Source organism: Streptomyces sp. NPDC013187 (genome assembly GCF_042899705.1).
GTDB classification, from domain to species: Bacteria; Actinomycetota; Actinomycetes; order Streptomycetales; family Streptomycetaceae; genus Streptomyces; species Streptomyces hawaiiensis_A.
Map to the genome: position 1 here is coordinate 229,868 of NZ_JBIBAF010000013.1, position 51,820 is coordinate 281,687.

Here is a 51,820-nt window from a genome sequence, read left to right on the forward strand (position 1 = left end):
AGGAACAGGTACTCGTTGGCCGGCTTCACACCCAGCCCGACCTCGGTGGCGATCATGAAGGGGCGCAGGTAGAGGGACTCCTCGCCGCCGTGCGCCGGCACCCATGCCTTGTCCTGCTGCACCAGGACGTCGCACGCCTCGATGAACGTCTCGACCGGCAGCTCGGGCATCGCGAGCCGGCGCGCGGAGCGCTGGAACCGCTCGGCGTTCTTCTCGGGGCGGAAGGTGGCGACGGATCCGTCGGGCTGCCGGTAGGCCTTCAGCCCCTCGAAGATCTCCTGCGCGTAGTGCAGGACCGTGGTGGCGGGGTCGAGGGAGATCGGCGCGTACGGCACGAGCTGACCGTCGTGCCAGCCCCGGCCTTCCGTCCACTTGATCGTCACCATGTGGTCGGTGAAGTGGCGGCCGAACCCGGGGTTGGCCAGGATCTGCTCGCGCTCGGCGGCGGAGAGCGGGTTGGCGGAGGGCTTGAGCTCGATCGTGGGCGTCGTCATGGGTTGATGTCCTTCACCGGTTGTAGTGACGGGCCGCGCTCGGTACTGCTCTGATGGTGACCAGTGCTAGGACGTCCGAGCATTCCCTCGCTGCGCGGCCTCGCGTTCGATTATCGCCCGGGGGCGGCGGCGGAAGGAACGGGGTGACTGCGGCCCGGTGGTCGATGGTGGCACCCGGCGGGAACATGCGGAAGCCGCCGGGCGCGGATGCGACCCGGCGGCCTGCGGAAAGCAGCGGCGGGTCAGCCGGCTACGCGTACGGCGAGCGCGTCGCCGATCTCCGAGGTGGAGCGGGCGGGCTTGCCGGTGCGCTCGCCGAGGTCGGCGGCGACCGCCTCGTCGATGCGGGCGGCCTCGGCCTCGTAGCCGAGGTGGCGCAGCAGCAGGGCGACGGACAGCACGGTGGCGGTCGGGTCGGCCTTGCCCTGCCCGGCGATGTCCGGGGCCGAGCCGTGCACGGGCTCGAACATGGACGGGAACTCGCCGGAGGGGTTGATGTTGCCGGAGGCCGCCACGCCGATGCCGCCGGAGACGGCCGCGGCGAGGTCGGTGACGATGTCGCCGAAGAGGTTGTCCGTGACGATCACGTCGAAGCGCTCGGGCTGCGTGACGAGGTAGATCGTCGCCGCGTCGACGTGCATGTACTCGGTGGTGACCTCGGGGAACTCCTCGGCCACCTTGTTGAAGATGTTCGTCCACAGGTGACCCGCGAAGGTCAGCACGTTGTTCTTGTGGATCAGCGCGAGCTTCTTGCGCGGGCGGGCCTGGGCCCGGGCGAAGGCGTCCCGGACCACACGCTCGACACCGAAGGCGGTGTTCACGGAGACCTCCGTGGCGACCTCGTGCTCGGTGCCCTTGCGGATGGTGCCGCCGTTGCCGGTGTACGGGCCCTCGGTGCCCTCGCGGACCACGACGAAGTCGATCTGCGGCTCGCCCGCGAGCGGGGTGGCGACACCCGGCAGGAGCTTCGAGGGACGCAGGTTGACGTGGTGGTCGAAGGCGAAGCGCAGCTTGAGCAGGAAGCCGCGCTCCAGGACGCCGGAGGGCACGGTCGGGTCGCCGATCGCGCCGAGCAGGATGGCGTCGTGCCGCTTCAGGGCGTCGAGGTCGGCGTCGGTGAGGGTCTCACCGGTGGCGTGGTAGCGCCGGGCGCCGAAGTCGTACTCCTCGGTCTCCAGCTTCACATCCTGCGGAAGGACGGCGGAGAGGACCTTCAGACCTTCGGCCACGACCTCCTGGCCGATGCCGTCACCGGGGATCACTGCGAGATTGAGGCTGCGAGACATGCGGGCACCCTACTCCTCGTCCCATGGAATGACATGGGGTGTCCGTGATGCGGACAGCATGACGGCACCCGTCCGGGGGACGGCACGTGTCCGTCGGTTCGCGTTCACCCGTACGTGGCGGGGACGTTGGCCGCCGCTGGGAAGTTCACTGGACATGGAGATCCCCCACTTCGGCATCCCGCCCGAGCTCGCCCGCCGGATGAGCATGGCGGAGCAGCACGAGTACCTGCGGACACGGCTGTCGCGGCGGCGCACCCTGGTGACCGCGGGCGCGGTGGCGAGCGGGCTGCTGACCGGCTGCTCCGGTTCCGGCTCCCGGTCCGGGCAGGGCGGCGCCACGACGGCCGGGAGCCCGTCGCCCGGAACCACGGAGGCCCCCGGTTCTCTCATCACGCCCTTCGGCCGCCATCTCGCCTTCGGCGCCGACCCGAAGACGCAGATGCGGATCTCCTGGCAGGTGCCGCTCGCGGTGCGGAAGCCTTACGTCCGGGTGGGCCTGCGCCCGGACGACCTGGGCCGCAAGGTCGAGGCGGAGCTGCGCGACCTGCACACCCCGGAGCTGAAGGGCGTACGTGCGGCGGTCGACCAGTACTACCTGCACGCCGCGCTGGACGGCCTGCGCCCGGACACCACCTACTACTACGGCGTCGGCCACGAGGGCTTCGACCCGGCCTCCCCGCGGCACCGGTCGACCGTCACGTCCTTCCGCACGGCACCTGCGCGCCCGCCGGAGCGGTTCGTGTTCACGGCGTTCGGCGACCAGGGCGTCGGTGACGAGGCGGCCCTCAACGACCGTACGCTGCTGCGCCGGGAGCCCGCCTTCCATCTGCACGCCGGGGACATCTGCTACGCCGACCCGACCGGCAAGGGCAAGGAGTCGGACGTCTTCGACGCGAGCCAGTGGGACCGGTTCCTCAAGCAGACCGAGCCGGTGGCCAGGTCGGTGCCGTGGATGGTGACGACCGGCAACCACGACATGGAGGCCTGGTACTCACCGGACGGCTACGGCGGCCAGGTCGCCCGGTTCTCCCTGCCGGACAGCGGCTTCGACGCGCGGACGGCACCGGGCGTGTACGCCTTCACCTACGGCAACGTGGGCGTGGTCGCGCTGGACGCGAACGACGTGTCGTACGAGATCCCCGCCAACTTCGGCTACACGGAGGGGCGGCAGACGAAGTGGCTGGACGCCAAGCTCGGCGAGCTGCGGTCCTCCGAGGACATCGACTTCATCGTCGTCTTCTTCCACCACTGCGCGTACTCGACGTCCACGCACGCCTCCGACGGCGGGGTGCGCGCCGAGTGGCTGCCGCTGTTCGCCCGGCACGAGGTGGACCTGGTGATCAACGGGCACAACCACGTCTACGAGCGGACGGACGCCATCCGGAACGGCGAGGTGGGCCGGCCGGTGCCGGTCGGCGGGACGACGGACCCGAGGCGGGACGGGATCGTGTACGTCACCGCGGGCGGTGGCGGCAAGGAGCTGTACGGCTTCCCCGACGGCGTGAAGGAGAGCTACGAGGGGAACACCGCCGACCACGAGCCGGTCACCACCTTCCGGTGGACCAAATCCCGGGACACCAAGGCGGAGTCGGCGCAGTGGTCACGGGTGCGCTACCGCGGCTTCTCGTTCCTCTCGGTGGAGGCGGTCAGCGGCGCCAGGCCGAAGCTGAAGGTGTCGGCGCTGGCGTCGAGCGGTGAGCGGATCGACCATTTCGAGGTGCGGCGCGGGGCGTGAGACCCCGCACCGCGCCTCGTCGGGCGGCTCCCGGTCCTGCGGTGCTGCCGCGGCTCAGTGGCCGCTGGATCCGCCGTTGTCCCTGCGGTCGAGGGCGCGCTGGAGCGCGGCGGCGGCGTTCTTGCGGTCGGACTCGGTCGTACGGGAAACGTGACGGACTCGGCGGCGGACGGTCGTCTCGGCCATGGGAAATCGACTCCTTCGACAGCACGGAGTGCACAGGGAGGGTTACGAGACGCCGGAAGGGGCGGGGAGCGGTGCCGCAGGGATTGCCTGCACGGGGCCCGGCTCACGACCGCCATTCGCTTGGTCGAGCGAGACGTTCGGCTCCTACAAAGCTAAGGGAGCGCGGAGCGTCTGTCTCCACAATTACTCGGACTTCCTACTATCTGAGACGGTGGACTGGGTCACACTGCTCTGACCTGCGGTGATTTCTAGAGCACGTCGCCGTCGCGCCAGTCGAAGAGCAGTTCCTGCCCAGGGTCGAGGGAGCCGGCCAGGGCGGTGCGGACGTAGGTGCTGCCCTCCTCGTCCGGCAGGCGGACGACGCCGTCCCGCGGGCTGAGGGCGTGCACCCGGCCGGGCCACGGCTCCCAGCCGCGGGAGGTGTAGAGCCGGGCTCCGTCGTCGCTCGCGGAGAGGGCGCCGAGGTCGTAGGCGCGGTCGACGACGCGTTCCAGTTCCGCCATGACCAGCCCGCCGAGGCCGGTGCGGCGCGCGTCGGCGCGGACGGCGACGTTCTCGACGTACCCGGTGCGCAACCACCGGCCACGGTGCCGCACCCGGCGCATCACGACCGCGCCGTGCGCGGCGAGCCCCGAGCCGTCGTGCACGAGGGCGTGCATACCGCCGAGGCCGTGGTCCCAGTCCTCCTCGCCGAAGTCGCCCTCGAAGGCGGCCTCCAGGAGGCGGCGCACGGCGTCGAGTTCGGCGGGGCTGAGGTCGGCCGTGTGGGCGGTGCGCGCTCGGGTGGTCATCGGCCCAGTCTTCCCCCGGACATGCCGACGGGCCAGGTCATTTCGCGACCCGGCCCGTCGGTGCGGCTGACTGTCAGCCCATGTGCGGGTAGGTGTAGTCGGTCGGCGGGACCAGGGTCTCCTTGATGGCGCGGGTCAGGGTCCAGCGCATCAGGTTCTGCGGGGCGCCGGCCTTGTCGTTGGTGCCGGAGGCCCGGCCGCCGCCGAAGGGCTGCTGGCCGACGACGGCACCGGTCGACTTGTCGTTGATGTAGAAGTTGCCGGCCGCGTAGCGCAGCTTGTCGGCCGTGTAGGCGGCCGCGGCGCGGTCGTTGGCGATGACCGAGCCGGTCAGCGCGTAGTCGGAGACGGACTCCATCTGGGTCAGCATCTCGTCGTACTGGTCGTCCTCGTAGACGTGCACGGCGATGATCGGGCCGAAGTACTCGGTGCGGAAGACCTCGTTCTCCGGGTCGGTGCACTCGATGACGGTCGGGCGGACGAACCAGCCCACGGAGTCGTCGTAGGTGCCGCCCGCGACGATCGTGCAGGTCGGGTCCTCCTTGGCCCGGTCGATGGCGGCCTTGTTCTTGGCGAAGGCACGCTCGTCGATGACGGCGCCGATGAAGTTCGACAGGTCGGTGACGTCACCCATCTTGATGCCGTCCACCTCGGCGGCCAGCTCCTCCTTGAAACCGGAGTTCCAGATGGAGGCGGGGATGTACGCCCGGGAGGTGGCGCTGCACTTCTGGCCCTGAAACTCGAAAGCACCGCGGGTGAACGCCGTCTTCAGGATCGCCGGGTCGGCCGAGGGGTGGGCGACCAGGAAGTCCTTGCCGCCGGTCTCGCCGACGAGGCGCGGGTAGGTCCGGTACTTCTCGATGTTGTTGCCGACCGTCTTCCACAGGTACTGGAAGGTGGGGGTCGAGCCGGTGAAGTGGATGCCGGCGAGGTCGCGGTGCTCCAGGGCGACCTTGGAGACCTCGATACCGTCACCGGTGACGAGGTTGATGACGCCCTTGGGCAGACCGGCCTCCTCCAGCAGCTGCATGAGCAGCACGGCGGCGTGCGTCTGCGTCGGGGACGGCTTCCAGACGACGACGTTGCCCATCAGGGCCGGGGCCGTCGGCAGGTTGCCCGCGATGGCGGTGAAGTTGAAGGGCGTGATCGCGTAGACGAAGCCCTCCAGCGGACGGTGGTCCAGACGGTTCCACACGCCCGGGGAGTTGGCCGGCGGCTGCTCGGCCAGCAGCTTGCGGGCGTAGGAGACGTTGAAGCGCCAGAAGTCGATGAGCTCGCAGGGCGTGTCGATCTCCGCCTGCTGGGCGGTCTTGGACTGGCCGAGCATGGTCGAGGCGGCGAGCGTCTCGCGCCACGGGCCGGACAGCAGCTCGGCGGCGCGCAGGATGATCGCCGCCCGGTCGTCGAAGGACATCGCACGCCAGGCGGGAGCGGCGGCCAGGGCCGCGTCGATGGCGTCCTGGGCGTCCGCTTGCGTGGCGTTGCGGTACGTGCCGAGCACGGCCTGGTGGTTGTGCGGCTGGACGACCTTGAAGGCCTCGCCGCCGCCCATCCGCTTCTCGCCGCCGATGGTGCAGGGCAGGTCGACGGGGTTGTCGGCCAGCTCCTTCAGCCGGGCCTCCAGCCGGGCCCGCTCGGGCGAGCCGGGGGCGTAGCCGTGCACCGGCTCGTTGACGGGGGTGGGGACCTGGGTCACAGCGTCCATTTTTTCCGTAACTCCTTACTGAGCGGTGTTTCGGTCTCGGCCCTTGTCGGGCTCTCGGCCCTTGTCGGGCTGTCAGCCCTTGGTGAGCATCGAACGGGCGAAGAAGCGCAGGTTGGCCGGCTTCTCCGCGAGACGGCGCATGAAGTAGCCGTACCAGTCGGTGCCGTACGCGGTGTAGACGCGCATCCGGTGGCCCTCGGCGGCCAGCCGCAGGTGCTCGTCGGTGCGGATGCCGTAGAGCATCTGGAACTCGTACTCGTCGAGCTTGCGCCCGGCCTGGTGGGCGAGTTCCTGGCCGATCGCGATCAGGCGCGGGTCGTGGGACCCGATCATCGGGTACCCCTCCCCCCGCATCAACGTCCGCAGAATGCGAACGTACGCCCGATCGATCTGGTGTTTGTCCTGGTGAGCGACCGAGGCGGGCTCCTTGTACGCGCCCTTGACCAGGCGGACCCGGCTGCCGCTCTCCGCGAGGCGGCGGGCGTCGGCCTCGGTGCGGAACAGGTAGGCCTGGATGACGCAGCCGGTCTGCGGGAAGTCCTTCCGCAGCTCCTCGTGGATGGCGAACATCGAGTCGAGGGTGGTGTGGTCCTCGGCGTCGAGCGTGACCGTGGTGCCGATCTCGGCGGCGGCCTCGACGACCGGGCGGACGTTCTTCAGGGCCAGCTCGTGGCCGTCGTCCAGGGCCTGCCCGAACATCGACAGCTTCACCGACATCTCGGCACGGGTGCCGAGCTCCAGCGGCTTGAGGCGGTCGACCAGCTCCAGGTAGGCGTCCCGGGCGGCGGCGGCCTGCGCGGGGTTGGTGATGTCCTCGCCGACGACGTCCATCGTCAGCTCCAGCCCCTGCTCGGTCAGGCTCCGGACGACGGGGACGATGTCGTCGACGTCCTCGCCCGGGATGAAGCGGTCGACGACCTGCTTGGTCACCGGGGCCGCCGAGATCAGGCGTCGCATCCGGTCGCTGCGAGACGCGGCGAGAATCACGGGACCCAGCACGGGGCACCTCCAAGCACCAGCAACGTGAAGGCCGGACCCCTCGCGGACGACGCGTCGGGTACGGCACGGAGAACCACCGTGAAACCTAAGGATCCCTCCGATCGTGGGCCATCGACAGCTGTCACGCATCCGTGCCGCAGATCTCAGACAGATGTATGAAGGGGTCCGGGAAGTGCGCGACAATGCCCGGGTGACGTCGGAACACAGGGGCGACTACGAGGAGCTGGTCGACGAGATCTCGGAGCTGCTCGGCGCGCCCGCGACCCTGGAGAACCGGGACTTCGAGCTGATCGCCTTCGGGGCCTACGACAGTGAGGGCGACCTCGATCCGTCGGCCCTGGACCCGGTGCGCACCCGCTCGATCCTCACCCGCCGTTCGACGGCGGCGGTCCGGGCCTGGTTCGAGGGCTTCGGCATCACCCGGGCGACAGCCCCGGTCCGTATCCCTCCGACACCGGAGGCCGGGGTCTACCGCGGACGGATCTGCCTCCCCGTCCGCCACCGGGGCGTGGTGCACGGCTACGTCTGGCTCCTGGACGACGATCCCGGCCCGAGCGAGCGCCAGCTCTCCGCCGCCATGCGGGTCACGGCCCGCATAGGCGCCCTGCTCGCGGACGAGGCGCAGCACGGCGCCGACCTCAGCCGCGAGCTCCGGGCCGTCCTCACCGCCGAGCCCGGCTGGCAGAGCGACATGGCCGTCGCCGAGCTCCGAACGGCCCTCGGCCCCCGCGCCGACGGCCTCCACGCCCTGATGTGCGTTGCCCCCTGGCCCTCGGCCGAGCCGGACGACGCTCCGTCGGTCCGGGCGGTCCCGGGGGCGACGGCGCTGTGCACCCTGCCGTGGGGGGCGACGGCCCAGTGTCTGGCGGTGCTGATCCGCCTGCGTTCCCCGGACGTCCTGACTCCGGCGACCACGGCCGCGGGGCGGCTGCTGGAGAGGACGCGCGGCGGAAGCGGCCCGGAGCGCGGGCCGAGCGGGACCAGCGGGACCAGCGGGACGAGAATCGGGGCGAGCGGGGCCAGCGGGGCGAGCGGGGCCAGCGGGGCGAGCGGGGCGAGCGGCGGCCCGGGCTCGGCAGCCGCCGGTATCGCCACCCCCCGCTCCGGCCTCGCCGAGTCGGCGACCGCCTGGCGGGAGGCGTCGGCGGCCGCCCGGGCCGCGCTGGCCGAGGCGCGCTTCGGGCCGGTCGCGCAGTGGGCGTCGATCGGGCCGTTCCGGCTGCTCACGGCCCTGCCCCCCGACGTCGCTCACGACCCCGTCGCCCGCGCACTGCTCACCCCGGTCCATCACGAACTCGCCCGGACCGCCGAGGTCTACCTCGACTGCGCCGGGCAGGCCGCCCGGGCCGCCGCCGAGCTGGGCATCCACCGCCAGACCTTGTACTACCGCCTGTCCCGGATCGAGAAGCTCACCGGCCTCGACCTGGACGACGGCGAGGACCGTCTGCTGCTGCACATGGCCCTCAAGGCACACCGACTGTGAGGACGGCCCGTTCATGCCCCTGCTGCTGCTCGACCTCGACAACACCCTGATCGACCGGGACGCCGCCTACCGCGCCACGCTGCTGGACTTCCTGACCGAGCACGGGCTGCCCGAGGACGACATCGACTGGCTCATGACCGTCGACGCCAGTGGGTACACGCCCCGCCCGGAGGTCGCCCGGGCCATGGACGGGCGGTACGGCGACCGCGTTCCCCGGGACGCGGTCCGCGCTCTGCTCGACCGGGGCGCGGCCGACCGTGTCGTGCTGTCCGCGCCCGTCCGCACCGCACTCGAGAAGGCCACCGCCGCCGGCTGGACCCTCGCCATCGTCACCAACGGCCGTACCTCCCAACAGGAGAGGAAGATCCGCACCACCGGCCTCGACGCGCTGACCCACGGCTGGGCCGTCTCCGAGGCCGTCGGCCACAAGAAGCCCGCGCCGCAGATCTTCCACGCCGCTGCCGCCGCCGTCGGCGCCACGCTCGACGGTGCCTGGGTGATCGGCGACTCCCCGCACGCCGACATCGTCGGCGCGGCCGGCATCGGCGCCCGCAGCGTCTGGGTGTCGGCGGGCCGTCCCTGGACCGGGACGGCCCACGCTCCCACCCGGACCGCCCCCGACACCGCGTCCGCCATCGACTCGGTCGTCGGAGCACCCGGGTGAGGCGTCACTTCCCCTCGGCTGCCTCGATCACCCGGCGGAGCCCCGCTGCGAGCTGCTCGGCCTCCGGCGCGCTCTCCGGGTCGAAGGTCCACTGCGCCATCAGACCCATCATCAGGGTCAGGTAGAAGTACCCGAGGGTGTCCACCTGCTCGTCCGTCACCTCCTCCTCGGGTCCGCCGTGGAAGAGCGTCACGATGCCGCGCGCCCCCTCCCGCTGGGCCCGCGCCAGATGCTCCCGCACCTCCGGCAACTGCTCCCCCATGGCCACGATCTCCATGCTGAGCCGCCACATCGAACCGGGCTCCCGCATGGTCCCGATGATGTTCGCCCAGACGTCGGTGAAGCGCTCCGGCGACCCCGGTTCCCCGCGCAGCTCACCACCGCCCTCGAAGGCGTCGGACATGCCCTCCACCATCTCCACGTACGCCTGCGCCAGCAGCGCGTCCTTGGAGCCGTAGTGGTAGCCGATCGAGGCCAGGTTGGTCCCCGATTCCTTGACGATGTCGCGCGCGGTCGTGCGCAGGAAGCCCTTCGCCAGCAGGCAGCGCTTGGCGCCCTCCAGCAGATCCTCACGGTGTCCCATGGCACGCCACCCTAACCCGGAATCCAGACGGGCGTATTAAACAGTCGTACTAGACACGCGTTTAATACGCTCGTACAGTCCTGCCCATGACGACGAAACAGCCCCCTCCCGTCCTCGCCGGCCGCCGCGAATGGACGGCCCTCGGCGTGCTGATGCTCCCGCTGCTGCTGGTCTCGATGGACGTCTCGGTCCTCTACTTCGCGATCCCCGCGATCAGCGCCGACCTGGAGCCGAGCGCCACCCAGCAACTGTGGATCTTCGACATCTACGGCTTCGTGCTGGCCGGCCTGCTGATGACGATGGGCTCGCTCGGCGACCGCATCGGCCGCCGCAGGCTCCTGCTGATCGGCGCCGCCGCCTTCGGCACGGCCTCGCTGGTCGCGGCCTACGCCGACAGCGCCGAGACCCTGATCGCCGCCCGCGCGGTCCTCGGCATCGGCGGCGCGACGCTGATGCCGTCCACGATGGCGCTCGTGCGCACGATGTTCACCGACCCGGCACAGCGGACCAAGGCGATCGGTGTGTGGTCGGGGGTGATGACGGCCGGCATCGCGCTCGGCTCGGTGATGAGCGGGGTGCTCGTCGAACACTTCTGGTGGGGCTCGGTCTTCCTGGTCAACCTGCCCGCGATGCTGCTGCTCCTGGCCCTCGGCCCCGTCCTGCTGCCCGAGTCGCGCACGCCGAACCCCGGCCGCTTCGACCTGCTGAGCGTCCCGCTGTCGATGGCGGCGGTGCTCCCCGTGATCTACGGCCTGAAGGAACTCGCGGCCGAGGGCTGGAACGTGCGGTACGTGATGTCGGTGACCGTCGGCCTGCTCTTCGCCGCGCTGTTCGTCCACCGCCAGCGCACGGCGGCCTCCCCGCTGATCTCGCCGGACCTGTTCCGGGCCCGCGGATTCAGCCCGGCCGTCGTCCTCAACCTCGCCGCCGCCTTCGGCATGATGGGCTCGGCGTACTTCACGACCCAGTACATCCAGTCGGTCCTGGACAAGGGCCCCCTCGAAGCGGCGCTGTGGAGCCTGCTGCCGTCGGTGCCGATCGGCCTCGCGGCCCCGGTCTCCGCACAGCTGGTGCAGCGGGGCGTTCCCCGCGCGCACGTCGTCGGCGCAGGCTTCGCGGTCGCCGCGTGCGGCTACGTGATGCTGACCCTGGCCGGTACGGATTCCCTCTGGCTGCTGCTGGCCGCGTGCGCCGTCCTGGCCTGCGGCGTCGTGGCCGTCATGTCGCAGGTGGCGGACCTGGCCCTGAGCGCCGCTCCCGTGGAGAGGGCGGGTGCCGCGTCGTCCCTGCTGGAGACGGGCACGGAGTTCGGCGGCGCGCTGAGCATGGCGTTCCTCGGCTCCATCGGCGCGGCCGTCTTCCGGCACGAGATCCCGGCCTCGGCCCCCGCAGCGGCACGCGAGACCCTGGGCGGCGCCCTGGCCGTGGCCGACCGGCTCCCTGGGCGCGCGGGGGACGCCCTGGCGACGGCGGCGCGCGAGGCCTTCACCAGCGGCATGCACGCGGCGGCCGTCACGGGCGCGTTGCTGCTGGCCTGCGCGGCGGGAGCGGCGGTGCCGACCCTGCGGCGGGCGGAGGTACGGAAAAACGCCGGACGGGCTGATCAGCTCAGCCCGTCCGGCGTCTGAGGACGAGCCCGTTCACATGAACGGGCGTCCGGGGGCCGAGCCCCCGGGAAGGTCAGGCCAGGTTCACCGACCGGGCCGAGGTCGCCCCGATCTCCGCGGCCACCTCGGCCAGGACGTTCGCGGTCACCGTGTCGTCCACGGTCAGGACCGCAAGCGCCTCGCCGCCGGCCACCGAACGCGACACCTGCATGCCGGCGATGTTGAGGCCCGCCTCACCGAGGATGCGGCCCACCGTGCCGACGACACCGGGACGGTCCTCGTACTTCAGCACGATCATGTGGTCGGCGAGCGCGAGGTCCACGTCGTAGTCACCGACCGCGACGATCTTCTGGAGGTGCTTGGGGCCGGCCAGCGTGCCGGACACCGACACCTCCTCGCCGTCGGCGAGAGTGCCGCGCACCGTGACGACGTTGCGGTGCTCGGTCGCCTCGGAGCTGGTGGTGAGACGCACCTCGACGCCGCGCTCCTGCGCGAACAGCGGCGCGTTGACGTAGGAGACCGTCTCGTCGACGACGTCCTCGAAGACGCCCTTGAGTGCGGACAGCTCCAGCACCTTCACGTCGTGCTGGGTGATCTCGCCGTAGACCTCGACGTCGAGGCGGACCGCGACCTCACCGGCGAGCGCGGTGAAGATCCGGCCCAGGCGCTCGGCGAGCGGCAGACCCGGCTTGACGTCCTCGGCGATGACACCGCCCTGCACGTTCACCGCGTCCGGAACGAGCTCACCGGCGAGGGCGAGGCGCACCGAGCGGGCCACGGCGATACCGGCCTTCTCCTGCGCCTCGTCGGTGGAGGCACCGAGGTGCGGGGTGCAGACGACCTGGTCGAACTCGAACAGCGGGGAGTCCGTGCAGGGCTCCTTCGCGTACACGTCGAGACCGGCACCGGCGACCCGGCCCTCCTTGAGGGCGGAGTACAGCGCCTCCTCGTCGACGATCCCGCCGCGCGCGGCGTTGACGATCCGCACGCTCGGCTTGACCTTGCGCAGCGCCTCGTCGCCGATGAGGCCGACCGTCTCGGGGGTCTTGGGGAGGTGCACGGTGATGAAGTCGGAGACCTCGAGCAGCTCGTCCAGCGACAGCACCTTGACGCCCATCTGCGCGGCGCGGGCGGGCTGGATGTAGGGGTCGTAGGCGACGACCTTCATGCCGAACCCGGACATGCGCTGGGCGACGAGCGCGCCGATGCGCCCGAGACCGACGACACCGAGGGTCTTCTCGGCCAGCTCCACGCCCGTGTACTTGCTGCGCTTCCACTCGCCGTTCTTCAGCGCGGCGTTGGCCTGCGGGATGTGGCGGGCGGTGGCGACGAGCAGACCGCAGGCCAGCTCGGCGGCGGTCACGATGTTGGAGGTCGGGGCGTTGACGACCATCACGCCGGCCTTGGTGGCGGCGGAGACGTCCACGTTGTCCAGGCCGACGCCGGCTCGTGCGACGACCTTCAGCTTCTTCGCGGCGGCGATCGCCTCGGCGTCGACCTTGGTGGCCGAACGGACCAGGATCGCGTCCACGTCGGCGATGGCCGGGAGCAGCTCGGCCCGGTCCGCGCCGTTGCAGTGCCGGATCTCGAAGTCCGGGCCCAGGGCGTCGACGGTGGCGGGCGACAGCTCTTCAGCGATGAGTACGACGGGTTTCGAGCTCACGTGAGTCCTCACAAGTCCAGTGCTGCGGACGGCCGTCCCGACGGCCGCAGGCGGTGGAGGGGTGCTTGCCGCGTTGGAGACGCACGACGCTGTGGGCCTGACGCGTATGTGTGCAGCAGTCTAGTGGCGCATGGGGCGTCGTCCTGTGCCGCTGCGGAAGGATCACCCGTCCGTGGCCGGACGGGATGGACAACGCCGTACCACCGACGTTACCCGGGGTTCGCCGAAGGGGCCGGAGCGGGTTCGCTCCGGCCCCTCGGACGGGCGGCTTACGCCTCCTCGTCGACCCAGCTCATGAGCTTGCGCAGCTCCTTGCCGGTGGTCTCCAGCAGGTGCTCGGAGTCCTGCTTCTTGTACTCGTTGTACTTCTTCAGGCCGCCGTGGTACTCGTCCATCCACTGCTGCGCGAAGGTGCCGTCCTGGATCTCGGCGAGGACCTTCTTCATCTCGGCCTTGGTGGCGTCCGTGATGATGCGCGGGCCGGTGACGTAGTCGCCCCACTCGGCGGTCTCCGAGATCGACCAGCGCATCTTCTCCAGGCCGCCCTCGTACATGAGGTCGACGATCAGCTTCAGCTCGTGCAGGCACTCGAAGTAGGCGATCTCCGGCTGGTAGCCGGCCTCGGTCAGGGTCTCGAAGCCCGCCTTGACCAGGGCGGCGGTACCACCGCAGAGGACGGCCTGCTCACCGAACAGGTCGGTCTCGGTCTCCTCGGTGAAGGTCGTCTTGATGACGCCGGCACGGGTGCCGCCGATGCCCTTGGCGTAGGACAGGGCCAGCGCGAAGCCGTTGCCCGTGGCGTCCTGCTCGACGGCGGCGATGCAGGGAACGCCACGGCCTTCCTCGTACTGACGGCGCACCAGGTGGCCCGGGCCCTTCGGGGCGACCATGCAGACGTCCACGCCGGCCGGGGGCTTGATGAAGCCGTAGCGGATGTTCAGGCCGTGGCCGAAGAACAGGGCGTCGCCGTCCTTCAGGTTGTCCTTGATGTGCTTCTCGTAGACCTCGGCCTGGATCGGGTCCGGGACGAGGATCATGATGACGTCGGCCTCGGCGGCGGCCTCCGACGGGCTCACCACGCGCAGGCCCTGCTCCTCGGCCTTGGCCTTGGACTTGGAGCCCTCGTGCAGACCGACGCGCACGTCGACACCCGAGTCACGGAGCGACAGCGCGTGGGCGTGGCCCTGGCTGCCGTAACCGATGACCGCGACCTTGCGGCCCTGGATGATGGACAGGTCGGCGTCGGCGTCGTAGAACAGCTCGGCCACTTTGGGTTCTCTCCTCGGGAGTGCAGGTGTTGCGTCCCACCGTATGACGGGGGGCGGAAGGGAAGTCTGTGGGTCTCGGAATACGGGCGGTCGACGGCGCGCCGACCGCCCGTTTCGGGTCTTACGCCGACCGGTCCAGGGCGCGCAGCGACCGGTCCGTGATCGAACGGGCACCGCGGCCGATCGCGATCGTGCCGGACTGGACGAGCTCCTTGATGCCGTACGGCTCCAGCATCTTGAGCATCGCGGTCAGCTTCTCACCGGATCCGGTGGCCTCGATGGTGACGGCCTCCGGGGAGACGTCGACGGTCTTGGCGCGGAACAGCTGGACGATCTCGACGATCTGGGAACGCGTCTCGTTGTCGGCGCGCACCTTCACCAGGACGAGTTCGCGCTGCACCGCCTGCGACGGCTCCAGCTCGACGATCTTCAGCACGTTGACGAGCTTGTTGAGCTGCTTGGTGACCTGCTCCAGCGGCAGGTCCTCCACGCCGACGACGATGGTGATGCGGGAGATGTCGGGGTGCTCGGTGACGCCGACCGCGAGCGAGTCGATGTTGAAGCCGCGGCGGGAGAACAGGGCGGCGATCCGGGCGAGGATGCCGGGTGTGTTCTCCACCAGGACGGAGAGCGTGTGCTTGGACATGATCTTTTACGTCTCTCTCGCTCAGTCGTCTTCGTTGTCGCCGAAGTCGGGGCGGACGTCCCGGGCGGCCATGATCTCGTCGTTGGAGGTGCCGGCGGCGACCATCGGCCACACCATCGCGTCCTCGTGGACGATGAAGTCGACGACGACCGGGCGGTCGTTGATCGAGTTCGCCTCTTCGATGACCTTGTCGAGGTCGTCCGGGGACTCGCAGCGGATGGCGTAGCAGCCCATGGCCTCCGACAGCTTCACGAAGTCGGGGACCCGGGTGCCTCGGGCCTCGGGGTTGACGTCGTCCGGGCCGGAGTGCAGGACCGTGTTGGAGTACCGCTGGTTGTAGAAGAGGGTCTGCCACTGGCGGACCATCCCGAGGGCGCCGTTGTTGATGACGGCGACCTTGATCGGGATGTTGTTCAGGGCGCAGGTGGTCAGTTCCTGGTTGGTCATCTGGAAGCAGCCGTCGCCGTCGATCGCCCAGACGGCACGCTCGGGCGCTCCGGCCTTGGCGCCCATGGCCGCCGGGACGGCGTAGCCCATCGTTCCGGCGCCGCCGGAGTTGAGCCAGGTGCCCGGCTTGTCGTACTCGATGAAGTGGGCCGACCACATCTGGTGCTGGCCGACGCCCGCCGCGAAGATCGTGCCCTCGGGGGCGAGCTGTCCGATGCGCTCGATGACCTGCTGCGGGGAGAGCGAGCCGTCGTCGGGCTGGTCGTAGCCGAGCGGGTAGGTCTCGCGCCACCGGTTCAGGTCATTCCACCACATGCTGTAGTCGCCCTGGTGGCCCTCGCTGTGCTCCTTCTGCACGGCCTGGATCAGGTCGGCGATGACCTCGCGGGCGTCACCGACGATCGGCACGTCGGCGGCGCGGTTCTTGCCGATCTCGGCCGGGTCGATGTCCGCGTGGACGATCTTGGCGAACGGGGCGAAGCTGTCCAGCTTGCCGGTGACGCGGTCGTCGAAGCGGGCGCCGAGGGCGACGATCAGGTCGGCCTTCTGCAGTCCGGTGACGGCGGCGACCGAGCCGTGCATGCCGGGCATGCCCAGGTGCTGCGGGTGCTTGTCGGGGAACGCCCCGAGCGCCATCAGGGTGGTGGTGACGGGCGCGCCGGTGAGCTCGGCGAGGACCTTCAGCTCGGCGGTGGCCTTGGCCTTGAGCACTCCGCCGCCGACGTACAGCACCGGCCGCCTGGCCTGGGTGATCAGCTTGGCGGCCTCGCGGATCTGCTTGGCGTGCGGCTTGGTCACCGGGCGGTAGCCGGGCAGGTCCATGGCGGGCGGCCAGGAGAAGGTGGTCTTCGCCTGGAGGGCGTCCTTGGCGATGTCGACCAGGACCGGGCCGGGGCGGCCGGTGGAGGCGATGTGGAACGCCTGGGCGATGATCCGCGGGATGTCCTCGGCCTTGGTGACGAGGAAGTTGTGCTTGGTGATCGGCATGGTGATGCCGACGATGTCCGCCTCCTGGAAGGCGTCCGTGCCGATCGCCTTCGAGGCCACCTGGCCGGTGATCGCGACCAGCGGCACGGAGTCCATGTGCGCGTCGGCGATCGGGGTGACCAGGTTGGTGGCACCGGGACCGGAGGTGGCCATGCAGACACCGACCTTGCCGGTGGCCTGCGCGTAGCCGGTGGCGGCGTGACCGGCGCCCTGCTCGTGGCGGACCAGGACGTGGCGCACCCGGGTCGAGTCCATCAGCGGGTCGTAGGCCGGGAGGATCGCACCGCCGGGAATGCCGAATACCGTGTCGGCGCCGACCTCCTCGAGAGAGCGGATAAGGGACTGCGCGCCCGTCACCTGCTCGGGGGCGGAGTGTCCTCCGGATCGGGGCCGGGGCTGCGGGTGGTGGGCCCCGGTGGCCTGCTCGGTCATCGGCATTCTCTTCTCAGATGCTGAGGGTTTTTGCGAGGTTTGTACGGTCTTCGGCTGTTGCACGAAAGGTGCCTGTGCAACAAAAAACCCCTCGTGCCATAAGGCAAGCGAGGGGAGCGCGCCGGGTGGGGTCGCTGAGCGGTCGAGGCTCAGCGTCAGCCGACGCGCTTTCCAAGTACGAGAATTCGGGTGCGCATGGCACTGACCCTCCCCCCGGCACCCACTCACTGTCAAGTAGGTGGGACGGGAGTCTCATTATGTGAGCGCAGCGTGGTACCGCCTCCGATGACGGCGGACACGCCCGAGCCGTACACCCGCGGGGCGCCGCCCGCGAACGCCGGTTCGGCCGATCCGTTGGGCACCGGATAGTGGCCCGCGGCGAGCGCCCGGCGCAGCCGGTACTCGTCGAGCGGCCCGGAGAACGCCATGCCCTGCCCGTGCGTGCAGCCCATCGCGCGCAGGGCGATGACCTGCTCGGGCAGATCCACCCCCTCCGCCACGGACTTCAGCCCCAGGTCGCCAGCGATGCGCAGCAGCCCGCTGGTGATCTTGTGCAGGCGCGCGGACTCGACGACGCCTTCGACCAGACCGCGGTCGAGCTTCAGCACGTCGACGGGGAGCCGCCGCAGGGCTGTGATCGCCACGTAGCCGCTGCCGAAGCCGTCGAGCGCGATCCGTACGCCGACCCGCCGCAGGGCGCGCAGACGCCGCTCCAGCTCGTCCAGTGACACCCTCGGGTCGGCGTCCGACAGCTCGATGATCAGCGACCCCGGCGGCAGCCCGTGCCGCGTGAGTAGCGCCTCGATCGAGCCGAGCGGCATCGACCGGTCCAGCAGCCGGCGGGCGCTCATCCGCACGACGACCGGCACGGACAGCCCGGTCGCGTGCCGCTCGGCGGCCTGCTCGACGGCCTCCTCGATCATCCACCGGCCCAGCTCGGCGGTCTTGTCGCCGTCCTCGGCCACGCGCAGGAACTCCGCCGGGGTGAAGAGCACCCCCTGGGAGGAGCGCCAGCGCGCCTGTGCGGCCACCGACGAGATCCGGCCGTCCTCCAGGGACACCACCGGCTGGTGCAACAGGGCGAACTCCCCGTCGTGCAGCGCGGCCCGCAGGCGGGTGGCGAGCTCGGCCTTGCGGACGACGTCCTGCTGCATCTGCGGCTTGTACAGCTCCACGCGGCCCTTGCCGCCGGCCTTGGCGCGGTACATGGCCAGGTCGGCGTTGCGCAGCAGTTCACCCGCGCCGAGGCCGGGTTCGGCGAAGGCCACGCCGATGGAGGCGTTGACACGGACATCGTTGCCGTCGATGAGGTAGGGCTGGGACAGCGTCGTCCTGAGGCGGTCGGCGAGCTCCAGTATGTGCCGCTCGCGGGCGTCCCGGTCGCGGGTGTTGTCCCCGGCGATCAGGGCCGCGAACTCGTCCCCGCCGAGCCGGGACGCGGTGTCGCCCTGCCGGACGGAGTCCTGGAGCCTGCGGGCGGCCTGGACGAGCAGCTCGTCCCCGGCCTGGTGCCCGATCGTGTCGTTGACGGCCTTGAAGCCGTCGAGGTCGATGAACAGCACGGCCGTGTTCCGCAGGGCCACGCCCCGGTCGGAGGCGCGGCGGCCCGAGAGGGCGTGCTGGACACGCTTGGTGAACAGGGCCCGGTTGGGCAGGTCCGTGAGCGGGTCGTGCTCGGCGTTGTGCTGCAACTGGGCCTGCAGACGCACCCTTTCGGTCACGTCGCGGCTGTTGAAGATGAGGCCGCCGTGATGACGGTTGACGGTCGACTCGACGTTCAGCCAGCCTCCCCCGCTCTCGGCTTCACTCGAGCGGGAGGTGCCCCCGCCGCCCGAGCGGAAGCGGCACTCGATGCGTGTGGTGGGTTCCTCGACCGGGTCGGCGGCGAGGAATCTGCGCACCTCGTGCACGACGCAGCCCAGGTCCTCGGGGTGGATGAGGTTGGCCAGTTCCGTACCCACCAGCTCCTCCGCCGGGCGGCCGTACACACCGGCGGCGGCCGGGGAGACGTACCTCAGGACGCCACTGGGTGCGGCGATCATGATGACGTCGCTGGAGCCCTGCACGAGGGAGCGGAAGTGGTTCTCCTTCTGTGCCAGTTCCTGGGTGAGGGTGATGTTGTCGAGCAGCATGATGCCCTGGCGCACGACGAGCGCGAGCACCACGGTGCCTCCGGTCAGCAGGACCACGCGGTCGACGCTGCGGCCGTTGAGGACGTTGTAGAGGATCCCCAGGGTGCACACGGCGGCCGCGAGATACGGCGTGAGGGCGGCGAGGGAGCCGGCGATGGGCCGGGCGGCCTGATACCGGCTGTGCTCGACGCCGGGCAGGAGCGCCTGGTGGTGGCTGCCGCCGCGCTGCCCCGGCACGTGCTCGTGCACCACGCGGGTGTGCCCTGCGGTGCCGTGCCGCTCGGAGCCGTGCCGGTCGCCCTCCGCGCGCGTCCCCGCCCACGGGGCGTACGCCAGGAGCAGCGAGCCGGCGAACCAGCCCGCGTCGAGCAGCTGCCCGGAGCGGTAGTCGTGGTGCATGAGCGGTGAGGTGAACAGGGCGTCGCACATCACGGTCAGGGCGAGGGCGCCGATGGCGGTGTTCACCGCGGAGCGGTTCACCGCCGACCGCCTGAAGTGCAGGGCGAGGACCATGCTCACCAGGGCGATGTCGAGCAGCGGGTACGCCAGCGACAGCGCGATGTGCGCCACGCCGGGCCCTTCTGATTTCGCGGCCTGGGCGAGGGCGAGGCTCCAGGCCAGCGTCAGCAGCGAGCCGCCGATGAGCCAGGCGTCCAGCCCGAGACAGACCCAGCCGGCCTTGGTCACCGGCCGTTTGGCGAGCACGAGCAGTCCGACGATCGCGGGCGGCGCGAAGCAGAGGAAGAACAGGTCGGCGTAGCTGGGACTGGGCACGGGCAGGCCCAGGACCACCTCGTACCACCCCCAGACGAGGTTGCCCAGGGACGCCATGGTCGAGGAGAGGCCGAACAACAGCCAGGCGGGTCGAAAGCGGGGGCGGCGGCTGCGGGCGTAGAGGAAGCACGAGACGGCGGCGGTGCCGGCCGCGGCGCTCAGCCCGAAGTCGCCCATGAAGAGGGCCACTTCGTAGGAACCCCAGCCGAACGCGGCACCGAGGGCGTATCCCGCGCAGGCCAGGGCGAGGACGATCTGGAGGGCCAGGCCCGGCCGGCGGCCGGTGACCGGCGTGCGAGGCAGCAGCGCACCCGTGGAGGGAGGCTGTGCCCGCAGCGCTCCGTCCAGCGTGGGGGTGGGGGGCGCGCTCACCGGGGCCTCCCGGTCCGCCCTGCTCCCGGGTCCCGCCGGCCCCGGTGGACCGGCTGGGCATGCCTCCCGCTCCTGCCGGACCTGCGGTGATGCCTGCGATCGGTGTGGTGGTCGGTGTGGTGTTCGCTGTGGTGGGTGTGGTGGCCGACGTGATCGGCGTGCTGACCGCGTCTGCCCGCGGCCGTCCGCCAGGGTCGCCGCCGGCAGCCCCGCCCCGTCGGATCGCTCGTCCATAGGCCGTGCATCGCCCGTCGCCCCCCTCACAGTCTGAAGTGTCCGTCCCCGGCGCCGATCGGTCCCCGGCGCAGCCCCTGTCGGGACGATACACCAGTCTCGTCACTCAGGGACATAGGTTCTCTACGCTCCGTGACGATCAACAGATATATGAGTACCCACCGCACCCGAAGGATTGCGGACGGTACGCGAAGGTCTCTCAGTCGGTTGATGCACCCGTCGTGAGGATCACGTTGCGGAGCGGCTCCCGGTTCACATAGCGGTTCAACTGGTCCACCAGGAGCCGCTTGGCGCGCGGAAGGAACGCGGAGGTGGGTCCGCCGACATGGGGGCTGATGAGTACCCCCGGCGCACGCCACAGGGGGTGTTCGCGCGCCAGCGGCTCCGGGTCGGTGACGTCGAGGGCGGCGGTGATGCGGCCGGTCTCCAGCTCGGCGAGCAGGGCCTTGGTGTCGACCACGGGGCCGCGGGCGACGTTGACGAGGAGCGCGCCGTCCTTCATCCGTGACAGGAAGTCGGCGCCGGCCAGGCCGCGGGTGGCTTCGGTGAGCGGGGTGGAGAGGATCACGACGTCCGCTTCCGGCAGCAGCGCGGGAAGGTCGGTGAGCGGATGCACAGGACCGCGCGCCGTGGTGCGCTCGGAGCGCGCAACGCGCGCCACCCGCGCCACCTCGAACGGAACGAGCCGGTCCTCGATGGCCTCGCCGATCGAGCCGTATCCCACGATGAGGACGTTTCTGTCGGCGAGCGCGGGCCGGAACCCGCCGAGCCACTCCCCTCGGTCCTGCGCGCGGACGAAGTCGGGGATGCCGCGCAGCGAGGCCAGGATCAGCGCGAGGGTGAGCTCGCCGGTGCTGGCCTCGTGCACCCCCCGCGCATTGCACAGCCGCACACCCCCGGGCAGCTGCCCGAGCCCCGGCTCCACGTGGTCGATCCCGGCGGAGAGGGTCTGCACGACCCGGACGTTGCTCATCCGCCCCATGGGCCGCACGCACAGCGGGCTGGGCTTCATGTAGGGGACGACGTAGAAGGCGCAGTCGGCCGGGTCCGCGGGGAAGTCCTCCTCGCCGTTCCAGAAACGGTAGTCCGGGCCCTCGGGGAGTCCGTCGATCTCGTCCGGCGGGATGGGCAGCCACACGTCAGCAGTCATGCTCTGGAGGCTATGTCAGGAGCGTGTGACGGCAGAGGTTAGGTTGGGGTGGCTCGAACAGGGAGGGTCACGACCAGGTGGAGCGCAGGACGATCGGCGCGGCGGCGCTCGCGGTGGGGGCCGTCGGACTCGGGTGCATGCCGATGAGCTGGGCCTACAGTGCGTCGCGGCGGCGGGGCGACGAGTCGCTCAGGGCGGTGCACCGGGCGCTCGACCTGGGTGCGTCCCTGCTGGACACGGCCGACATGTACGGCCCCTTCACCAACGAGCTGCTGGTGGGGCGGGCGTTGAAGGAGCGGCGGTCCGACGCCTTCGTGTCGACGAAGGTCGGGCTGCTCGTGGGCGACCAGCACATCGTGGCCAACGGCCGCCCCGGGTATGTGAAGCGGGCCTGCGACGCGTCGCTGCGGCGGCTGCAGACGGACGTCATAGACCTCTACCAGCTGCACCGGGCCGACCCCGAGGTGCCGGTCGAGGAGACCTGGGGCGCGATGGCGGAGCTCGTCCAGGCCGGGAAGGTACGGGCGTTGGGCCTGTGCGCGGTGGGCGCGCGAGCCGGTCGCCGTGCCGGGGCCCGGCTGCACGACGGAACGATCCGGCAGCTGGAGCGGATGCAGCAGGTCTTCCCGGTGAGCGCGGTGGAGGCGGAGCTGTCGGTGTGGTCGCCGGAGGCGCTGGAGGCCCTGCTGCCGTGGTGCCGGACGCGGGGGGTCGGGTTCCTCGCCGCGATGCCGCTGGGCAACGGCTTCCTGACCGGCAGGCTGCGCCCCGGCGCGGGGTTCGAGGCGGACGACCCGCGCGCCCGGCACCCCCGCTTCACGGCCGAGATGATGGCCGCGAACCAGCCGTTCGTCGTGGGCCTGCGCCGCGTGGCCCGCCGGCACGGCACGGGCGTCACGCCCGCCCAGATCGCCCTCGCGTGGGTGCTCGCCCAAGGCCCGCACGTGGTCCCGGTCCCCGGCACGAAGCAGGAGCGCTGGGTCACGGAGAACACGGCGGCGGCGGACGTGCGCCTGACCCCGGACGATCTCAGGGAGATAGCCGCGCTGCCGCCGGCCCAGGGGTCCTGGGACTGAGGAGCCCCTTGGTGCCCCGGTGCGTTTCGGGCAAAGCGCGTGTTCCCGCTACGGCGTTGCGTGATCGGGAACCCTGGAGCCGCGAGCGGTGTATGACAGGGAGAAGGACCTGCCCCGTCGAAGGGACCATGATCGTGCAACGTCGAGCCGTCCCGGCCGTGCTGGCCGCCGCCGCGCTCCTGCTGACGGCCGGTTGCTCCTCCGACGAAGGAGGGCCGTCCGGCAAGAACGACAGCGCCTCACCGAGCCGTACGGCGCCGGGGTCGTCCGCACCGCCGCGGCAGGCCGCCGAGGAGACACCCCCCGCCCAGGGTTCCGTGAAAGTGGTGCGTACCGTCGCCGAGGGCCTGGACTCCCCCTGGGGCCTCGCTCCGCTGCCGGGGGGCGGCCTGCTCGTCGCCTCCCGGGACGAGGGGACCATCGTCCGGGTCGACGAGAAGACCGGCAAGAAGACCGAACTGGGCGAGGTGCCGGGGGTCTCGGCGGCCGGCGAGGGCGGCCTGCTCGGGATCGCCCTGTCTCCCGACTACGCCTCGGACCGCATGGTCTACGCGTACTTCACCTCGGCGTCCGACAACCGCGTCGTCCGCATGATCTACGACGGGCAGAAGCCCTCCGGCGAGCAGCTCGGCGCTCCCGACACGGTCTTCAAGGGCATCCCCAAGGGCTTCATCCACAACGGCGGGCGTATCGCGTTCGGCCCGGACAAGATGCTGTACGTGGGTACCGGCGAGAGCGGCGACACGGGCCTGTCCCAGGACAAGGACTCCGTGGGCGGCAAGATCCTGCGTCTGACCCCGGAGGGCGAACCGGCGCCGGGCAACCCGTTCCCGGACTCGCCGGTGTACTCCTACGGCCACCGCAATGTGCAGGGCCTGGCCTGGGACGGCGAGCAGCGGCTGTTCGCCTCGGAGTTCGGGCAGGACACCTGGGACGAGCTGAACGCGATCAAGCCGGGTGGCAACTACGGCTGGCCGGGGGCCGAGGGCCGGTCCGACGACAAGCGGTTCCACAACCCGGTCGACCAGTGGACCACTGCCGAGGCCTCCCCCAGCGGCATCGCCCACGCCGAGGGGTCGATCTGGATGGCGGGCCTGCGGGGCAAGCGGCTGTGGCGCGTACCGCTGAACGGCACGGCGGCCTCGGCGGAGCCACAGGCGTTCCTGGAGGACGAGTACGGGCGGCTGCGCACGGTCGTCACGGCGGGCGGCGACAGGCTCTGGCTCGTCACCAGCAACACGGACGGCCGGGGCAGCCCGAAGGACGGCGACGACCGGATCCTGGAACTGCGGGTGAAGTAGCCCCGGGAACACGCGGGGGTCGCCCTGGCCCGCCGTGCCGGTCGGACGATTCCAGCAGCGCGGGCCTGGGCTCGCCGGAGATGACCCGGTAGCCGAGCGGCCCGCGCGAGCGATGGGCTACTCCCGCTCGCCTTCCTCGCCTTCCTCGCCGTCCTCGTGCTCCCGGGGCGGGCGTACGACGACCTTCCCGGACGCGAGATCTATCGGTCCGCGTCCGGGATCGCCGTCCCCGACGTCCTCCCGGGTCAGTTCCAGGCGTTTCTGCTCGTCGCGGGTGTGCTTGCGCCCGGGCGAGAACAGTTCCTCGAACACGTTGAACAACGGTGCCTCCCTGGGCCGCGGGACCCGCGACGTCCCTGACAGCGTATGCCTCAGCCCGCGGGACCGGGCATGACCATGTCGGCCGGGAACAGCCCCAGCCGGTGCGCCACCGCCGCCGCCTCGCCGCGCCCGGAGACGCCGAGCTTCCCCAGGATGTTCGAGACGTGCACACTCGCGGTCTTGGGTGAGATGAACAGCTCCTCCGCTATGCGGCGGTTGGTGTGACCCGCGGTGACCAGGCGCAGGACGTCCCGTTCTCGGGTGGTGAGGCCGAGGGCGTCGGCGGGGTCGGCGGGGCCGGGGTCCGTGGCGGGCGTGAGCGGGAGGCGGGCGCGCCGGGCGAGCGCGGTGGCGGCGTCCTCGAGCGGCCGTGCGCCGAGGTGACGGGCTACGGTGTGGGTGAGCCGCAGCAGTTCCGTGGCACGGCCGCGCTCGTCCTCGCCGGCGCCCGTCAGCAGGGACTCGGCCAGGCGGTACCGGACGCGGGCGAGGTCGTAGGGCCGTCCCAGGGGTTCGAAGGCGGTGACCACGTCCGACCAGGTGGCCGTGGTGCTCCGGCCCTCGGCGCGATGGAGTTCGGCGCGGACCCACCGCTCGTGGGCGAGCCAGACGGGGGCGTGGGTGGTGAGGCGCTTGACGGCGGAGAAGACGGCGTCCAGGACCTGCTCGCGGCCCTCGCGGGCGGCGGGCAGCGCCCGGGCGTCGGCCTCGGCGGTGGCCGCCTGGAGCAGCAGCGGCCAGGCGTAGCGCTGGGTGCCGAGCGGGAAGCCGGAGGCGAGGGTGCGGGCCAGTTCGGCGCGGGCGTCGGCCAGGCGGCCCTCTGCGGCGGCGACGGCGACGGCGAGGCAGGAGATCGGCAGGTCGTGCTGCGGCATGGGGTCGTGCGGGCCGTAGGATGCGCGGGCCTCGGCGAGGTGGCGGGCGGCCTCGGACACCTGACCGCGGGCCAGGGCGAGGAACGCCTGGCTGTTGGCGCCCGCCCCGTACGGCCCGGCCGTCTGCCCCACCCGCTGGGCGCTGACGGCCGCCTCGGCGGCCTCGTCCCAGCGGCCGAGGGAGATGAGCGACTCGGCGAGGTTGCCCCACACCCAGCCCTCGGACTCCGTCAGGCCCATCCTGGAGGTGAGCCGCAGGCCCTCGCGCAGGATGGTCACGGCCTCCTCGGAGCGTCCGATGCCCTCCAGTGTGGAGGGCAGGTTCACATGACTGCGGCCGACGACGACGACCAGACTCCGGGCGACCACCTCGTCCCGGACCTCGTACATGTGGGCCAGCCCGGCTTCGATCTGTCCGGCCTCGACCATGAGCCCGCCGAGGGTGAGCCGCGCGTTGGACTCGATCTCGTCGGCGCCCACCATGCGCGCGTACTCGACGGCCCGCTCGGCGGCCGTCAGGGTCTCCGGGCCGGGCTCACGGAGCATCGACCAGTGGGCGGCCGTGGCCAGTACCTCGGCGTGCACCTCGGACGGCGGCAGGCCGCGGACCAGCTCCTGCGCGGTGGCGATCTCCTGCCAGCCGTCGCCCCGGGCGAGCCGCTGGACCAGCCGGGAACGCTGGATCCAGAACCAGGCGGCGCGCTGGGGGTCCCCCCTGCTGGAACGCAGTTGGGAGCTTGCGGACGGATCGTCCTCGTCCTCCAGCAGGCGCAGTGCCCGCTTGGTGATCTTCAGGGCGCGTTCGCGTTCCCCGCAGAGCCGTCCCGCCACGGCCGCCTCGGCCAGCAGGTCCAGGTGGCGCAGCGCGGTGGTGGCGGGGTCGCAGCCGCAGGGGGGATAGACCTCGGTGTAGTCGACGGGGCGCAGGGCGCCGCGTACGGCCTCGGGAGCGGAGTCCCACAGTTCCATCGCCCTCTCCAGGAGCCGGAGCTGCTCGGAGTAGGCGTGGCGGCGGCGGGCCTCGACGGAGGCTTCGAGGACGGCGGGCAGGGCCTTGGCGGCGTCGTGGGCGTGGTACCAGTAGCTGGCCAGGCGGGTCGCCCGCTGGTCGGCGGGGACGAGGGACGGGTCGGTCTCCAGGGCTTCGGCGTAGCGGCGGTTGAGGCGGGAGCGTTCGCCGGGGAGCAGGTCGTCGCTGACGGCCTCGCGGACCAGGGAGTGGCGGAAGCGGTAGCCGTCGCCGCCGGGTGCGGGGGCGAGGATGCTCGCGTTCACGGCGGCCCGCAGTGCCTCGATGAGGTCGTCCTCGGCGAGCCGGGCGACGGCGGCCAGCAGCCGGTACTCGACGGTGGAGCCGCCCTCGGCGACGATCCGGGCGACCTGCTGGGCGAACTCCGGCAGCCCCTCGACACGGACGAGGAGCAGGTCGCGCAGGGAGTCGGTCAGGCCTGTGCGGCAGCCCTCGTGGTCGGCGACGGCGAGTTCCTCGACGAAGAAGGCGTTGCCGTCGGAGCGCTGGAAGATCGCGTCGACTCGGTCCGGCTCGGGTTCGTGGGCGAGGATGCCGGCGACCTGGCGGCCCACCTCGTCGCGGTTGAAGCGAGCGAGTTCGAGGCGGCGGATCGTGCGGAGCCGGTCGAGTTCGGCGAGCAGCGGCCTGAGCGGGTGGCGGCGGTGGATGTCGTCGGAGCGGTAGCTGGCGAGGACGACGAGGCGGCCGGTGCGCAGGGTACGGACGAGGTAGGAGAGCAGATGCCGGGTGGAGGCGTCGGCCCAGTGCAGGTCCTCCAGGGCGAGGACGACGGTGTGCTCGGCGGCGACGCGCTCCAGCAGGCGGGCGGTGAGCTCGAAGAGGCGGGCCATGCCGTCCTCGTCGTGCCGCCCGGCCCGCGACTCGCCCAGCTCGGGCAGCAGCCGGGCCAGCTCCTCCTCCTGGCCGGCGGAAGCGGCGGCCAGCTCACGGGGCAGTTCGCGGCGCAGGGCGCGCAGCGCGGTGGAGAAAGGGGCGAAGGGCAGCCCGTCGGCGCCGATCTCCACGCACCCGCCGAGTGCGACCACCGCCCCTCGGCGGCGGGCGGCGGCGGCGAACTCCTCGACGAGGCGGGTCTTGCCGACCCCGGCCTCCCCGCCGAGGAGCAGCGCCTGCGGCTCGCCCTCGCAGGCGCGCGCGAGGGCGTCGTACAGCGTGCCCAGTTCCTCGGCACGGCCGACGAAGACGGGGCTGACGGACTGGGTCTCCACAGGCCCGAGCATCGCATGCGGGTCCGACGGCGTGGGACCCGTTTTCCGTCGAACGGGCGGAGCAGCGGCCGCCGTTCCTCTGCGAACGACGGCCGCTGCTCCCCGGACGGCCACGGCGTCGGCCGTCCCGGGGAGGCGACCGCACGCCCCGGACCGGTCCGGTCGGTCACCTCCCCGGACGGCCACGGCGGCGGCCGGTCCCGCCGTGGTGTTCACGCCGTCCGGGCGGCCCGGAGCCGGCGGAAGCGGCGGCTATGGCTCTCGTGCTCGGCGGAGTCTCCGCCTCCTTCGTGACGGGTCGCGCGGCGGGCCCGGGCGGCCTCGCGGACCAGACGGGCGTGGTCGGCCCGGCGGATGAGGTCGGAGGTGCGCATCTGCTGGAGCTCGTACTCGTACATGGTGTGTCCTTCGAGGAGAGGCCGGTCGCGGAGGGTTTTCCGCGATGACCTCACTCTCGTCTCCCAGGCGGGGCCGCCACATCGGGAGAGTTCCGCATCTTCGGCGGGCGCACGGTGCCTTAGACGCGGCTGAGGGGCCTCAGGGGCTCCGTAAGGTGCTCACGGAACCGCCTAAGACCCCTCAAGACCTGCGGGCTCTCGGCTCTCGGGCGCTCAGCTCGCGGACGGCAGTCCGAGCAGGACGCCGGTGTACTTGAGGACGGCCAGGAACAGGCCGATGACGCCGAGCGCGACTCCCGCCCAGGCGACGGACTTGATCCAGGGGGCCTGGACCCTGCCCGGCGTGCCGAAGGCGGGCCGGGCCAGCGTCACGACGCCGACGACCAGCGCGATCAGCGCGAACAGGCCGCCCCACAGGGCGGTGGTCTGCCAGGCGTCGCCGTAGACCGCCTGGATCTGCTGGGCCACGCCCGCGTTCTGCGCGGTCTCCAGCTGGCCGACGAGGTTCTGGCGCGCGGAGGCGACGGTGCCGATCCAGCTGCCGGTGAGCGAGACGACGCCCAGCGCGGCGGAGACCACGGCGGCGGCGCCCTGGCCGACGCCGGAGGGGCTCTCCTCCTTGGCCGGCGCGTCGTCGGCCGCGGCCGGGACCTCGGTCTGGGGCACCTCGTCGGACGTGGTGGTGTCCACCGCCTTCTCATCGGTCGTGGCCTTGGTGGCCTCGGTCTCGTCCACTGCGTTCGTTGCCATGTCTCGCACCGTAGGGTCGCTGTCTGAGAAGTCTCTTAATGATCGTTGTGAGCCGCACGCGCGCGTGCGGCGCGCCACTCGGGCGCCAGCACGGACCAGACTTCGAGATCGTGCCGTACGCCACCATAGGGGTGGGCCTCGCGTCGGACACCGTCGCGGGTCATCCCGAGGCGGCGCGCCACGTTCAGGCTGGGCTGATTGAGTGACGCGGCGACCCACTCGACGCGGTGGATGCCGCGCTGTTCGACGGCCCAGTCGATGAGGACCCGCATCGCGCGGGTGACCAGGCCCCGGCCCGTCGCGGCCGGCTCCAGCCAGCAGCCGACCTCGCAGTTGCCGGTCGCCGCGTCGAAGTTGAGGAACAGCACCCCGCCCACCAGCGTGCCCTCCAGCCACAGGCCGTGCAAGGAGCCGGTGTCGGCGGCGCGCATGTCGGCGTAGCGCTGGAGCTTCGCGCGGGCCGAGGGCAGGTCCGTCTCGGTCGTCCCGAACGGGATGTACCGCCCGATGAACTCCCGTCCCCGCTCCAGGTGCGTCAGGAACTCCCCGGCGTGCCAGGGTTCGAGGGGCCTCAGCTCGGCGTCGTCACCCAGGGATATCGCGTACATCCCGCTGCCGCTCCTCCTCCGCCAGGACGTCCGCCACCTCGGCGTCCGTCGCGGCGGCCAGCCTCTCATGGGCGGCACGGCTCTCGGGCGGCTCGATGCTGATGCGCGGCATGCGCTTGTCCAGCCAGCGGGGCAGCCACCAGTTGGCCCCGCCGAGCAGGTGCATCAGGGCCGGGACGAGGAGCGTGCGCAGCACGAAGGCGTCCAGGGCGACGGCGGCGGCCAGGGCGATGCCGAACATGGCGATCACCCGGTCGCCGCTGAGCACGAAGGCGAGGAAGACGGAGATCATGATGACGGCCGCCGAGTTGATCACCCGGCTGGTCTCGGCGAGCCCGACGCGCACCGCCCGCCGGTTGTCACCGGTCTCCAGCCACTCCTCGTACATCCGGCTGACCAGGAAGACCTGGTAGTCCATGGAGAGGCCGAAGAGCACCGACACCATGATCACGGGCAGGAAGGGTTCGATCGGCCCCGCGCTGCCGAGACCGAGCAGTTCGCTGCCCCAGCCCCACTGGAAGATCGCGACCACCACCCCGAAGGCGGAGGCCACGGCGGCGACGTTCATCGCGGCGGCCTTCAGCGGGATGCCGATCGACCGGAAGGCGAGCAGGAGCAGCAGGCACCCCAGGCCGATGACGACCCCGACGAAGACGGGCAGTTTGGAGACGATGACGTCGGCGAAGTCGTCGTAGCCGGCCGTCATGCCGCCCACCTGGATGTCGAGCGCGGTGCCCGACTCGGCACGCGGCAGCACCTCCCCGCGCAGCCGGTCGACGAGGTCGCTGGTCTGCTTCGACTGCGGGGAGGACTCCGGTACGACGGTGAGGTAGGCGGTCCGGCCGCCGGAGTCGAACGTCACCGGGGTCACCGAGGCGACGCCGTCGGTGGCGCGGAGGGTGCCGTCGAGGTTGTCCAATGCGAGCTTGTCGTCGGCGCCGTCGACCTTCGTGACGAGGGTGAGCGGGCCGTTGACTCCGGGGCCGAAGCCCTCGGCGAGCAGGTCGTAGGCCTGGCGGGTGGTCGCCGTCTTCGGGCCGTTGCCCTGGTCGGAGGTGCCCAGGTGCAGGGAGAGGGTGGGCAGCGCGAGGACGGCCATGACGACCAGGGCGACCGCGCCGAGCATCTTGGGATGGCGTTCCACGAAGGCCGACCAGCGGGCCGCGAAGCCGGTGGGCACCTCGGGTTCGGGGCCGTGTTCGGCGAGGCGGCGGCGTTCACGGCGGCTGAGCGCGCGCATGCCTATGAAGGAGAGCAGGGCGGGCAGCAGGGTCACGGAGGCGGCGACGGTGAGGAGCACGGTGAGGCTGGCCGCGACGGCGACGCCGTTGAGGAAGCTCAGTCGGAGGATCAGCATGCCCAGCAGAGCGATGCAAACGGTGGCACCCGCGAAGACGACCGCCCGTCCCGTGGTCGCGACGGCGTTCGTGGCGGCCTCGGTGACGGACAGTCCGCGTTTGAGCCCGCGCCGGTGCCGGGTGACGATGAACAGCGCGTAGTCGATGCCGACGCCCAGCCCGACGAGCATGCCCAGCATGGGGGCGAAGTCGGCGACGGTCATGGCGTGCCCGAGCAGCACGATCCCGGCGTAGGCGGTGCCGACGCCGACCAGCGCGGTGGCGATGGGCAGCAGGGACGCGGCGAGCGAGCCGAAGGCGAGGAACAGCACCACCGCGGCGACGATCACGCCGACGATCTCGGCCATGTGCCCGCCGGAGGACTCGGTGAGCGCGACGGCGCTGCCGCCCAGCTCCACCTGGAGCCCGTCGGTCTCGGCGCTCTTCGCGGTGTCGACGAGGGCCTGTGCCTCGCCCTTGGCTATGTCCTCGGCCTGGTCGTCGAAGGTGACCGAGGCGTACGCCGTGCGGCCGTCCTCGCTGATGCGGCCCGTGCCGGGTCCGTCGTAGGGGCTGGTGACCGAGGCCACGCCGGGGAGGTCCTCGATCCGGTCCAGGGTGCGGGTCATCGTCTGCTCGACGTCGGCGGCGCGGACGCTGCCGGAGGTGGTGTGCCAGACGACGGTGTCGCTGTCACCGCCGAGCCGCGGGAAGCCCTCGTGCAGCAGCTCGGTGGCGCGGCCCGACTCGGTACCGGGGACCTGGTAGTCGTTCGAGTACGTGGTGCCGGCGACGGCGGCGCCCGCGGCGACCCCCGCGAACGCGAGGAGCCACAGCAGGACGCTGACCAGACGGCGCTGGACGCACCAGCGTGCGAGGGCTGCCACGAAACGTGCTCCCGGAGTTGCCTTGTGTGGATCTTTGACCGGGAACAGTCGTAGATGAACTGAACGGCCAGCAAAGAACGCATGAGCAATGCGCTGCCACTCTTACAAACGGACGAGATCATTTGTCTGTTTCGTGGGCTTATTCACAACGGCCGGGCTCAGTCGAACTGATCCCCCAGCGCCATCACCATCACGCCCGCGATCAGCAGCCACAGGGCACGCCGGGTGCGGCCGCGGGAGCCCAGCACGGTGGCGGCGGCGCACAGGGCGGCCCCGCCGGCGTAGGCGGCCGGGACGAGTGCCGGAGCGGAGCGGGTGAGGCGGAGCAGCGCCGCGGCGAGACCGGCCAGGGTCAGTGCGGCGCCGGTGCCCGTCGCCGTCCAGCGGGCCCGGCGCGCGTCTTCCTCGGTCCCGGCCGGGTCGTCGCTCCCGTCCTGCCCGGCGGCCGCCTCCGAGTCCGCGCTCTCGGGATCGGTGTCGGAATCAGGACGTCCACTCATGGCCGAGACGGTAGCGCGCCGCGCGGGGAAAACCGGATGCGGGGCCGCCGGGCCGCCTGTTAGCGTCCGTCGGTCCGAGGAAACACCCGCGGCCTCTCGCCGCCCGGCCGAAGCAGGTGCGTTGTTTGACGGTCCGACCGAGCTCCTCCGCATCCCCGTTCTTCCTCAAGGACTCAAGGAGCCCGTTCACCGATGTCGGACATCACTTCCCGGACCTCGAACGACCCCCTCGCTGACCGTGTGAGCCACCCCGGCTACCCCCGCAGCAACGGCTACGACGCCCGCTGGACCATCGACAACCAGATGGGCCCGCACGCGCTGTGGCTGCTGGAGTGGCTGGCCCCCGCCCTGGGGCTCGACACCCTGAGCCCCGGCTCCCGCGTGCTCGACCTGGGCTGCGGCCGCGCCATGACGTCGATCTTCCTCGCCAGGGAGTACGGCGCCCAAATCGTGGCCGCCGACCTGTGGATCAAGCCCGACGAGAACGCCGGGCGCATCGCAGAGGCGGGCGTCGCCGACCGCGTCCTGCCCGTGTCCGCCGAGGCGCACGACCTGCCGTTCGGCGAGAGCAGCTTCGACGCGATCGTGAGCATCGACGCGTACCAGTACTTCGGCACCGACGACCTGTACCTGCCCGAGCTGACGCGGCTGCTGAAGCCCGGCGGGCGGATCGGCGTCGTCGTACCGGCGCTGCGCGAGGAGATCGACGGCGTGGAGCCGCCGGAGCACCTCAAGCCGTACTGGGAGCCCGGCTTCTGGTGCTTTCACACGGCGGCCTGGTGGCGGCGCCACTGGACCCGCAGCGGGGCGGTGGAGGTCGAGACCGCGGACTGGCTGGAGGACGGCTGGCGCGACTGGCTGCGCTGGTGCGAGGTCGTGGCCGAGGAGCACACGGACGAGTGGCACATCCGGATGGCCGGCCAGTGCGCCGAGATGCTGCGCCTCGACCGGGGCGAGACGCTGGGCTTCGTCCGGGTCGTCGGCCGCCGCCTCTGAATGAATGACGAGGGGGGACGCACCGGGTCCGGTGCGTCCCCCCTCGTCGGGTCCACGGGAGGTCAGCCCTCGCTGACGCCCAGCTTCTCCAGGATCAGCTCCTTGACGCGCGCCGCGTCGGCCTGACCCCGGGTCGCCTTCATGACCGCGCCGACCAGGGCACCGGCCGCGGCCACCTTGCCGCCACGGATCTTGTCCGCGACGCCCGGGTTGCCGGCGATGGCCTCCTCGACGGCGGTGGTGAGGGCGCCCTCGTCGGAGACGACCTTCAGACCGCGCTTGTCGACGACCTCGTCCGGGGTGCCCTCGCCCGCGAGGACGCCCTCGATGACCTGCCGGGCCAGCTTGTCGTTCAGGTCGCCCTTCGCGACGAGCTCGGTGACCCGGGCGACCTGCGCCGGCGTGATCGCCAGCTCGTCGAGCGCCTTGCCCGACTCGTTGGCGCTGCGGGCCAGCTCGCCCATCCACCACTTGCGGGCGGAGGCGGCGTCGGCCCCGGCCTCGATCGTGGCGACGATCGGCTCCAGCGCCCCGGCGTTGAGGATCGCCTGCATGTCGGTGGCCGACACACCCCACTCCTCGCGGAGCCGGTTGCGGCGGACCAGCGGCAGTTCGGGCAGCCCGGCGCGGATCTCCTCGACCCATTCACGGGACGGGGCGACCGGGACGAGGTCGGGCTCCGGGAAGTACCGGTAGTCCTCGGCCTCCTCCTTCACGCGGCCCGAGGTCGTGGACCCCGTGTCCTCGTGGAAGTGGCGGGTTTCCTGGATGATCGTGCCGCCGGAGGACAGGACGGCCGCGTGCCGCTGGATCTCGAAGCGTGCCGCGCGCTCCACGGAGCGGAGCGAGTTGACGTTCTTCGTCTCCGAGCGGGTGCCGAACTTCTCGGTGCCGTGCGGGCGCAGCGACAGGTTCACGTCGCAGCGCATCTGGCCCATCTCCATCCGGGCCTCGGAGACGCCGAGCGCCTTGATGAGCTCGCGCAGCTCACGGACGTAGGCCCGCGCGACCTCGGGGGCGCGCTCGCCCGCGCCCTCGATCGGCTTGGTGACGATCTCGATGAGGGGGATGCCGGCGCGGTTGTAGTCCAGCAGCGAGTGCGAGGCGCCGTGGATGCGGCCGGTGGCGCCGCCGACGTGCGTCGACTTGCCGGTGTCCTCCTCCATGTGGGCGCGCTCGATCTCCACGCGGAAGGTCTCGCCGTCCTCCAGCTGCACGTCGAGGTAGCCGTTGAAGGCGATCGGCTCGTCGTACTGGGAGGTCTGGAAGTTCTTCGGCATGTCCGGATAGAAGTAGTTCTTCCGGGCGAAGCGGCACCACTCGGCGATCTCGCAGTTGAGCGCGAGGCCGATCTTGATGGCGGACTCGACGCCGGTCGCGTTGACGACCGGGAGCGCGCCGGGCAGGCCGAGGCAGACCGGGCAGGTCTGCGTGTTGGCGTCCTGGCCGAGGGCGGTCGAGCAGCCGCAGAACATCTTGGTCTTGGTGCCGAGTTCGACATGGACCTCGAGGCCCATGACGGGGTCGTACGACGCGAGTGCGTCTTCGTACGACACCAGGTCGGTCGTGGTGGTCACGGTGAGTACTTCCCTCTCAGCCCAACAGGACGTCGTCGTCGCCCAGCTGCTTCAGCTCACGGTAGAGAATGGCCAGGTTGGTGACGACCGCGGCTCCGGTCACGACGGCGTCGAGCAGCCGCAGCGTGTCGTTGTCTCCGCGGGCCTTCTTGATCTGCTTGTAGACACCGACGGCGCCGAACGCCGACGTGGCCATCGAGATGTACAGACCGGACTTGGACTTCTTGAAGCCCTTGGCCTTGGACAGTGCGCTCACAGCGACGGAGCCTCCTCGATCAGCGGGTGGCCCCACTTTTCCACGAAGGCGGCCTCGACGGCGGCACCCACCTTGTACAGGCGGTCGTCCTTCATGACGGGGGCGATGATCTGCAGGCCGACCGGGAGATTGTCCTCCGGGGCGAGACCGCACGGCAGCGACATGGCCGCGTTGCCCGCCAGGTTGGTCGGGATGGTGCACAGGTCGGCGAGGTACATCGCCATCGGGTCGTCGGCGCGCTCGCCGATCGCGAAGGCGGTGGTCGGGGTCGTCGGGGAGACGATCACGTCGACCTGCTCGAACGCCTTGTCGAAGTCCTGCTTGATGAGCGTGCGGACCTTCTGGGCGCTGCCGTAGTAGGCGTCGTAGTAGCCGCTCGACAGCGCGTACGTGCCGAGCATGATGCGGCGCTTGACCTCGGGGCCGAAGCCGGCCTCGCGGGTCAGGGAGGTGACCGCCTCGGCGGAGTTCGTGCCGTCGTCGCCGGTCCGCAGGCCGTAGCGCAGGCCGTCGAAGCGGGCGAGGTTGGAGGAGCACTCCGAGGGCGCGATGAGGTAGTACGCCGACAGCGCCAGGTCGAAGGACGGGCAGTCCAGCTCGACGATCTCGGCGCCCAGCTCCTTCAGCAGCGCGACGGACTCGTCGAACCGCTGGATGACGCCGGCCTGGTAGCCCTCGCCGCGGAACTGCTTGACGACGCCGACGCGCATGCCCTCGACGCTGCCGTTGCGGGCGGCCTCGACGACCGCCGGGACGGGCTCGTCGATGGACGTGGAGTCGAGCGGGTCGTGCCCGGCGATGACCTCGTGCAGCAGGGCCGCGTCCAGGACCGTACGGGCGCAGGGGCCGCCCTGGTCGAGGGAGGAGGAGAAGGCGACCATGCCGTAGCGGGAGACCGCGCCGTACGTCGGCTTCACACCGACCGTGCCGGTGACGGCGGCGGGCTGGCGGATGGAGCCGCCGGTGTCGGTGCCGATGGCGAGCGGGGCCTGGAAGGAGGCGAGCGCCGCGGACGAACCGCCGCCGGAGCCGCCGGGGATCTTGGTGAGGTCCCAGGGGTTGCCGGTAGGGCCGTAGGCGCTGTTCTCGGTGGAGGACCCCATGGCGAACTCGTCCATGTTGGTCTTGCCGAGGATCACGACGTCGGCGGCCTTGAGACGCTGGGTGACCGTCGCGTCGTACGGCGGGATCCAGCCTTCGAGGATCTTCGAACCGACGGTCGTTGGCACGCCCTCGGTGGTGAAGATGTCCTTCAGCGCCAGGGGCACGCCGGCCAGCGGGCCGAGCTTCTCGCCCCGCTCGCGCTTCTCGTCCACGGCGCGGGCCTGGGCGAGGGCGCCCTCGCGGTCGACGTGCAGGAAGGCGTGCACCTTCTCGTCGACGGCCTCGATGCGGGCGAGGTGAGCCTCGGTGACCTGCACCGCGGTGAGCTCGCCGGAGGCGATCTTCGCGGCGGTCTCGGCGGCCGTGAGCTTGATGATGTCCGTCATGGCTGTTAGTCCTCCCCCAGGATCTGCGGCACCTTGAAACGCTGCTGCTCCTGGGCCGGGGCGCCGGAGAGCGCCTGCTCGGGGGTGAGCGACGGACGGACCTCGTCCACGCGCATGACGTTCGTCAGCGGGAGCGGGTGCGAGGTCGGCGGTACGTCTTGGTCGGCGACCTCGCTGACGCGGGCGACCGCGCCGATGATGTCGTCCAGCTGTCCCGCGAAGTGGTCGAGCTCTTCGGGCTTCAGCTCCAGACGCGCCAGCCGGGCGAGGTGGGCGACCTCCTCGCGCGTGATGCCAGGCATGCAGCGTTCCTCTGGGGTGAGTGGATGTGGTGTGGCCCAATCCTATGGGGCGGGGGGCCGTGTCCGTGAAACGGTTTGCCGCCCCGGAGGCTCTCGGGCCCTCTCAGACCGCGAAGAGCAGTCCGGCGATGACCAGGACGAGGACCGCGGTGGCGAAGTGGATTCCGAAGGCGACCGCCTTCGTGCCGCCGTTGCGCAGCACGATCAGGGTGTCGCCGAGCGGCACGAGGGCCACGGCGAGCATGAACCAGGCCTCGGCCCGGGCCCCCGCGAAGGCGAGCAGCGCCAGACCGACCAGACCGAGGGTGCCGTCCCGCAGCCCCTTGATCGTCAGGTAGGCGCCGGCGTCGCCGCCGGGGTCGGCCGGGACGCCGTATCCGGCGGCCGCGGGGGCGGGCTGGAACAGGAACCGGTAGCCGAGGAACAGGCAGAACAGGTTGAGCACGACAGCCAGGGTGTACGCGGTGATGGTCATGTCTCTCCTCGAATTCCAGCACGGTGATGGCCGGCGATCGGCGATTTCTAGCAACGCTAGCGGCAAGAGCGAAGCTAGCAGAGCGTCGGCAGGAACGCTAGCGGTGCTAGGATTTCTCTCATGACGATCCAGACGCGCCGGGAGCGCGAACGAGCGGAACGCGAGCGGCTGATCGTGACGGCCGCACGGGAACTGGCGGAGGCGGAGGGCTGGGACGCGGTGACCACGCGTCGGCTCGCCGACCGGATCGAGTACAGCCAGCCCGTCCTCTACAGCCACTTCAAGGGGAAGGGCGCGATCATGGCGGCGGTGGCGGTGCAGGGCTGCGCGGACCTGGCCGCCGAGATGCGGGCGGCGCGCACGGCGGCCGGGAGCGCCCGCGAGGCTCTGGCGGCGGTGGGCGGGGCGTACACCGCTTTCGCCCGGCGGCGGCCCGCGCTCTACGACGCGATGTTCACGCTCGCCGTGGACCTGCCGTTCGCCACCCCCGAGGCGCCGGCGGCCCTGCAGGAAGCCTTCGGGGAGCTACTGCAGGCCGTCCAGCCGATCGCGGCCGAGGGCGAGGACACCGGGTTGCTGACGGAGACGTACTGGGCCGGGCTGCACGGGCTGGTGACCCTGATGCGCAGCGGCCGGCTGCCCGAGGAGGCACACGAGCAACGGCTGGCACTGCTGATCGGCCACTTCGTGCCGCCCGGCACAAGCTGAGCGCTCGCCCGAGGGGAACCGGGCCGGGCAGTCGGCCGCCGTGCTCCCCACAAGCCCGCCGTCCGTGTCATCGGCCGCCGTGCTCCCCACAAGCCCGCCGTCCGTGTCATCGGCCGCCGTGCTCCCCACAAGCCCGCCGTCCGTGTGTCACCTGAGTGGCTCAGCGGCGTAGCGGAACAGCGGGAGTACGGCCCTATTCGTCGGCCGTCGCCGCGGGCAGCGCGGCGCGCGGCCGCTGCCACCCCCGGGGCCCCCGCGCCCGCAGCCACGCCGTGGTCTCCTCCGGGGGCATCGCCGCGGCGACCAGCCAGCCCTGGACGGCGTCGCAGCCGAGGTCGCGCAGGCGCTCCCAGGTCTCGTCGTCCTCGACGCCCTCGGCGACGACGAGCAGGCCGAGGGAGTGGGCGAGATCGACCGTGCAGCGCACGATCTCCGCGTCCTCGGCGTCGAATGCGAGCCGGGCCACGAACGAACGGTCGATCTTCAGCTCGCTCACCGGCAGCCGGCGCAGATGCACGAGCGAGGAGTAGCCCGTGCCGAAGTCGTCGAGCGACATCTTCACTCCGTGCGCGGTCAGTTGGTTGAGGGTGTCGGCGGCGCGCTGCGGGTCTTCCAGAAGCACGTGCTCCGTGATCTCCAGCTGGAGCGCTCCCGCCGGGACGCCGTGCCGGGCCAGCCGGGCGGCCACGGAGCCGGCGAAGCCGGGGGTGTGCACATCACGCGGGGAGACGTTCACCGCGACCGGGACGAACAGGCCCTGGTCCCGCCAGCGCGCGACCTGGCCGAGCGCGGTCTCCAGCACGTACTCGGTGAGGTGGGGCATCAGGCCCGAGGACTCGGCGATCGCTATGAACTCGTCCGGCGGCACCTTGCCCCGCTCGGGGTGCACCCACCGGACCAGCGCCTCCAGGCCCGCGACCTGCCCGTCGAAACGGACCTTGGGCTGGTAGTGCAGATGCACCTCCTGCGCGTCCAGGGCGCGGCGCAGATCGCCCAGCAGGCCGAGGCGGTCGGGGGTGTTGGAGTCGCGCTTGGACTCGTAGACCTCGACGCCGGTGCGGTCCCGCTTCGCCTGGTACATCGCCACGTCCGCCCGCCGCAGCAGCCCTTCGGCGTCCAGGGCGTGGTCGGGGAAGACGGCGACCCCGGCGCTGGCCTCCAGGACGAGGGTGAGTCCGTCGAGGTCGAGGGGCGAGCTGAGGGCGGCCACGAGGTTGCGGGCGATCCGGGTCGCGGAGGTCGTGGAGTCGGCGACCGGGAGTAAGACGGCGAACTCGTCCCCGCCGAGCCGGGCGGCCTCCGCCCCGCGCGGCAGCGCCACCCGCAGCCGGTCGGCGATCTGCAACAGCAGCCGGTCACCTGCGAGATGACCGAGCGTGTCGTTGACCGACCGGAACCGGTCGAGGTCGATCAGCATGAGGGCGGCGCGGGCGTCGATCCGCTCCGCGTCGTCCAGCGCGGTCCAGATGCGCTCCAGCAGCCACTGGCGGTTGGGCAGCCCGGTCAGCGGGTCACGCAGCTGCTCCTCCGCCCGGGCCCGGGCTATCCACAGGGTGGAGTCCAGGGCGATCAGGGGGATGGAGAACAGCGGCAGCAGGATGGGCTTGGCCACGGCGACCACGCAGAGCAGCGGCGCGATGCCCAGCAGCGCGACGGCGACCAGTCCCTGTCTGACCAGGGCGGTGCGGGCGACGGTGGGCAGGCCGGGGCGCGGGGCGTGCAGGTACCAGAGCAGGACGCGGGTGACCGCCAGATAGGCGACGGCGACCAGGACGACCTGAGGTGCGGTGGCGAGTGTCCAGGCGGCGGGGTCCGCCGGGGACTCGACGGACGGCACGGTTCCGAAGACGGCGAGCACGAGCGCGCCGGCGCCGATGCCGAGGAGGTCGACCGCGCCGTGCAGCACACCCTGGCGCCAGCGGTTGCGGCGGGCCGTGCCGACCAGCACGACGACCGTGAGGCTGACCATGCCGGCCGGAACCCAGCCGTAGAGCAGCAGCACGGCGAGGGTGAGGGCGGCGCCCGAGCCGGTGCCGCCCCACCAGCGGGAGCGGCCCAGCATCACGAGGTGACCGACGATGATGCCGGTGAGCACGGCCAGCGACCAGCCGGCCGTGGCGGCCGGGAAGAGCGCGTGCCCGCCGGTGAAGGCCCGGTAGAAGCCGGCGCCCAGGACGAAGCCGGCCGCCGCGACGACAGCCGCGGGCAGCGCGGGCCAGGCCTGGTGCCGTTCGCCGTCCTGGTCCGGATCAGCGCCGGCCGGCCCGGGGGTGTGTTCGACGGCCTGCTGTGCCCCGAGGCCTTCCGCGGCGCGCCCCGCGCCGCCGCGCCCGTCCGGGGTGTACTGTCCGGCGGCGCGCACCTGCGCACCCGGACGCCCCGCCGACCACACGGCCTCACGGACCGCACGCCATGCGACCGCCATGCGGCGCAGGTGCAGCCGTGAACCCGGCGCGGCGCTCTCGGTCGGTTCCATTCCCGTCCCTCTCACAGCCGGCGGTGCCCCACGCCCCGCGGCCCGGTGCCCGACAACCCTTGGGCGGCCCGCGTCGGAAAATCCTTCCCCGCGCTCCGTGCGAGCACGAAGTTGCCCCGACCGCAGCTGGGCACGGCAGGCGCACATCTCAACAGTAGGCCGCAGAAGGCTTCCACGGGCGGCGGTCGCCGACGGTTGCCCGAATGCGCACCGGCCACCCGTATGCATCTGGTATGCGCCGAACGGGTGGCCTTCAACCGCTACTCCTCGGCCGAAAGGGCGACTTCGGCCGCCGCGTCCGGTCCCTGCTCCAGCAGGACGCCGAAACCGTCCTCGTTCAGGACCGGAACCTTCAGCTGCATCGCCTTGTCGTACTTCGACCCGGGGCTGTCGCCCACCACGACGAACGACGTCTTCTTCGAAACCGAGCCGGTCACCTTCGCTCCGCGGCTCTGCAGCGCCTCCTTGGCGCCGTCCCGCGTGAAGTGTTCGAGCGTGCCGGTGACGACGACGGTGAGACCTTCGAGCGGGCGCGGCCCTTCGTCCTCGCCGGTGCTCTCGGCCTCCATGCGGACGCCCGCGGCCTTCCACTTGCGGATGATGTCGCGGTGCCAGTCCTCGGCGAACCACTGCTTGAGGGAGGCGGCGATGGTCGGGCCGACGCCCTCGGTGACCGCAAGCTCCTCTTCCGTGGCCTGGTCGATGCGCTCGATCGAGCGGAACTCGCGGGCCAGTGCCTCGGCGGCGACGGGCCCGACGTGACGGATCGACAGGCTGGTGATGACGCGGGCCAGGGGGCGCTGCTTGGCCGCCGCGATGTTCTCCAGCATGGCGACCGCGTTCTTGCGGGGCTCGCCCTGCTGGTTGGCGAAGATCGTGGCGATCTTCTCCTCGCCGGTCTTCGGGTCGCGCTTGGGCAGACCGCTGTCCGGGTCGAGGACGTACGCCTTGATGGGCAGCAGTTGCTCGATGGTGAGGTCGAAGAGGTCGCCCTCGTCGACCAGGGGCGGGGTCTCGGGCTCCAGCGGGGCGGTGAGGGCGGCCGCGGCGACGTAGCCGAAGTGCTCGATGTCCAGCGCCTTGCGGCCGGCGAGGTAGAAGAGGCGCTCGCGCAACTGGGCCGGGCAGGTGCGGGCGTTGGGGCAGCGCAGGTCGACGTCGCCCTCCTTCATCGGCCGCAGCGCCGTGCCGCACTCGGGGCACTCGCTCGGCATCACGAACTCGCGCTCGCTGCCGTCGCGCAGGTCGGCGACGGGGCCCAGGATCTCCGGGATGACGTCACCGGCCTTGCGCAGCACGACCGTGTCCCCGATGAGGACGCCCTTGGCCTTGACCACGTCCTGGTTGTGCAGCGTGGCGAACTCGACCTCGGAGCCCGCGACCGTGACCGGCTCGACCTGGGCGTACGGGGTGACGCGGCCGGTGCGGCCCACGCCCACGCGGATGTTGACGAGCTTGGTGTTGACCTCCTCCGGCGCGTACTTGTACGCGATCGCCCAGCGCGGGGCGCGCGAGGTCGAGCCGAGGCGGCCCTGCAGGGAGATCTGGTCGAGCTTGACGACCACGCCGTCGATCTCGTGCTCGACCGAGTGGCGGTTCTCGCCGAAGTAGGCGATGAACTCCCGGATGCCTTCCAGGCCGTCGACCACCTTGTTGTGCCGGGAGGTGGGCAGGCCCCAGGTCTTGAGCAGGTCGTAGGCCTGGGAGAGGCGGGTCAGGCCGGTGAAGCCCTCCAGGGCGCCGATGCCGTGGACCACCATGTGCAGGGGCCGGGTGGCGGTGACGCGCGGGTCCTTCTGGCGCAGTGAACCGGCCGCCGCGTTGCGCGGGTTGGCGAAGGGCTTGTCGCCGGCCTCGACCAGGCGGGCGTTGAGCTCCTGGAACTTCTCCATCGGGAAGTAGACCTCGCCGCGGATCTCCACCAGGTCGGGGACGTCGTCGCCCTTGAGGCGGTCGGGGATCTCCGCGATCGTCCGCACGTTCGGAGTGATGTCCTCGCCGGTGCGGCCGTCACCCCGGGTGGCCGCGCGGGTGAGCCGGCCGTGCTCGTAGGTGAGGTTGACGGCGAGGCCGTCGACCTTCAGCTCGCACAGGAAGTGGTACTCCTGCTCGCCCAGTTCCCTGGCGATGCGCTCCGTCCAGGCGGCCATCTCCTCGTCGTTGAACGTGTTGTCGAGGGAGAGCATGCGCTGGCGGTGCTCGACCGCCGTGAACTCCGTCTCGTAGGACCCGGAGACCTTCTGGGTCGGCGAGTCCGGCGTGCGCAGCTCGGGGTGCTCCTCCTCCAGCGCCTCCAGGGAACGCAGCAGCTGGTCGAACTCCGCGTCGCTGACGACGGGAGCGTCCTTCACGTAGTAGCGGAAGCGGTGCTCCTCGATCTGCTCCGCGAGGCGCGCGTGCTTCTCCCGTGCCTCGGCGGGCACCGTCGTCGTCTCCGCTTGCTTGTCGCCGGCCACCGTGTCGTCCTCCCGTTACTCTGGGTTGTCCGCGAGGGATCTCGCCGCCCGGGCGCAGTGCGTGAGAGCCCTGCGCGCGTACCCCGGGGAGGCCCCCGCGAGTCCGCACGCCGGGGTGACCGTGACCGCCTCCGCGAGAAGCCCCGGAGACAGCCCCAGCCTGCGCCACAGCGTCCTGACACCCATGACGCTACCGGCAGGGTCTGACAATGGACCCTCGGTGCCCGGCACGACACCGGTGAAGAGCCGGGTCCCGGCCTCCACGGCCTCCCCGATCGCGTCGTCGTCACGCTCGGTGAGCAGCGAGAAGTCGAAGGAGACGGCGTCCGCTCCGGCCCGGCGCAACAGGGCGAACGGCACGTCCGGGGCGCAGGAGTGGACCACGACCGGCCCGGAGGCGTGCACCCCGACGAGGTCGCGCAGCGTCTGCTCGACGAGCTGCCGGTCGACGGCCCGGTGGGTGCGGTAGCCGCTGGCGCTCTTCACCTGGCCGCGCAGGACGGCGGTGAGGGACGGCTCGTCGAGCTGGAGGACGAGCTGCGCGCCCGGGATCCGCCGCCGCACCTCGTCGAGATGCAGTCGCAGCCCCTCGGCGAGGGAGGCGGCGAGGTCGCGGCAGGCGCCGGGGTCGGAGAGGGCCACCTCGCCGCCCCGCAGCTCCAGGTTGGCCGCGAGGGTCCAGGGGCCGACCGCCTGGACCTTCAGCGGCCCCTCGTACTCCTGCGTGAACTCCTCCAGCGCGTCGAGGTCCTCGCCGAGCCAGGAGCGGGCCCGCTTGGTGTCCCGGCCCGGCCGGTCCCCGAGCCGCCAGCCGCTGGGCTCCACGCGCGCGTACAGCTCGACGAGCAGGCCGGCGGTCCGTCCGATCATGTCCGCGCCGGGTCCTCGCGCGGGCAGTTCGGGCAGGAAGGGGAAGTCTTCGAAGGTGCCGGTGACGGTCTTGGCGGCCTCACGGGCGTCACCGCCCGGCATGGATCCCACACCGGTGGCGGCGCCGAACCTGAACTGGCTGTTTTCACTCACCGGAGAAGCCTACGCAGCCCCTTGACCGGGGTCAGCCTCCCGGGCGCACCGTGAGGTCGTTGACCTCCGCGTCCCTCGGCAGATCCAGGGCCATCACGATCGTCGTGGCGACCGACTCGGGGTCGATCCACTTCGAGGCGTCGTACTCCTTGCCCTCCTGCTGGTGGACCTTGGCCTGCATGGGGCTGGCCGTGCGACCGGGGTAGACCGAGGTGACGCGGACGCCGTGGCCGTGCTCCTCGTGGCGCAGGGAGTCGGCGAGGGCCTTCAGGCCGTGCTTGGAGGCGGCGTACGCGGACCACTCGGCGTGGGCGTTGAGGCCGGCGCCGGAGTTGACGAAGACGACATGGCCGCGGGTGGCGCGCAGTTGGGGCAGGAAGTGGCGGGTCAGCTCGGCGGGGGCGATCAGGTTGACGTTGAGCTGGTGGCGCCAGGTCTTCGGGGTGAGTTCGCCGACCGGGCCGAGGTCGACGACGCCGGCGATGTGCAGCAGCGAGTCCACGCGGTCCGGCAGCGACTGGTGGGAGAAGGCCCAGGAGAGCCGGTCGGGGTCGGCGAGGTCTCCGACCAGGGTCCCCGCCCCGGGGAACTCGGCCGCCAGTTCCTTGGCGCGGCCCGCGTCGCGCGCGTGCAGCACGAGCTCGTCCCCGCGCGCGTGCAGGCGGCGGGCCACGGCCGCGCCGATGCCGGAGCCGGCTCCGGTGATCACATGTGTAGCCATGCCCGCCATGCTCGCATCAGGGCCGGGTCACTCGATGCCCCGGCTCTCCTCCAGGTAGGCCAGCGCCCCGACCGGCTCCTCCGCGAAGAACACCAGGTCGGTCAGCGGGCGGGGCAGGAAGCCCTCGTCCTCCATGCGGCGGAACTGCTCCTTCAGGCCGTCGTAGAAGCCCGCGGTGTTGAGCAGGACCACCGGCTTGTCGGTGTGCCCGTGCTTCTTCAGCTCCAGGATCTCGGTCGCCTCGTCGAGCGTGCCCGTGCCGCCGACCATGATGACCACGGCGTCGGCCTTCTCCAGGAGCAGCTTCTTGCGCTCGGCGAGGTCCTTGGCGACGATCATCTCGTCGACGCCCGGGCGCGCCTTGGCCGCGAGGAACTGCACGGAGACCCCGGCCAGCCGGCCGCCCGCCTCCTGCACCCCGTCGGCGACCACCTTCATGAGGCCCACGTCGGAGCCGCCCCAGACGAGCGTGTGGCCGCCCTTGCCCAGCAGCGTGGCGAGCTCCCGCGCCGGGCGGGTGTAGCGCTCGTCGAGGTCGGCGGCGGACAGGAAGACACAGATGTTCATGAACCCACCGTACGGGCCCGGTCGGCCGCGGCGGTGAGCCGCATTTTGGACTGCCGGTGCGGCAGGCGCTCCCAGTCGTCCATGAACCGGGCGTCCAGGCCGTGCTGCGCGGCGAGGTCGGTGAGAGTACGGGTGCGGTAGTAGAAGTCCTCGTGCAGGACCTGGTGCTCCTCGCCCTCGGTGCGGTCGAAGGTGAAGTCGAAGAACCCGCCGGGTGCGAGGATCCGGCCGACGTGGGCGAAGCACTCCTCGATGACGTGCAGCGGTGAGTGCGAGAAGACGCTGTGCGCGTGCACGACGTCGAAGTGGGCGTCCGGCAGGAAGGCGAAGGTGAGGTCGTCGGCGAGCGCCAGGTAGGGCAGTTTGGGCTGGAGCTTCTCGGCCACGAGGGTGTCCTGGGCGGCGAGCAGGATGTGCGGCGAGATGTCGATGCCGTAGTAGTGCCCGGTGTCGAGGTGGCCGATGAACAGGCGCCCGGCGCGCAGATTGCCGCAGCCGATCTCCAGCATCCGGTGGTGCGGCCGCAGGCCGTGGCCCACCAGGTAGTCGAACTGCATGCGGCCGATCCGCGCCCACTGTTCGCGCGAGGGGTTGTGCCCGACCGCCGCCTCGGCGCTGCGGGCCGCGTCCGACGCCATCACGGCCCGGTAGTACGCGATGTGGTCGGGGTGGCGCAGCCGCAGCCAGGCGTCCCGCACCGCGCGCCGGGCGTGCGCGGGCACCCGCTCGGGGTGGCGCAGGGCGTACCGAACCTGGTGGAGCAGGCGGGAGCGGTTTCCGGCCGGTTCCGTGGCGCGCATGGGGGGCCTCCTGCGGCGAGGGAAGAACTCCGCTTCAGCCTGCGCTGTACCGGTGGAGTCGGCTACCCGAGGAGGGGCGATCGTGACCAGAGGACATCGCATCACCGTCGAGCGGAGCGCCGGGCATGTGCGCGTGGTGCACGGCGGGCAGGTGCTGGCCGAGAGCGACCGGTCACTGGTGCTGCGCGAGACGGGCTGTCCCGAGCGGTACTACATCCCGGCCGAGGACGTGCGCCTGGACCTGCTGACACCGTCCGGCACACAGACGTACTGCCCGTTCAAGGGCACCGCCTCCTACTGGTCGCTGCCGGACGCGGCGGACCTCGTCTGGGCGTATCCGGACCCCAAGCCGGACGTCGCCGAGATCAGGGACCACCTGTGCTTCTACGAAGTGGAAGTGTTCTGATCGGCTGACGCGCCGCCCGCCTCATCGATGAACACCGCGCCGTGCGGCAGTCTGCATGAGCATGGACAAGAAGATCCTTTCGCGCGACGGCACCCGCATCGCCTACGAGAGCACCGGACGCGGCCCCGCGGTCGTCCTGGTGAGCGGCGCGATGTCGACAGGCGGCACCCTGGCGCCGCTGGCCGTGTCGCTCTCGGAGCGTTTCCAGGCCGTGGTGTACGACCGCCGGGGCCGCGGTGCCAGCGGTGACACCGCGCCGTACGCAGTGGAGCGTGAGGTCGAGGACCTGGCCGCGGTGATCGAGGCGGTGGGCGGCGAGGCACTGCTGTACGGCATCTCCTCGGGCGGGGCCCTGGCGCTGGAGGCGGCGGCGAGCGGGCTGCCGGTGCGGCGCGTCGCCGTCTACGAGACGCCGTTCGCGATGTCGGAGGAGGGCGCCAGGGAGCGTGCCGAGTACACCGGACGGTTGACGGAGGCGCTCGGCGAAGGGCGGCGTGGGGACGCGGTCGAACTGTTCCTGCGGCTGACGGGTCTCGCCGAGGGCATGATCCAGGGCGCCCGCCAGTCCCCCATGTGGGCGGGAATGGAGGCCATGGCCCCGAGCCTCGCCTACGACGACGCCGTGATGGGCGACGGCGCCGTCCCCCGCTCCCGGCTGGGCTCGGTCGGCGTCCCCGTCCTGGCGGTGGCGGGCGACGCGAGCCCCGAGTGGCTGCGGGAGGCGGCCCGGGCGATCGCGGAATCGGTCCCCGAGGGCACCTACCGCACGCTCCAGGGGCAGACGCACATGGTCGAGCCGAACGTCCTGGCGCCGGTGCTGACGGAGTTCTTCAGCCGGGGCTGAGAGGACGGCGCGGGGGCACGCGCGCGGGAGGCATGCTCCCGGTTCCCGCGGCGGGATCGCGTGGAGCACGCCCCCAGGCTCGCGCGGCAGCCGCGGGGAGCACGCCCCGGGCTCCCGCGGCAGGACCACGTGGAGCACGCCCCCCAGGCTCCAGCGACAAGACCGTGTGGAGCACGACCCGGGCCCGGGGGCCCGGGATCAGGCCACGCCCGCCGTCGCCCGGGTCGTCGACGCGATCGTCGCCGAGCCCACCACGCGTGTGCCGTCGTACAGCACGATCGCCTGGCCGGGGGCGACGCCGCGGACGGGCTCGGTGAAGGTGACCGTCAGGGAGCCGTCCACGACTTCGGCGGTCACCTCGGTCTCGCCGCCGTGGGCGCGCAGCTGGGCCGTGTAGGTGCCGGGGCCGACCGGGGCGGCTCCGCACCAGCGGGGCTTGACGGCGGTGAGGGCGCTGACGTCCAGGGCGGACGCCGGACCGACGGTCACGGTGTTGTCGACCGGCGAGATGTCGAGGACGTAGCGCGGCTTGCCGTCGGGGGCCGGGGTGCCGATGCGCAGGCCCTTGCGCTGGCCGATGGTGAAGCCGTACGCGCCCTCGTGCGTGCCGAGCTTGGCGCCGGACTCGTCGACGATGTCGCCCTCGGAGCGGCCGAGCCGGTTCGCGAGGAAGCCCTGGGTGTCGCCGTCGGCGATGAAGCAGATGTCGTGCGAGTCGGGCTTCTTGGCCACGGCCAGGCCCCTGCGCTCGGCCTCCGCGCGGATCTCGTCCTTGGTGGTGAGGGTGTCGCCGAGCGGGAACATCGCGTGGGCGAGCTGCCGGTCGTCCAGCACGCCGAGGACGTAGGACTGGTCCTTGGCCATGTCGGAGGCGCGGTGCAGCTCGCGGGTGCCGTCCTCGCGCACGATCACCTGGGCGTAGTGGCCGGTGCAGACCGCGTCGAAGCCCAGCGCGAGCGCCTTGTCGAGGAGGGCGGCGAACTTGATCTTCTCGTTGCAGCGCAGGCACGGGTTGGGGGTGCGGCCCGCCTCGTACTCGGCGACGAAGTCCTCGACGACGTCCTCGCGGAAGCGGTCGGCGAGGTCCCACACGTAGAACGGGATGCCGATGACGTCCGCGGCACGGCGGGCGTCGCGGGAGTCCTCGATGGTGCAGCAACCCCGCGCGCCGGTCCGGAAGGATTGGGGGTTGGCGGAGAGCGCGAGGTGGACGCCGGTCACGTCGTGGCCCGCTTCGGCCGCGCGGGCGGCGGCGACGGCGGAGTCGACACCGCCGGACATGGCGGCCAGGACGCGGAGGGGGCGGGGGCGCTGCGGGGTCTCAGTCATAACCCTTCCAGGGTACGGGGGCGCGGGAACCAGGACCGCCGGGTATCCGTTGACGATCACATGGGACAGCGGAAGGCTTCGAGGGACGGCGACCGGAAGGTCGGCCGCCGCGCGCTGCTGATCGGCGGCACGGTGGCCGCGGCGGGCTCCGCCGCGCTCGCCCGGGACGAGCTGGCGCGGCTGTGGTGGCGGACTCCGGGCGTCGAGAAGCCGCGCAAGGAGGGCGAGGTCGACTACGCGGGCGCGCGGTGGGTCGCGGCGTCTGAGGCGAACTGGCGCCGCGCGGACCGGCCCGACGACTACGGCATAGACATGGTGGTCGTCCATGTCACGCAGGGCGGCTTCGACAGCGCGGTGAAGGCCTTCCAGGACCCGGGGCACAAGGCGGCGGCGCACTACATCGTCGGCCGGGACGGGCATGTGGCGCAGATGATCCGCGAGCTGGACGTGGCGTACCACGCGGGCAACCGCGACTACAACGAACGCAGTATCGGCATCGAGCACGAGGGCTTCGTGGACCGCCCGCAGGACTTCACGGACGAGATGTACGAGGCCTCGGCCCGGCTCACGGCCCGGATCTGCGCCCGCTACGACATACCCGTCGACCGCGAGCACATCATCGGCCACGTGGAGGTCCCGGGCACGGACCACACGGACCCGGGGCGGCACTGGGACTGGGAGAAGTACATGCGCCTGATACGCCGGGCGCGGACCAGCCCGGCCTGACGCCAGGGCCGTTCGCAACCGCCGCTGCCGGGGCCCGGGTCGGCAGGCGCCGCCTGCGCGACCGCGACCGGCCCCGGGCCGACGGGCCTACGTGAGTCCCGCCGCCCTGGCCCGTTCCACCGCCGGGCCGATGGCCTTCGCCAGGGCCTCGACATCGGCCTCGGTGGAGGTGTGGCCGAGGGAGAAGCGCAGGGTGCCGCGGGCCAGGTCGGGGTCGGTGCCGGTGGCGAGGAGGACGTGGCTGGGCTGGGCGACGCCGGCGGTGCAGGCGGAGCCGGTCGAGCACTCGATGCCCTGGGCGTCGAGCAGGAGCAGCAGGGAGTCGCCCTCGCAGCCGGGGAAGGTGAAGTGCGCGTTGGCCGGGAGGCGGCCCTGCGGGTCCGGGTCGCCGCCGAGGATCGCGTCCGGCACGGCCGAGCGGACCGCGGCGACGAGACTGTCGCGCAGGGTCCCGATCTCACGGGCGAACCACTCGCGCTGCTCGGCGGCGAGCCGTCCGGCGACGGCGAAGGAGGCGACGGCGGGCACGTCGAGGGTGCCGGAGCGCACATGCCGCTCCTGACCGCCGCCGTGCAGGACGGGTACGGGCGTGTGGTCACGGCCGAGGATCAGCGCGCCGATGCCGTAGGGGCCGCCGATCTTGTGGCCCGAGACCGTCATCGCGGCCAGGCCGGAGGCGGCGAAGCCGACGGGGATCTGTCCGAAGGCCTGGACGGCGTCCGAGTGCAGCGGGACCCCGAACTCGGCTGCCGCGGCGGCGAGTTCACGGACGGGCAGGATCGTCCCGATCTCGTTGTTCGCCCACATGACGGTGGCGAGGGCCACGTCGTCGGGATTGCGGGCGATCGCCTCGCGCAGGGCGTCGGGGTGGACGCGGCCGTGGGGGTCGACCGGCAGGTACTCGACGGTGGCGCCTTCGTGTTCGCCGAGCCAGTGCACGGCGTCGAGGACCGCGTGGTGCTCGACGGGGCTGGCGAGGACGCGGGTGCGGGCCGGGTCGGCGTCGCGGCGTGACCAGTAGAGGCCCTTGACGGCGAGGTTGTCGGCCTCCGTGCCGCCCGAGGTGAAGACGACCTCGCTGGGGCGGGCGCCGAGGGCTTCGGCGAGGGTCTCGCGGGCCTCCTCGACGGTGCGGCGGGCCTGCCTGCCGGATGCGTGGAGGGAGGACGCGTTGCCGGTGGCACCCAGCTGGGCGGTGAGCGCCTCTGCCGCCTCCGGGAGCATCGGGGTGGTCGCGGCGTGGTCGAGGTAAGCCATGGTGAGCCCGATTCTACGGCTCCCCTTCGACGGGCCTCAGAGCAAGGCCGGACGAACGTGAACCGCTTTCCGGCGCGGCGACGGCCCGTCGTCCCCGGGCCCGGCCGCGGCGTACCGGCGGACGGCTGTCCGACGGCGGCTCAGAAGCTCCACGAGATGGTGCTGTCGAACTCCATGAAGGCCGCGAGGACCAGCAGATCGGCGACGCCCAGGCCCAGACCCAGCAACGCGCGGCCGCGACGCTCGGTGCCGCGCCACAGGGCGACACTCGCCAGCACGATGGCGATCGGGCCGAGGAAGAGGTTGAGCACGAGCAGGCCGAGCAGGCCGAGGATGAAGGACGCGACGGCCATGCCGTCGGTGTCACGGATACCGGTGCGGCGCGAGGCCGGAGCGGTGAGCTGCATGATGAACGACTCCCGAAGTCGGATCGAATGATCGAAGGGGTGACGGGCGGCGTCAGTGGGCCTGCGTGTGGCGACGGCGGCCGCGCTCGCGGAGCGCGAAGATGCCGAGCCAGACGGCGACGACGGCGCCGACGGCGACGGAGAAGGTGAGCGGTGCGTGGGCCACGGTGCCCAGGACGACGCCCAGCAGCAGGAGTGCGGCGACGATGAACAGCACGGGAAACAACCCCCAGGGTTTCGGTGAACGGTTGTGGTTACAGTTGTTCACTGACTTCCCAGTCTAACGCCTCCCATGACTTTCCAATTCCAGAGAACAGTTGTTAACTGCATGGTATGAGTCACACCCTCGGCATCCGGCAGGCCCAGAAGCAGAAGACCCGGCAGGCACTCCTCGACGCGGCCCTCGGGCTGCTGGAGGAGCAGAGTCTGAGCAGCCTGGGACTGCGCGAGGTCACCCGCGCCGTCGGTGTCGCCCCGACCGCCTTCTACCGCCACTTCCGCTCCACGGCGGATCTGGGCGTGGCCCTGGTCGAGGAGGCGCTGGGCAGCCTGCACCCGATGATCCGGACGACGGTGTCCACGACGGGCGACCGCGAGGAACGCGTCACGCGCGCCATCGACTTGATCGCCCGTCACGTCGACGGGTACCCCGCCCATGTCCGTTTCATCGCTCGTGAACGACATGGCGGAGTTCAGCCGGTTCGGGAGGCGATAAGGGGCCAACTGGCCCGGTTCGCCCAAGAAGTCAAGGACGAACTGGCCAAGGATCCTGTCGCGGAGGGCTGGAGCGAGGACGACCTGCTGATGCTCGCGCACCTCTACGTCGACCAGATGCTGAGCACGGCGTCGCTGTTCCTGGAGGCCCTGGAAGGGCCGGAGGAGGAGCGCCCGGACCGGACCCGGCACGTCGCGCAGCTGGCGACCCGCCAGATGCGGCTGATCGGCCTCGGCCGCCACCACTGGCTTGATTGACACCCTCGTGCGGCAACACGGCGGGGGGGGGGGGGCCCGGGCCCCGGGGCGCCCCCCCCCCCCCCGGGGGGGGACCCCGCGCCGCCCCCCCGGCCCGGCC

General features: G+C 71.6%; 47 protein-coding genes (1 of these 47 only partly in view). 12 read left to right on the forward strand and 35 right to left on the reverse strand.

All coding sequences use genetic code 11. The features are described 5' to 3' along the window. Together ACFY5B_RS27570 and ACFY5B_RS27575 are read right to left on the reverse strand one after the other, a co-directional pair. A protein-coding gene (locus tag ACFY5B_RS27570) for a branched-chain amino acid aminotransferase (RefSeq protein ID WP_389973921.1) crosses the window boundary here: on the reverse strand, positions 1 to 494 show its 5' end (the start). It extends 595 nt beyond the left edge of the window; only the first 494 of its 1,089 coding nucleotides appear in the window; its start codon is at positions 492 to 494; its stop codon lies beyond the left edge, outside the window. Between the two features lie 242 nt (positions 495 to 736). Further along, positions 737 to 1,780 (reverse strand): 3-isopropylmalate dehydrogenase, encoded by a 1,044-nt coding sequence (locus tag ACFY5B_RS27575; RefSeq protein WP_389973924.1) that lies wholly within the window; start codon positions 1,778 to 1,780, stop codon positions 737 to 739. 154 nt (positions 1,781 to 1,934) lie between these two features. On the opposite strand from ACFY5B_RS27575, the gene ACFY5B_RS27580 reads away from it, so the two are divergent. Then, entirely contained in the window at positions 1,935 to 3,515 is a 1,581-nt protein-coding gene (locus tag ACFY5B_RS27580; protein ID WP_389973927.1) for a purple acid phosphatase family protein, read from the forward strand. 54 nt (positions 3,516 to 3,569) lie between these two features. Here the strand turns inward: ACFY5B_RS27580 and ACFY5B_RS27585 are convergent, their stop codons facing one another. The 4 genes from ACFY5B_RS27585 to ACFY5B_RS27600 all read right to left on the reverse strand — a co-directional run bounded on the left by ACFY5B_RS27585 (position 3,570) and on the right by ACFY5B_RS27600 (position 7,196). Then, entirely contained in the window at positions 3,570 to 3,701 is a 132-nt protein-coding gene (locus ACFY5B_RS27585) for a hypothetical protein (RefSeq protein ID WP_104781486.1), read from the reverse strand. A 248-nt stretch (positions 3,702 to 3,949) separates the two neighbouring features. After that, the gene (locus tag ACFY5B_RS27590; RefSeq protein WP_389973930.1) at positions 3,950 to 4,492 is read right to left on the reverse strand and encodes a GNAT family N-acetyltransferase; all 543 of its coding nucleotides are present in this window, start codon (positions 4,490 to 4,492) and stop codon (positions 3,950 to 3,952) included. A 73-nt stretch (positions 4,493 to 4,565) separates the two neighbouring features. After that, on the reverse strand, positions 4,566 to 6,197 hold the full coding sequence (pruA, locus tag ACFY5B_RS27595; RefSeq protein ID WP_389973934.1) for an L-glutamate gamma-semialdehyde dehydrogenase: 1,632 nt from the start codon (positions 6,195 to 6,197) through the stop codon (positions 4,566 to 4,568). A 72-nt stretch (positions 6,198 to 6,269) separates the two neighbouring features. Next, positions 6,270 to 7,196, reverse strand: a complete 927-nt coding sequence (locus ACFY5B_RS27600) for a proline dehydrogenase family protein (protein WP_389973937.1) — start codon at positions 7,194 to 7,196, stop codon at positions 6,270 to 6,272. A gap of 151 nt (positions 7,197 to 7,347) precedes the next feature. On the opposite strand from ACFY5B_RS27600, the gene ACFY5B_RS27605 reads away from it, so the two are divergent. Together ACFY5B_RS27605 and ACFY5B_RS27610 are read left to right on the forward strand one after the other, a co-directional pair. After that, positions 7,348 to 8,679 (forward strand): PucR family transcriptional regulator, encoded by a 1,332-nt coding sequence (locus ACFY5B_RS27605; RefSeq protein WP_389973940.1) that lies wholly within the window; start codon positions 7,348 to 7,350, stop codon positions 8,677 to 8,679. A gap of 13 nt (positions 8,680 to 8,692) precedes the next feature. Beyond that, positions 8,693 to 9,343: an HAD family hydrolase gene (locus ACFY5B_RS27610; RefSeq protein ID WP_389973943.1), complete on the forward strand. Its 651-nt coding sequence runs from the start codon at positions 8,693 to 8,695 to the stop codon at positions 9,341 to 9,343. 4 nt (positions 9,344 to 9,347) lie between these two features. On the opposite strand, the gene ACFY5B_RS27615 is transcribed toward ACFY5B_RS27610, so the two are convergent. Beyond that, on the reverse strand, positions 9,348 to 9,926 hold the full coding sequence (locus tag ACFY5B_RS27615; RefSeq protein WP_389973946.1) for a TetR/AcrR family transcriptional regulator: 579 nt from the start codon (positions 9,924 to 9,926) through the stop codon (positions 9,348 to 9,350). Positions 9,927 to 10,012: 86 nt separating this feature from the next. Here ACFY5B_RS27615 and ACFY5B_RS27620 point away from each other — a divergent pair, with 86 nt between their 5' ends. Continuing rightward, positions 10,013 to 11,554 (forward strand): MFS transporter, encoded by a 1,542-nt coding sequence (locus ACFY5B_RS27620; RefSeq protein ID WP_389973949.1) that lies wholly within the window; start codon positions 10,013 to 10,015, stop codon positions 11,552 to 11,554. 52 nt (positions 11,555 to 11,606) lie between these two features. Here ACFY5B_RS27620 and serA read toward each other — a convergent pair whose 3' ends face one another. From serA to ACFY5B_RS27650, 6 genes are all read right to left on the reverse strand, one after another. Continuing rightward, positions 11,607 to 13,196, reverse strand: coding sequence for a phosphoglycerate dehydrogenase (gene serA / locus ACFY5B_RS27625; RefSeq protein WP_389973951.1), 1,590 nt, complete (start codon positions 13,194 to 13,196; stop codon positions 11,607 to 11,609). Between the two features lie 269 nt (positions 13,197 to 13,465). Next, positions 13,466 to 14,464, reverse strand: a complete 999-nt coding sequence (ilvC, locus tag ACFY5B_RS27630; RefSeq protein WP_030851456.1) for a ketol-acid reductoisomerase — start codon at positions 14,462 to 14,464, stop codon at positions 13,466 to 13,468. A gap of 121 nt (positions 14,465 to 14,585) precedes the next feature. Next, positions 14,586 to 15,110, reverse strand: coding sequence for an acetolactate synthase small subunit (gene ilvN / locus ACFY5B_RS27635; protein ID WP_003993148.1), 525 nt, complete (start codon positions 15,108 to 15,110; stop codon positions 14,586 to 14,588). Positions 15,111 to 15,131: 21 nt separating this feature from the next. Continuing rightward, positions 15,132 to 16,976: an acetolactate synthase large subunit gene (locus ACFY5B_RS27640; protein ID WP_389973955.1), complete on the reverse strand. Its 1,845-nt coding sequence runs from the start codon at positions 16,974 to 16,976 to the stop codon at positions 15,132 to 15,134. Between the two features lie 230 nt (positions 16,977 to 17,206). Further along, positions 17,207 to 20,254 (reverse strand): putative bifunctional diguanylate cyclase/phosphodiesterase, encoded by a 3,048-nt coding sequence (locus ACFY5B_RS27645; RefSeq protein ID WP_389973958.1) that lies wholly within the window; start codon positions 20,252 to 20,254, stop codon positions 17,207 to 17,209. Positions 20,255 to 20,687: 433 nt separating this feature from the next. After that, complete coding sequence (locus tag ACFY5B_RS27650; protein WP_389973961.1) at positions 20,688 to 21,638, reverse strand: 2-hydroxyacid dehydrogenase; 951 nt, start codon at positions 21,636 to 21,638, stop codon at positions 20,688 to 20,690. Between the two features lie 77 nt (positions 21,639 to 21,715). Between ACFY5B_RS27650 and ACFY5B_RS27655 the strand changes: the two genes are divergently transcribed. Both ACFY5B_RS27655 and ACFY5B_RS27660 read left to right on the forward strand, forming a co-directional pair. Continuing rightward, complete coding sequence (locus tag ACFY5B_RS27655) at positions 21,716 to 22,714, forward strand: aldo/keto reductase (protein WP_389973964.1); 999 nt, start codon at positions 21,716 to 21,718, stop codon at positions 22,712 to 22,714. Positions 22,715 to 22,842: 128 nt separating this feature from the next. After that, the gene (locus tag ACFY5B_RS27660) at positions 22,843 to 24,015 is read left to right on the forward strand and encodes a PQQ-dependent sugar dehydrogenase (RefSeq protein ID WP_389973966.1); all 1,173 of its coding nucleotides are present in this window, start codon (positions 22,843 to 22,845) and stop codon (positions 24,013 to 24,015) included. 117 nt (positions 24,016 to 24,132) lie between these two features. Here ACFY5B_RS27660 and ACFY5B_RS27665 read toward each other — a convergent pair whose 3' ends face one another. From ACFY5B_RS27665 to ACFY5B_RS27695, 7 genes are all read right to left on the reverse strand, one after another. Further along, a complete protein-coding gene (locus ACFY5B_RS27665; RefSeq protein ID WP_389973969.1) occupies positions 24,133 to 24,336 on the reverse strand; it encodes a DUF6191 domain-containing protein in 204 nt (67 codons plus the stop codon). A 50-nt stretch (positions 24,337 to 24,386) separates the two neighbouring features. Next, a complete protein-coding gene (locus tag ACFY5B_RS27670; protein ID WP_389973972.1) occupies positions 24,387 to 27,464 on the reverse strand; it encodes an AAA family ATPase in 3,078 nt (1,025 codons plus the stop codon). 200 nt (positions 27,465 to 27,664) lie between these two features. After that, positions 27,665 to 27,850 (reverse strand): hypothetical protein, encoded by a 186-nt coding sequence (locus ACFY5B_RS27675; RefSeq protein ID WP_389973975.1) that lies wholly within the window; start codon positions 27,848 to 27,850, stop codon positions 27,665 to 27,667. 213 nt (positions 27,851 to 28,063) lie between these two features. After that, positions 28,064 to 28,600: a hypothetical protein gene (locus ACFY5B_RS27680; protein ID WP_389973978.1), complete on the reverse strand. Its 537-nt coding sequence runs from the start codon at positions 28,598 to 28,600 to the stop codon at positions 28,064 to 28,066. Between the two features lie 35 nt (positions 28,601 to 28,635). Next, entirely contained in the window at positions 28,636 to 29,208 is a 573-nt protein-coding gene (locus ACFY5B_RS27685; protein ID WP_389973981.1) for a GNAT family N-acetyltransferase, read from the reverse strand. Next, the gene (locus ACFY5B_RS27690; RefSeq protein WP_389973984.1) at positions 29,186 to 31,432 is read right to left on the reverse strand and encodes an MMPL family transporter; all 2,247 of its coding nucleotides are present in this window, start codon (positions 31,430 to 31,432) and stop codon (positions 29,186 to 29,188) included. Before ACFY5B_RS27690 ends, ACFY5B_RS27685 begins: the two co-directional genes overlap by 23 nt. A 158-nt stretch (positions 31,433 to 31,590) precedes the next feature. Beyond that, positions 31,591 to 31,932: a hypothetical protein gene (locus tag ACFY5B_RS27695; protein ID WP_389973987.1), complete on the reverse strand. Its 342-nt coding sequence runs from the start codon at positions 31,930 to 31,932 to the stop codon at positions 31,591 to 31,593. 192 nt (positions 31,933 to 32,124) lie between these two features. On the opposite strand from ACFY5B_RS27695, the gene ACFY5B_RS27700 reads away from it, so the two are divergent. After that, a complete protein-coding gene (locus ACFY5B_RS27700; protein WP_389973990.1) occupies positions 32,125 to 32,928 on the forward strand; it encodes an SAM-dependent methyltransferase in 804 nt (267 codons plus the stop codon). A gap of 62 nt (positions 32,929 to 32,990) precedes the next feature. Here ACFY5B_RS27700 and gatB read toward each other — a convergent pair whose 3' ends face one another. The 5 genes from gatB to ACFY5B_RS27725 all read right to left on the reverse strand — a co-directional run bounded on the left by gatB (position 32,991) and on the right by ACFY5B_RS27725 (position 37,028). After that, positions 32,991 to 34,505 carry an Asp-tRNA(Asn)/Glu-tRNA(Gln) amidotransferase subunit GatB gene (gatB, locus tag ACFY5B_RS27705; protein ID WP_389973993.1) on the reverse strand — a complete coding sequence of 505 codons (1,515 nt, stop codon included), beginning with the start codon at positions 34,503 to 34,505 and terminating at the stop codon, positions 32,991 to 32,993. 16 nt (positions 34,506 to 34,521) lie between these two features. Next, entirely contained in the window at positions 34,522 to 34,761 is a 240-nt protein-coding gene (locus ACFY5B_RS27710; protein WP_030851407.1) for a hypothetical protein, read from the reverse strand. Then, entirely contained in the window at positions 34,758 to 36,251 is a 1,494-nt protein-coding gene (gene gatA, locus ACFY5B_RS27715) for an Asp-tRNA(Asn)/Glu-tRNA(Gln) amidotransferase subunit GatA (RefSeq protein WP_184850262.1), read from the reverse strand. Before gatA ends, ACFY5B_RS27710 begins: the two co-directional genes overlap by 4 nt. Before the next feature lie 5 nt (positions 36,252 to 36,256). Beyond that, positions 36,257 to 36,553: an Asp-tRNA(Asn)/Glu-tRNA(Gln) amidotransferase subunit GatC gene (gatC, locus tag ACFY5B_RS27720; RefSeq protein ID WP_095936815.1), complete on the reverse strand. Its 297-nt coding sequence runs from the start codon at positions 36,551 to 36,553 to the stop codon at positions 36,257 to 36,259. Between the two features lie 103 nt (positions 36,554 to 36,656). After that, on the reverse strand, positions 36,657 to 37,028 hold the full coding sequence (locus ACFY5B_RS27725) for a DUF4267 domain-containing protein (protein WP_389973997.1): 372 nt from the start codon (positions 37,026 to 37,028) through the stop codon (positions 36,657 to 36,659). A gap of 120 nt (positions 37,029 to 37,148) precedes the next feature. Here ACFY5B_RS27725 and ACFY5B_RS27730 point away from each other — a divergent pair, with 120 nt between their 5' ends. Beyond that, a complete protein-coding gene (locus ACFY5B_RS27730) occupies positions 37,149 to 37,736 on the forward strand; it encodes a TetR/AcrR family transcriptional regulator (protein WP_389974000.1) in 588 nt (195 codons plus the stop codon). 193 nt (positions 37,737 to 37,929) lie between these two features. On the opposite strand, the gene ACFY5B_RS27735 is transcribed toward ACFY5B_RS27730, so the two are convergent. From ACFY5B_RS27735 to ACFY5B_RS27760, 6 genes are all read right to left on the reverse strand, one after another. Continuing rightward, positions 37,930 to 40,212, reverse strand: a complete 2,283-nt coding sequence (locus ACFY5B_RS27735; RefSeq protein ID WP_389974003.1) for a putative bifunctional diguanylate cyclase/phosphodiesterase — start codon at positions 40,210 to 40,212, stop codon at positions 37,930 to 37,932. Positions 40,213 to 40,472: 260 nt separating this feature from the next. Further along, positions 40,473 to 42,668, reverse strand: a complete 2,196-nt coding sequence (gene ligA / locus ACFY5B_RS27740; protein ID WP_389974006.1) for an NAD-dependent DNA ligase LigA — start codon at positions 42,666 to 42,668, stop codon at positions 40,473 to 40,475. Positions 42,669 to 42,683: 15 nt separating this feature from the next. Next, positions 42,684 to 43,691 carry a methionine synthase gene (locus tag ACFY5B_RS27745; protein ID WP_389974009.1) on the reverse strand — a complete coding sequence of 336 codons (1,008 nt, stop codon included), beginning with the start codon at positions 43,689 to 43,691 and terminating at the stop codon, positions 42,684 to 42,686. Between the two features lie 31 nt (positions 43,692 to 43,722). Then, positions 43,723 to 44,421 (reverse strand): SDR family oxidoreductase, encoded by a 699-nt coding sequence (locus tag ACFY5B_RS27750; RefSeq protein ID WP_389974012.1) that lies wholly within the window; start codon positions 44,419 to 44,421, stop codon positions 43,723 to 43,725. 18 nt (positions 44,422 to 44,439) lie between these two features. Then, positions 44,440 to 44,979 (reverse strand): TIGR00730 family Rossman fold protein, encoded by a 540-nt coding sequence (locus ACFY5B_RS27755; protein WP_389974014.1) that lies wholly within the window; start codon positions 44,977 to 44,979, stop codon positions 44,440 to 44,442. Next, a complete protein-coding gene (locus ACFY5B_RS27760) occupies positions 44,976 to 45,779 on the reverse strand; it encodes a class I SAM-dependent methyltransferase (RefSeq protein WP_389974017.1) in 804 nt (267 codons plus the stop codon). Before ACFY5B_RS27760 ends, ACFY5B_RS27755 begins: the two co-directional genes overlap by 4 nt. 82 nt (positions 45,780 to 45,861) lie before the next feature. Between ACFY5B_RS27760 and ACFY5B_RS27765 the strand changes: the two genes are divergently transcribed. Both ACFY5B_RS27765 and ACFY5B_RS27770 read left to right on the forward strand, forming a co-directional pair. After that, the gene (locus ACFY5B_RS27765) at positions 45,862 to 46,185 is read left to right on the forward strand and encodes a DUF427 domain-containing protein (RefSeq protein ID WP_389974020.1); all 324 of its coding nucleotides are present in this window, start codon (positions 45,862 to 45,864) and stop codon (positions 46,183 to 46,185) included. A gap of 61 nt (positions 46,186 to 46,246) precedes the next feature. Then, positions 46,247 to 47,029 carry an alpha/beta fold hydrolase gene (locus tag ACFY5B_RS27770; RefSeq protein WP_389974023.1) on the forward strand — a complete coding sequence of 261 codons (783 nt, stop codon included), beginning with the start codon at positions 46,247 to 46,249 and terminating at the stop codon, positions 47,027 to 47,029. Positions 47,030 to 47,227: 198 nt separating this feature from the next. Here ACFY5B_RS27770 and mnmA read toward each other — a convergent pair whose 3' ends face one another. Then, entirely contained in the window at positions 47,228 to 48,358 is a 1,131-nt protein-coding gene (gene mnmA / locus ACFY5B_RS27775; protein WP_389974026.1) for a tRNA 2-thiouridine(34) synthase MnmA, read from the reverse strand. A 60-nt stretch (positions 48,359 to 48,418) separates the two neighbouring features. Here mnmA and ACFY5B_RS27780 point away from each other — a divergent pair, with 60 nt between their 5' ends. Beyond that, on the forward strand, positions 48,419 to 49,084 hold the full coding sequence (locus tag ACFY5B_RS27780; RefSeq protein WP_389974029.1) for an N-acetylmuramoyl-L-alanine amidase: 666 nt from the start codon (positions 48,419 to 48,421) through the stop codon (positions 49,082 to 49,084). 87 nt (positions 49,085 to 49,171) lie between these two features. On the opposite strand, the gene ACFY5B_RS27785 is transcribed toward ACFY5B_RS27780, so the two are convergent. From ACFY5B_RS27785 to ACFY5B_RS27795, 3 genes are all read right to left on the reverse strand, one after another. Next, a complete protein-coding gene (locus tag ACFY5B_RS27785; protein WP_389974032.1) occupies positions 49,172 to 50,341 on the reverse strand; it encodes a cysteine desulfurase family protein in 1,170 nt (389 codons plus the stop codon). A 140-nt stretch (positions 50,342 to 50,481) separates the two neighbouring features. After that, on the reverse strand, positions 50,482 to 50,748 hold the full coding sequence (locus tag ACFY5B_RS27790; RefSeq protein WP_031103607.1) for a hypothetical protein: 267 nt from the start codon (positions 50,746 to 50,748) through the stop codon (positions 50,482 to 50,484). A 52-nt stretch (positions 50,749 to 50,800) separates the two neighbouring features. Next, the gene (locus tag ACFY5B_RS27795) at positions 50,801 to 50,965 is read right to left on the reverse strand and encodes a hypothetical protein (protein ID WP_389974035.1); all 165 of its coding nucleotides are present in this window, start codon (positions 50,963 to 50,965) and stop codon (positions 50,801 to 50,803) included. A 116-nt stretch (positions 50,966 to 51,081) separates the two neighbouring features. Between ACFY5B_RS27795 and ACFY5B_RS27800 the strand changes: the two genes are divergently transcribed. Continuing rightward, positions 51,082 to 51,720 carry a TetR family transcriptional regulator gene (locus ACFY5B_RS27800; RefSeq protein ID WP_389974037.1) on the forward strand — a complete coding sequence of 213 codons (639 nt, stop codon included), beginning with the start codon at positions 51,082 to 51,084 and terminating at the stop codon, positions 51,718 to 51,720. Positions 51,721 to 51,820 lie beyond the last annotated feature (100 nt).

Coding starts and splice junctions, on each gene's coding strand:
- ACFY5B_RS27575 (WP_389973924.1), bottom strand. CDS start 1,780: ATGTCTCGCAGCCTCAATCTCGCAGTGATCCCCGGTGACGGCATCGGC.
- ACFY5B_RS27615 (WP_389973946.1), bottom strand. CDS start 9,926: ATGGGACACCGTGAGGATCTGCTGGAGGGCGCCAAGCGCTGCCTGCTG.
- ACFY5B_RS27680 (WP_389973978.1), bottom strand. CDS start 28,600: ATGGCAACGAACGCAGTGGACGAGACCGAGGCCACCAAGGCCACGACC.
- ilvN (WP_003993148.1), bottom strand. CDS start 15,110: ATGTCCAAGCACACGCTCTCCGTCCTGGTGGAGAACACACCCGGCATC.
- ACFY5B_RS27755 (WP_389974014.1), bottom strand. CDS start 44,979: ATGAACATCTGTGTCTTCCTGTCCGCCGCCGACCTCGACGAGCGCTAC.
- ACFY5B_RS27750 (WP_389974012.1), bottom strand. CDS start 44,421: ATGGCGGGCATGGCTACACATGTGATCACCGGAGCCGGCTCCGGCATC.
- ACFY5B_RS27780 (WP_389974029.1), top strand. CDS start 48,419: ATGGGACAGCGGAAGGCTTCGAGGGACGGCGACCGGAAGGTCGGCCGC.
- ACFY5B_RS27730 (WP_389974000.1), top strand. CDS start 37,149: ATGACGATCCAGACGCGCCGGGAGCGCGAACGAGCGGAACGCGAGCGG.
- ACFY5B_RS27610 (WP_389973943.1), top strand. CDS start 8,693: ATGCCCCTGCTGCTGCTCGACCTCGACAACACCCTGATCGACCGGGAC.
- ACFY5B_RS27695 (WP_389973987.1), bottom strand. CDS start 31,932: ATGAGTGGACGTCCTGATTCCGACACCGATCCCGAGAGCGCGGACTCG.
- ACFY5B_RS27790 (WP_031103607.1), bottom strand. CDS start 50,748: ATGCAGCTCACCGCTCCGGCCTCGCGCCGCACCGGTATCCGTGACACC.
- ACFY5B_RS27640 (WP_389973955.1), bottom strand. CDS start 16,976: ATGACCGAGCAGGCCACCGGGGCCCACCACCCGCAGCCCCGGCCCCGA.
- ACFY5B_RS27800 (WP_389974037.1), top strand. CDS start 51,082: ATGAGTCACACCCTCGGCATCCGGCAGGCCCAGAAGCAGAAGACCCGG.
- ACFY5B_RS27650 (WP_389973961.1), bottom strand. CDS start 21,638: ATGACTGCTGACGTGTGGCTGCCCATCCCGCCGGACGAGATCGACGGA.
- ACFY5B_RS27605 (WP_389973940.1), top strand. CDS start 7,348: ATGTATGAAGGGGTCCGGGAAGTGCGCGACAATGCCCGGGTGACGTCG.
- ACFY5B_RS27670 (WP_389973972.1), bottom strand. CDS start 27,464: ATGCTCGGGCCTGTGGAGACCCAGTCCGTCAGCCCCGTCTTCGTCGGC.
- ACFY5B_RS27700 (WP_389973990.1), top strand. CDS start 32,125: ATGTCGGACATCACTTCCCGGACCTCGAACGACCCCCTCGCTGACCGT.
- ACFY5B_RS27590 (WP_389973930.1), bottom strand. CDS start 4,492: ATGACCACCCGAGCGCGCACCGCCCACACGGCCGACCTCAGCCCCGCC.
- mnmA (WP_389974026.1), bottom strand. CDS start 48,358: ATGACTGAGACCCCGCAGCGCCCCCGCCCCCTCCGCGTCCTGGCCGCC.
- ACFY5B_RS27770 (WP_389974023.1), top strand. CDS start 46,247: ATGGACAAGAAGATCCTTTCGCGCGACGGCACCCGCATCGCCTACGAG.
- ACFY5B_RS27660 (WP_389973966.1), top strand. CDS start 22,843: ATGATCGTGCAACGTCGAGCCGTCCCGGCCGTGCTGGCCGCCGCCGCG.
- ACFY5B_RS27735 (WP_389974003.1), bottom strand. CDS start 40,212: ATGGAACCGACCGAGAGCGCCGCGCCGGGTTCACGGCTGCACCTGCGC.
- ACFY5B_RS27580 (WP_389973927.1), top strand. CDS start 1,935: ATGGAGATCCCCCACTTCGGCATCCCGCCCGAGCTCGCCCGCCGGATG.
- ACFY5B_RS27620 (WP_389973949.1), top strand. CDS start 10,013: ATGACGACGAAACAGCCCCCTCCCGTCCTCGCCGGCCGCCGCGAATGG.
- ACFY5B_RS27685 (WP_389973981.1), bottom strand. CDS start 29,208: ATGTACGCGATATCCCTGGGTGACGACGCCGAGCTGAGGCCCCTCGAA.
- ACFY5B_RS27725 (WP_389973997.1), bottom strand. CDS start 37,028: ATGACCATCACCGCGTACACCCTGGCTGTCGTGCTCAACCTGTTCTGC.
- ACFY5B_RS27585 (WP_104781486.1), bottom strand. CDS start 3,701: ATGGCCGAGACGACCGTCCGCCGCCGAGTCCGTCACGTTTCCCGTACG.
- gatC (WP_095936815.1), bottom strand. CDS start 36,553: ATGCCTGGCATCACGCGCGAGGAGGTCGCCCACCTCGCCCGGCTGGCG.
- gatA (WP_184850262.1), bottom strand. CDS start 36,251: ATGACGGACATCATCAAGCTCACGGCCGCCGAGACCGCCGCGAAGATC.
- ACFY5B_RS27760 (WP_389974017.1), bottom strand. CDS start 45,779: ATGCGCGCCACGGAACCGGCCGGAAACCGCTCCCGCCTGCTCCACCAG.
- ACFY5B_RS27785 (WP_389974032.1), bottom strand. CDS start 50,341: ATGGCTTACCTCGACCACGCCGCGACCACCCCGATGCTCCCGGAGGCG.
- ACFY5B_RS27675 (WP_389973975.1), bottom strand. CDS start 27,850: ATGTACGAGTACGAGCTCCAGCAGATGCGCACCTCCGACCTCATCCGC.
- pruA (WP_389973934.1), bottom strand. CDS start 6,197: ATGGACGCTGTGACCCAGGTCCCCACCCCCGTCAACGAGCCGGTGCAC.